Origin of the sequence: Vibrio sp. Isolate34 (genome assembly GCF_022397915.1) — a bacterium.
Classification (GTDB): domain Bacteria; phylum Pseudomonadota; class Gammaproteobacteria; order Enterobacterales; family Vibrionaceae; genus Vibrio.
Window position 1 is genome coordinate 403700 of sequence record NZ_JAKEUO010000001.1, and the last position, 57671, is coordinate 461370.

Annotated in this window: 46 protein-coding genes, 2 pseudogenes and 1 riboswitch (2 of these 49 running past the window's edge); of the genes and pseudogenes, 19 read left to right on the top strand and 29 right to left on the bottom strand. The window is 44.9% G+C overall.

The genetic code is table 11. The features are described 5' to 3' along the window. From L1D22_RS01930 to bolA, 5 genes are all read right to left on the bottom strand, one after another. Window positions 1-20, bottom strand: the 5' end (the start) of a protein-coding gene (locus tag L1D22_RS01930; protein ID WP_008223083.1) for an NADH:ubiquinone reductase (Na(+)-transporting) subunit D. Its footprint begins 613 nt before the window's first position; only the first 20 of its 633 coding nucleotides appear in the window; its start codon is at window positions 18-20; its stop codon lies off the left edge, out of view. Then, entirely contained in the window at window positions 20-787 is a 768-nt protein-coding gene (locus L1D22_RS01935) for a Na(+)-translocating NADH-quinone reductase subunit C (protein WP_239828524.1), read from the bottom strand. Before L1D22_RS01935 ends, L1D22_RS01930 begins: the two co-directional genes overlap by 1 nt. Then, on the bottom strand, window positions 777-2021 hold the full coding sequence (locus L1D22_RS01940) for an NADH:ubiquinone reductase (Na(+)-transporting) subunit B (RefSeq protein ID WP_048669180.1): 1245 nt from the start codon (window positions 2019-2021) through the stop codon (window positions 777-779). Before L1D22_RS01940 ends, L1D22_RS01935 begins: the two co-directional genes overlap by 11 nt. Window positions 2022-2026: 5 nt before the next feature. Next, entirely contained in the window at window positions 2027-3367 is a 1341-nt protein-coding gene (locus L1D22_RS01945; RefSeq protein ID WP_239828525.1) for a Na(+)-translocating NADH-quinone reductase subunit A, read from the bottom strand. Window positions 3368-3888: 521 nt separating this feature from the next. Continuing rightward, entirely contained in the window at window positions 3889-4197 is a 309-nt protein-coding gene (bolA, locus tag L1D22_RS01950; RefSeq protein WP_017064186.1) for a transcriptional regulator BolA, read from the bottom strand. A 174-nt stretch (window positions 4198-4371) separates the two neighbouring features. Here bolA and L1D22_RS01955 point away from each other — a divergent pair, with 174 nt between their 5' ends. From L1D22_RS01955 to L1D22_RS01970, 4 genes are all read left to right on the top strand, one after another. Continuing rightward, window positions 4372-5523 carry a methyltransferase gene (locus L1D22_RS01955; RefSeq protein ID WP_017068516.1) on the top strand — a complete coding sequence of 384 codons (1152 nt, stop codon included), beginning with the start codon at window positions 4372-4374 and terminating at the stop codon, window positions 5521-5523. Window positions 5524-5589: 66 nt separating this feature from the next. Next, window positions 5590-6159: a YajG family lipoprotein gene (locus L1D22_RS01960; RefSeq protein WP_017631927.1), complete on the top strand. Its 570-nt coding sequence runs from the start codon at window positions 5590-5592 to the stop codon at window positions 6157-6159. Continuing rightward, window positions 6159-6707: a peptidylprolyl isomerase gene (locus L1D22_RS01965; protein ID WP_017068517.1), complete on the top strand. Its 549-nt coding sequence runs from the start codon at window positions 6159-6161 to the stop codon at window positions 6705-6707. The genes L1D22_RS01960 and L1D22_RS01965 overlap by 1 nt, the downstream gene beginning before the upstream one ends. A 53-nt stretch (window positions 6708-6760) precedes the next feature. After that, window positions 6761-8119 (top strand): MFS transporter, encoded by a 1359-nt coding sequence (locus L1D22_RS01970; RefSeq protein ID WP_239828526.1) that lies wholly within the window; start codon window positions 6761-6763, stop codon window positions 8117-8119. 78 nt (window positions 8120-8197) lie between these two features. On the opposite strand, the pseudogene L1D22_RS01975 reads toward L1D22_RS01970, so the two are convergent. Next, window positions 8198-8455, bottom strand: a pseudogene (locus L1D22_RS01975) (2-dehydropantoate 2-reductase); the annotation flags it as partial. A gap of 297 nt (window positions 8456-8752) precedes the next feature. Between L1D22_RS01975 and L1D22_RS01980 the strand changes: the two are divergent. From L1D22_RS01980 to csdA, 3 genes are all read left to right on the top strand, one after another. Then, the gene (locus L1D22_RS01980; protein ID WP_239828610.1) at window positions 8753-9631 is read left to right on the top strand and encodes an outer membrane protein OmpK; all 879 of its coding nucleotides are present in this window, start codon (window positions 8753-8755) and stop codon (window positions 9629-9631) included. A gap of 111 nt (window positions 9632-9742) precedes the next feature. Next, window positions 9743-10636 carry a 2-dehydropantoate 2-reductase gene (gene panE / locus L1D22_RS01985; protein WP_239828527.1) on the top strand — a complete coding sequence of 298 codons (894 nt, stop codon included), beginning with the start codon at window positions 9743-9745 and terminating at the stop codon, window positions 10634-10636. An 86-nt stretch (window positions 10637-10722) separates the two neighbouring features. Further along, the gene (gene csdA / locus L1D22_RS01990) at window positions 10723-11934 is read left to right on the top strand and encodes a cysteine desulfurase CsdA (RefSeq protein ID WP_239828528.1); all 1212 of its coding nucleotides are present in this window, start codon (window positions 10723-10725) and stop codon (window positions 11932-11934) included. Between the two features lie 160 nt (window positions 11935-12094). Here the strand turns inward: csdA and csdE are convergent, their stop codons facing one another. From csdE to L1D22_RS02010, 4 genes are all read right to left on the bottom strand, one after another. Continuing rightward, window positions 12095-12523, bottom strand: a complete 429-nt coding sequence (gene csdE, locus L1D22_RS01995) for a cysteine desulfurase sulfur acceptor subunit CsdE (protein ID WP_239828529.1) — start codon at window positions 12521-12523, stop codon at window positions 12095-12097. A gap of 40 nt (window positions 12524-12563) precedes the next feature. Continuing rightward, a complete protein-coding gene (gene tcdA, locus L1D22_RS02000) occupies window positions 12564-13373 on the bottom strand; it encodes a tRNA cyclic N6-threonylcarbamoyladenosine(37) synthase TcdA (RefSeq protein WP_102507836.1) in 810 nt (269 codons plus the stop codon). A gap of 113 nt (window positions 13374-13486) precedes the next feature. After that, window positions 13487-14599 (bottom strand): murein transglycosylase A, encoded by a 1113-nt coding sequence (mltA, locus tag L1D22_RS02005; protein WP_239828530.1) that lies wholly within the window; start codon window positions 14597-14599, stop codon window positions 13487-13489. 81 nt (window positions 14600-14680) lie between these two features. Further along, window positions 14681-15154, bottom strand: a complete 474-nt coding sequence (locus L1D22_RS02010) for a DUF2850 domain-containing protein (protein WP_239828611.1) — start codon at window positions 15152-15154, stop codon at window positions 14681-14683. Window positions 15155-15316: 162 nt separating this feature from the next. On the opposite strand from L1D22_RS02010, the gene argA reads away from it, so the two are divergent. Both argA and L1D22_RS02020 read left to right on the top strand, forming a co-directional pair. Beyond that, window positions 15317-16654 carry an amino-acid N-acetyltransferase gene (argA, locus tag L1D22_RS02015; protein ID WP_239828531.1) on the top strand — a complete coding sequence of 446 codons (1338 nt, stop codon included), beginning with the start codon at window positions 15317-15319 and terminating at the stop codon, window positions 16652-16654. Window positions 16655-16936: 282 nt separating this feature from the next. After that, complete coding sequence (locus tag L1D22_RS02020) at window positions 16937-17128, top strand: hypothetical protein (RefSeq protein WP_008223046.1); 192 nt, start codon at window positions 16937-16939, stop codon at window positions 17126-17128. 52 nt (window positions 17129-17180) lie between these two features. Here L1D22_RS02020 and recD read toward each other — a convergent pair whose 3' ends face one another. From recD to L1D22_RS02045, 5 genes are all read right to left on the bottom strand, one after another. Further along, window positions 17181-19406 (bottom strand): exodeoxyribonuclease V subunit alpha, encoded by a 2226-nt coding sequence (gene recD, locus L1D22_RS02025; RefSeq protein WP_239828532.1) that lies wholly within the window; start codon window positions 19404-19406, stop codon window positions 17181-17183. After that, window positions 19406-23080 (bottom strand): exodeoxyribonuclease V subunit beta, encoded by a 3675-nt coding sequence (gene recB, locus L1D22_RS02030; RefSeq protein ID WP_239828533.1) that lies wholly within the window; start codon window positions 23078-23080, stop codon window positions 19406-19408. The genes recD and recB overlap by 1 nt, the downstream gene beginning before the upstream one ends. A 241-nt stretch (window positions 23081-23321) precedes the next feature. Then, window positions 23322-23483: a hypothetical protein gene (locus tag L1D22_RS02035; RefSeq protein ID WP_239828617.1), complete on the bottom strand. Its 162-nt coding sequence runs from the start codon at window positions 23481-23483 to the stop codon at window positions 23322-23324. 6 nt (window positions 23484-23489) lie between these two features. Further along, a complete protein-coding gene (gene recC / locus L1D22_RS02040) occupies window positions 23490-26966 on the bottom strand; it encodes an exodeoxyribonuclease V subunit gamma (protein ID WP_239828534.1) in 3477 nt (1158 codons plus the stop codon). 127 nt (window positions 26967-27093) lie between these two features. Then, window positions 27094-28044, bottom strand: coding sequence for a TDT family transporter (locus L1D22_RS02045; RefSeq protein ID WP_239828612.1), 951 nt, complete (start codon window positions 28042-28044; stop codon window positions 27094-27096). A 205-nt stretch (window positions 28045-28249) separates the two neighbouring features. On the opposite strand from L1D22_RS02045, the gene L1D22_RS02050 reads away from it, so the two are divergent. From L1D22_RS02050 to L1D22_RS02070, 5 genes are all read left to right on the top strand, one after another. Continuing rightward, window positions 28250-29146: a LysR family transcriptional regulator gene (locus tag L1D22_RS02050; protein WP_239828535.1), complete on the top strand. Its 897-nt coding sequence runs from the start codon at window positions 28250-28252 to the stop codon at window positions 29144-29146. Between the two features lie 88 nt (window positions 29147-29234). Continuing rightward, window positions 29235-29528, top strand: a complete 294-nt coding sequence (locus L1D22_RS02055) for a YebG family protein (RefSeq protein ID WP_008223840.1) — start codon at window positions 29235-29237, stop codon at window positions 29526-29528. A 155-nt stretch (window positions 29529-29683) separates the two neighbouring features. Next, window positions 29684-29768: riboswitch (Fluoride riboswitch) on the top strand. A gap of 194 nt (window positions 29769-29962) precedes the next feature. Then, a complete protein-coding gene (locus L1D22_RS02060) occupies window positions 29963-30655 on the top strand; it encodes an iron-sulfur cluster assembly scaffold protein (protein ID WP_017068533.1) in 693 nt (230 codons plus the stop codon). A 24-nt stretch (window positions 30656-30679) separates the two neighbouring features. Continuing rightward, entirely contained in the window at window positions 30680-31669 is a 990-nt protein-coding gene (locus L1D22_RS02065; protein WP_239828536.1) for a GGGtGRT protein, read from the top strand. Window positions 31670-31909: 240 nt separating this feature from the next. Beyond that, a complete protein-coding gene (locus tag L1D22_RS02070; RefSeq protein ID WP_048669191.1) occupies window positions 31910-32551 on the top strand; it encodes a MarC family protein in 642 nt (213 codons plus the stop codon). 75 nt (window positions 32552-32626) lie between these two features. Here the strand turns inward: L1D22_RS02070 and ushA are convergent, their stop codons facing one another. Further along, window positions 32627-34327: a bifunctional UDP-sugar hydrolase/5'-nucleotidase UshA gene (gene ushA / locus L1D22_RS02075; RefSeq protein ID WP_239828537.1), complete on the bottom strand. Its 1701-nt coding sequence runs from the start codon at window positions 34325-34327 to the stop codon at window positions 32627-32629. A 504-nt stretch (window positions 34328-34831) separates the two neighbouring features. On the opposite strand from ushA, the gene dapD reads away from it, so the two are divergent. Next, window positions 34832-35863 carry a 2,3,4,5-tetrahydropyridine-2,6-dicarboxylate N-succinyltransferase gene (gene dapD / locus L1D22_RS02080; RefSeq protein WP_239828538.1) on the top strand — a complete coding sequence of 344 codons (1032 nt, stop codon included), beginning with the start codon at window positions 34832-34834 and terminating at the stop codon, window positions 35861-35863. 287 nt (window positions 35864-36150) lie between these two features. Further along, window positions 36151-37092: a VirK/YbjX family protein gene (locus tag L1D22_RS02085; protein WP_239828539.1), complete on the top strand. Its 942-nt coding sequence runs from the start codon at window positions 36151-36153 to the stop codon at window positions 37090-37092. Window positions 37093-37278: 186 nt separating this feature from the next. Here the strand turns inward: L1D22_RS02085 and purL are convergent, their stop codons facing one another. Beyond that, window positions 37279-41208 carry a phosphoribosylformylglycinamidine synthase gene (purL, locus tag L1D22_RS02090; protein WP_239828540.1) on the bottom strand — a complete coding sequence of 1310 codons (3930 nt, stop codon included), beginning with the start codon at window positions 41206-41208 and terminating at the stop codon, window positions 37279-37281. Between the two features lie 329 nt (window positions 41209-41537). Between purL and mltF the strand changes: the two genes are divergently transcribed. Further along, window positions 41538-43106, top strand: coding sequence for a membrane-bound lytic murein transglycosylase MltF (gene mltF, locus L1D22_RS02095; RefSeq protein WP_239828541.1), 1569 nt, complete (start codon window positions 41538-41540; stop codon window positions 43104-43106). A gap of 302 nt (window positions 43107-43408) precedes the next feature. Next, the gene (locus L1D22_RS22280) at window positions 43409-43540 is read left to right on the top strand and encodes a hypothetical protein (protein ID WP_017059878.1); all 132 of its coding nucleotides are present in this window, start codon (window positions 43409-43411) and stop codon (window positions 43538-43540) included. Between the two features lie 62 nt (window positions 43541-43602). Here the strand turns inward: L1D22_RS22280 and tadA are convergent, their stop codons facing one another. The 7 genes and pseudogenes from tadA to L1D22_RS02130 form a co-directional block, all read right to left on the bottom strand. After that, a complete protein-coding gene (gene tadA, locus L1D22_RS02100; protein WP_239828542.1) occupies window positions 43603-44169 on the bottom strand; it encodes a tRNA adenosine(34) deaminase TadA in 567 nt (188 codons plus the stop codon). Between the two features lie 123 nt (window positions 44170-44292). After that, a pseudogene (locus L1D22_RS02105) lies at window positions 44293-45160 on the bottom strand (CNNM domain-containing protein). A 201-nt stretch (window positions 45161-45361) separates the two neighbouring features. Then, the gene (locus L1D22_RS02110; protein WP_239828543.1) at window positions 45362-46924 is read right to left on the bottom strand and encodes an AbgT family transporter; all 1563 of its coding nucleotides are present in this window, start codon (window positions 46922-46924) and stop codon (window positions 45362-45364) included. A 298-nt stretch (window positions 46925-47222) separates the two neighbouring features. Then, entirely contained in the window at window positions 47223-47672 is a 450-nt protein-coding gene (locus tag L1D22_RS02115; RefSeq protein ID WP_239828544.1) for a prepilin-type N-terminal cleavage/methylation domain-containing protein, read from the bottom strand. Continuing rightward, entirely contained in the window at window positions 47662-48966 is a 1305-nt protein-coding gene (locus tag L1D22_RS02120; protein ID WP_239828545.1) for a hypothetical protein, read from the bottom strand. Before L1D22_RS02120 ends, L1D22_RS02115 begins: the two co-directional genes overlap by 11 nt. Beyond that, entirely contained in the window at window positions 48963-49595 is a 633-nt protein-coding gene (locus tag L1D22_RS02125) for a pilus assembly protein PilW (protein WP_239828546.1), read from the bottom strand. The genes L1D22_RS02120 and L1D22_RS02125 overlap by 4 nt, the downstream gene beginning before the upstream one ends. Next, window positions 49576-50082, bottom strand: coding sequence for a GspH/FimT family pseudopilin (locus L1D22_RS02130; protein ID WP_239828547.1), 507 nt, complete (start codon window positions 50080-50082; stop codon window positions 49576-49578). The genes L1D22_RS02125 and L1D22_RS02130 overlap by 20 nt, the downstream gene beginning before the upstream one ends. Window positions 50083-50184: 102 nt before the next feature. On the opposite strand from L1D22_RS02130, the gene L1D22_RS02135 reads away from it, so the two are divergent. Then, window positions 50185-50616 carry a type IV pilin protein gene (locus L1D22_RS02135; RefSeq protein ID WP_132762724.1) on the top strand — a complete coding sequence of 144 codons (432 nt, stop codon included), beginning with the start codon at window positions 50185-50187 and terminating at the stop codon, window positions 50614-50616. 201 nt (window positions 50617-50817) lie between these two features. Here L1D22_RS02135 and dnaJ read toward each other — a convergent pair whose 3' ends face one another. The 5 genes from dnaJ to grpE form a co-directional block, all read right to left on the bottom strand. Further along, window positions 50818-51966, bottom strand: coding sequence for a molecular chaperone DnaJ (dnaJ, locus tag L1D22_RS02140; protein WP_210473757.1), 1149 nt, complete (start codon window positions 51964-51966; stop codon window positions 50818-50820). A gap of 306 nt (window positions 51967-52272) precedes the next feature. Beyond that, window positions 52273-54186, bottom strand: a complete 1914-nt coding sequence (gene dnaK, locus L1D22_RS02145; RefSeq protein ID WP_239828548.1) for a molecular chaperone DnaK — start codon at window positions 54184-54186, stop codon at window positions 52273-52275. A gap of 386 nt (window positions 54187-54572) precedes the next feature. Continuing rightward, the gene (locus L1D22_RS02150) at window positions 54573-55610 is read right to left on the bottom strand and encodes a polysaccharide lyase family 7 protein (protein WP_239828549.1); all 1038 of its coding nucleotides are present in this window, start codon (window positions 55608-55610) and stop codon (window positions 54573-54575) included. Window positions 55611-55868: 258 nt separating this feature from the next. Then, the gene (locus L1D22_RS02155) at window positions 55869-57143 is read right to left on the bottom strand and encodes a dicarboxylate/amino acid:cation symporter (protein ID WP_017629404.1); all 1275 of its coding nucleotides are present in this window, start codon (window positions 57141-57143) and stop codon (window positions 55869-55871) included. 381 nt (window positions 57144-57524) lie between these two features. After that, a protein-coding gene (gene grpE / locus L1D22_RS02160; protein WP_239828550.1) for a nucleotide exchange factor GrpE crosses the window boundary here: on the bottom strand, window positions 57525-57671 show its end. It continues 435 nt past the right edge of the window; 147 of the gene's 582 nt are visible here — the last part of the coding sequence; the start codon falls outside the window, past its right edge — the gene reads right to left on this strand; it ends in the stop codon at window positions 57525-57527.

A 57671-nucleotide genomic window follows, 5' to 3' on the forward strand; every position in this document is an offset into this window, starting at 1 on the left:
ATTTCTTTTGCACTAGACATTAGTTCAGACCTCCGTCACGAACTTTTGCTAGGAACGGACCAAAGCCCATATCACCTAACCAGAAGTCAAATGTATGTTGAACACCAACGCTAGTCAGCGTTGCACCAGAAAGGCCATCTACACCGTGCTCAGAACCTTGAGGAGCGCCACCTTTAACAACCTGGATAGCAGGATTGTGGTTTTCGTCGAATAATTTCTTACCAACGAATTGAGCGCGCCAAGTTGGGTTCTCAACCTCACCACCAAGTCCAGGAGTTTCACCTTGCTCGTAGTAAGTGATACCAGAAACTGTGTTGCCATCAGTTTCTACCGCAACGAATGCGTACATCATTGACCATAGGCCGTTACCGTGAACAGGGATGATAACTTTAGAAGTTTCAGCGCCATCTTTCACAAGGTATACAGTACCTGTGTTAGCACGACGAAGGATCTTAGCAATGTCTTCTTCAGCTGAAAGCTTGATTGACTGAGCTGGATCTTTTGCCGCTTTACGTTGGTCGTATGCAGCAGCATCGCCGTCAACGAAATCGCCAGTAGCGAAATCAACTAGACGAGGTTCGATGTTCTCTGCGTACAACGCTGGAATATCACCTTCAAGGTCAATGCCCGCAACTTCAAGGATCTTAGTTTGCTGATCCAGAACTGCGTTAGCTTGTTGCTTAGGTTTAAGAACAACTGCAGCTGTTGAAACGATGATTGAGCACACTAGGCTCAATGCGATAACAACAAACAGCGTCTTTTTAATGCTATCGTTATTACTTGCCATAGCGCGCTAGTCTCCGCTTAATGTTCTTCTCGATTACAACGTGGTCAAACAGAGGAGCAAATAGGTTTGCGAATAGAATCGCAAGCATCATGCCTTCTGGGTATGCAGGGTTAACTACACGGATCATTACACACATTGCGCCGATTAGGATGCCGTACCACCACTTACCTTTGTTGGTAAATGAAGCTGATACTGGGTCTGTCGCCATGAAGAACATACCGAATGCGAAGCCACCTAGAACTAGGTGCCAGTGCCAAGGCATGCTGAACATTGCGTTAGTATCAGAACCGATCACGTTAAACAGCGTAGACACAGCAATCATACCGATCATTACACCAGCAATGATGCGCCATGAAGCGATACGCATGTAAACGATCATCGCAGCACCAATCATAAGTGCTAGAGTCGATACTTCACCGATAGAACCTGGGATGTTACCAATGAATGCGTCCATCCAAGTGATAGCTTCACCAGATGTAACGTTCATTAGTGCGCTACCGCCACCTTGAGCCCATTGGCTAAGAGCAGTTGCACCAGAGAAACCGTCTGCAGCAGTCCACACTACGTCACCTGAAATCTGTGCAGGGTATGCAAAGAATAGGAACGCACGGCCAGCAAGTGCAGGGTTCAGGAAGTTACGACCCGTACCACCGAAGATCTCTTTCGCTACAACAACACCGAAGGTAATACCTAGTGCTGCTTGCCATAGAGGAAGCGTTGGCGGAACGATAAGCGCGAATAAGATAGAAGTAACAAAGAAACCTTCGTTTACTTCGTGCTTACGCACCATACAGAACAGAACTTCCCAGAAACCACCAACGATGAATACCGTTGCGTAGATAGGTAGGAAGTAAGTCGCACCAAGTAGCATCTTACTGCCAACACCAGCATCGGCTCCTAAGGAGGCGCCAAGCATTTCAGTTAGCCAGTAGTGCCAGTTACCATCGATAACAGATGCTAGTTCAGCGCCTGCGTACATATGGTTAAGTGCTGCGATAGCTTGGCCGCCCGCGTTGTACATACCCCAGAACATTGCTGGGAATACCGCGAACCAAACCATGATCATGATACGTTTTAAATCAACGCTATCACGAACGTGCGAGCTTTTCTTTGTAATAAGACCTGGTGTGTAGAACACAGTCGCTGCTGCTTCGTAAAGCGCAAACCACTTCTCGTGTTTACCACCTGGCTCAAAATGATGCTCGATGTCTTCAAGAAACTTTTTAAGGCCCATGAAAATTACCCTTCCTTCTCAATCGTATCTAGGCATTCACGAAGTAGTTGACCGTACTCGTACTTACCTGGACATACAAAGGTACACAATGCTACATCTTCTTCGTCTAGCTCTAGCGCACCTAGTGCTTGAGCACTATCAACGTCGCCTGCACATAGATCACGAAGCAGCAATGTAGGTTCCATATCTAGAGGCATTACGCGCTCGTAGTTACCGATTGGAACCATTGAGCGGTCACTACCGTTTGTCGTCGTTGTCATGTTGAACAACTGACCTTTAAACAGGTGACCAAGGAATGAACGAGTAACAGAGAACTTGTTCTTACCAGGCATAGCCCAGCCGAATAGCTCTTTATCACGACCTTCACGTAGAACAGAAACTTGCTGATGGTAACGACCAAGGAAAGCATGTGGACCTGTTGCTTCAGTACCCGTAAGTACAGAACCAGAAATCACACGAACTTCGCCTGGCATTAGCTCGCTGTCTGTCAACTCTTCAAGGCTAGCACCAATTTGAGTACGAACTAGACGCGGGTTGTTTACCACTGGACCAGCCAGAGAAACAACACGATCGGTATAAAGCTCACCAGTAAGGAAAAGCTTACCGAATGCGATAACATCTTGGTAGTTAATACTCCACGCTACGTTTTCTGCATTTACCGGGTATAGGTAATGCATATGCGTGCCTGCAAGACCTGCAGGGTGTGGGCCATCAAAAACATGTTCTTCAACGTTAGACTGAGCTGAACGAGGTAAGCTAGTACCTTTTTTACAAACGTACACTTTACCGTTAGTCAGAGTTGAAAGAAGATCTAAACCAGCAACGAAAGCATCAGACTGCTCGTTAATGATTAATTCTGGCTCAGCTGCTAGCGGATTAGTATCCATAGCAGTAACGAAAATAGCCTGAGTTTCAGAATCAACTGCTGGAACCTTGCTGAACGGACGAGTTCGCAAAGCGGTCCATGCGCCAGACTCAACTAACTGAGTTTTAACCGTTTCACGGTCAAGACCTGCTAGTTGGTTAGCTTCATAGCTATTGAACGTGATTTGCTCATTGCCTGCTACTTCAATCACTACTGATTGAAGAACACGCTTAGCACCACGGTTCACTTCAATAACTTTACCGCTTGCTGGAGAAGTAAATACAACACCTGGGTTCTTTTTATCTGCAAAAAGAACTTGGCCTTTCTTCACTTCATCACCAACGCGAGCATGCATCGTAGGACGCATACCAACGTACTCTTCGCCAAGCAAGGCGACTTTAGTGATGGACTTACCATCATTAATCACCTGGGATGGAGTTCCTGCGATAGGAAGATCCAAACCCTTCTTTATTGTAATCATACGCACTTGCACTACTTTATCGGGAAAAAGATTCTTTTAATTGCGTAAATTCAGGACGTTTTAAAATCGCCCTTAGACACGACATTACAGTGTCCGGTTTTGGTAAATTTGAGATACCAAAATCGCAACATTATCTTAATAAACTCATCACACAAAACATGTGAGATTTATCAGGTGCCATATTCTAGCATTTTTTGACAACTTGATGCCATGACCAATAACTTGAATACCGCCTTTATTTGGTGAGATTTGAAGCATATGGACTCTCAAATATGTATAAATTTGACGAGCCGCACAGATAAAATGGCTTTTGAATCGTGTTTTAAACAAGAGATTAATACTCTGTCACAAACTAATATTTTACGAGTTATGTTGAAACACTGTTAATAAAAACATTACTCATTGTAGGTATTTCCAGCCATTCAAATTGCCATCAGTTTGAGTGATATAACAACGAAAAACACATAGGTTTGGCGACAAAAAAGGCGGCATCGCCGCCCTTTCTCAATATGCTCGTTGTGTTACTTGCCACCACCCATACACATAGGGCTGTCTGGCACGTTATCGAGCTGCTTCATCCATTCATCTTTTGTATAAGTGTGAATGGACAGTGCGTGAATATTATTCGCTAACTCTTCTGAAAGTGCTTTATTTACCGCTCGATGACGAGCAATAAGACGTAAACCTTCAAACACATCACTGACAACAATCACTTTAAAATGACTCTCAGAACCGGCCGGAACATTATGCATATAGCTCTCATTGACCACGTTTAAATGACTTGGTGAAAACTCATTGTGCAATTTTGTTTCGATAACTTCTTGGATCATTGTGATTCCTTAATAACGTATTGGCATTATCCGTGGGATGAGTATAAACCCTAAGCGGTCGACTGTCTGAGTATTTGATAGCGAATGGCGTAGGTTTGCTTGAGTTTTTTCTATCTTGTTCAGCCTGCATTTGAGACAATATCCTTGTTATTCCTTACATAAGTATCTCAAGCAATGAAAACCGAACTTACCCTTCACGATAGAACTTTGACCTTACATCGTTTCCCTAAACGTTCAAATGAAACCCTTCAAGCTTGGGATGCGGGCGACGAATACCTGATCAGTCATGTTGAAGAGATGAACCTTGAACCTGGCAAACACATCCTGATCATGAACGACAGCTTTGGTGCCCTATCCGCTTGGTTCTCGAAAGATCATGATGTCACCATGATGAGCGACTCATTTATCTCTCACCGTGGTGCCCTGAAAAACTTGCAACGCAATCAAAGTAACCGAGTGAACTTTTTGAACACGATGGATGATATCCCACACGGTATCGACCTTGTGATCATGCAGCTGCCAAAAACAAATCGTCACCTAATCTGGCAATTGAGCCAGCTACGCCAAGCATTGCCTGAAGGCTGCCAAGTGATCGGCGTCAACAAGGTAAAAGAGATTCACACCTCTACGCTTAACCTGTTCGAAAAATACCTTGGTGAAACCAAAACATCACTAGCGAAGAAAAAACACCGCTTAGTATTCTCATCTCCAAACTGCCAGCCAATTCAAACGGTAGAGCCTTTTGTTGAATGGGATGTAGACGGTGAAGATATCCGCCTGAAAAATTTACCAAATGTTTACTCAGGGGAAGCACTCGATCAAGGCGCTCGCTATATGCTAGAGCACATCCCTCAAGATCCTGAGCTACGTCATATCATCGATCTTGGTTGTGGCAACGGTGTATTGAGTGTAAAAGCAGGGCAATTGAACCCACAAGCCCGTATCACCTGTGTGGATGAAAGCTTTATGGCGGTGGAATCGGCGCGCCAAAACGTCAAAGATAACCTTGGTGAAGAAGGCAACTTCCAGTTCATCGCCAACAACTGTTTAGATGGCTTCAAGAAAAACAGCACCTACTTAGTGATGTGTAATCCTCCATTCCATCAGCAACAAGCGATTACGGATCACATTGCGTGGCAAATGTTCTGTGATGCAAAGCATGTTCTAAGCAATGGAGGCAAATTAATTGTTATTGGCAACCGACACCTCGGATACGATGTCAAACTAGCAAGACTATTTGGTGAAGCTAACGTTGAAACGCTTGAACTAAACCAAAAATTTGAGATATTACAAGCAACAAGAGAACCTGCGAATTTTAATAAATAAGCAGAAACGACTTCACAAGAATTTAAGATACCGAGCTTCTGGTGTGAATTTAGAAAGGATAAAGGAATGAAAAAACTGATTTTGGCTGCTTCTATTATGGCTTTGACAGCATGTTCAGCCCCTCAGCAAGAACAAATCAATGTAATGCCAGAAGCTTCACTAAGCTCAAGCAACCTTGTACAAGGCAAAACATACACACTAACCAGTAAAGATGTTCGTGCCGCTCAATACGTTGCACTGGTTGATAGTGGCCGATCAAATATTCAGCCAATTCACGCTAAGCAGAACATGCGCATTTCTCTAGAGAACGCTGTAGCACAACAGTTAGAGTCTCAAGGTTACCGCGCAAGCGTCAACAGCGAAAACTCGATTGTTTTAGAGATTCAAGAGGCGCTTGTTACCGTAGAACACACCATTATGGAAAACCAAATGGACGGTAAGGTAACACTTGAAGTAACGGCTGAAACTCCGGAAGGTAAGCTCGTTAAAACATTCAACGGTACTGCTACTCGCACAGGTGCATTAAGCGCTTCAAACGATGATATCGCGATGGTGCTTAACGATGTAATCAACTTGGTATTGAAAGAGATTGCCAATGACCAAGAGCTACAAACTTACATGAAGGAACGTTTCTAATGGGTCGCATTCTATCTTCTATTGCATTAATGCTGGTGAGCGTGAGCGTTTGGGCTGGTCCTAAAGTGAACGTAGAAACAACATTAGGCGACTTCACTATCGAGCTTAACCAAGAGCAAGCACCAGTGAGTGCTGAGAACTTTCTAAAGTACGTAGCTGACGGCAGCTACGAAGGTACTATCTTCCACCGTGTTATTCCTGGTTTCATGGCGCAAGGTGGCGGCTTCGATCAAGACATGAATCAACAAGCAACTTATGCTCCTATCAAGAATGAAGGCAGCAATGGCTTGAAAAACGATACAGCAACAATCGCTATGGCTCGTACTAATGCGCCAGATTCTGCAACTCGCCAGTTCTTCATTAACTTCTCTGATAATGATTTCTTGAACGCAAAAGGTGGTAACCCAGGCTACGCAGTATTCGGCAAAGTAACTGAAGGTTTTGATGTTGTTCAAAAGATGGCAACGATTCCAACCAAACGAATGGGCCGCATGTCAGACATCCCTGTCGACCCAATCGTCATCACTAAAGTGACCCTTCTTAAGTAATCCAATGTAACGCCCTTATTTCTTAAGGGCGTTTTTCTATACAAGGACGCCCTATGTCATCAGGCACTCCCTCTCTTTCTTGGATGCAGACTTTCCGTAGCTACCTTGATAAACGCCTACTTTGGGTGTTTATGCTCGGTTGTTCGAGCGGCTTCCCATGGGTTCTTATTGGATCCAACATGTCTGGTTGGCTAAAAGATGCAGGTTTAACACGAGCAGCCATTGGCTACTTTGGTAGTGTGTTTGCCGTCTATGCGATTAACTTTTTATGGGCACCATTGGTAGACCGAGTAAAACTGCCGCTGCTTCACGCAATACTCGGCCAACGCCGCAGTTGGATCTTTTTCTGCCAAACCATTGTTTTAATCTGCACCTTATTCATCGCAGGTGTCAATCCCGCAGAGAATTTGGCGTTTACCTCAATGTTGGCGCTCGCTATTGCCATTGCCTCAGCTACGCAAGATATCGCGATTGATGCATTTCGTATTGATACCTTCCCAAAATCCGAAGCATCAAAACTGCCGCAAGCTTCTGCAATGGCCGTAATTGGTTGGTGGACAGGGTATTCTCTACCAGGTTACCTTGCCTTTATTAATGCAGACTCAATCGGTTGGAATGGCGTGTATTACGGAATGGCAGGTGTCGTTGTCGTATTAATGCTGTTTACTCTTTTTGTCGGAGAGCCAAATACACAACGCGAAGCCCTACAAGAGCAAGCACAACAGCGACACAATAAAGTAGTCGGCTCAAAGCTTGTCGCTTGGTTCAGTGTAACGGTAATTGAACCGTTTTATGATTTCTTCAAAAGAAACGGTGTTCAAGTTGCCATTACTCTATTGTTGTTTGTGTTCCTATTTAAGATAGGTGAAGCCTTCCTAGGTCGCATGTCGATCACCTTCTATAAAGAGATAGGTTTCAGTAACGAACAGATAGGTCACTACTCCAAGTTAATTGGCTGGGGAGCAACCATATTCTTCACTTTGGTAGGCAGTGTCTTCAATGTGAAATTCGGTATTGTACGCGGGCTGATGATCGGCGGTGTGGCAATGGCAGCAAGTAATCTAATGTTTGCGTGGATCGCTCAGACTGGCCCGAGTAAAACCTTGTTCTTGGCAACCATCATTGTAGACAACTTCACAACTGCCTTTTCTACCGTTGCGTTTGTCTCTTTCCTAACGCTATTAACAGGCCAAGCGTTTTCAGCAACACAATACGCCTTACTCGCATCCTTAGGTAACTTCGGTCGCACCACACTGGCTTCCTTCAGTGGTGAGTTGGTTGATTACCTAAATGACTGGTCAACCTTCTTTATACTTACTGCGCTTATGGTGATACCAAGTTTGATCATGCTCTATTCGTTACGCCACTTTTTCACAGATTTACTAGAAAAAGCGAAAACCAACCACGAATAAGAGAAAAAGAAGACAGAATAGAAAGAGGGTAGCTTCACGCTACCCTCTTTTACTTTGTCGCTAATGATTTGGTAAGCGCTAGTCTGTTGTATCACTCACAATAAGATTAAAACCCGCTCCGTCATCAATTGCCACGACTTGATACACCACACCACTAGCTAGCGTAGCAGGCGCAGAATCAATCGCCACAACTGACGGTTGGCCCGCTACAGTAATGGTCACAAAGTAAGACCCGGCTGCAACATAAATACCATTCGCGTAGTCTTTGAATTTCACATCACTTAACGCAGGAGTGCTACCAGCAATACCCACGTTTTCTGTTAAAAATAGATCTAAGACTGGATTAAAAGGTGGTTTGGATGAGTCATTTTTTAAGAGAAAATGATTAGAAAGGAATACTGTTGATTTTGATACGCATGTCACTCTAATTAGTAGAATCGTTTGCTTAGCGCACTATTTCACCTATTTATCCACAAAATAATCGAATTTCACAAAATCAATAGAACTCAAGGTGCATCAAGATGCATTGCCACCTTAAAGTTCCATCATTTAGATCGTTAGTGTGATCAACCTCACTATAATAATTGCAATTTTCACTCTGTCTCACTTTTATTTGAGAACAAAATCGCTATGATGCTCGGCATTCGGACATATAAACACGCACGGATTAGCGGGTTACTTATTTCAAACATAGAGAGTTCCATTATGCGTAAATCACTTTTAACTCTTGGCCTACTTGCAGCAACTTCTGCTCCAGTAATGGCAGCAGATTATTCTGACGGCGACATCCACAAAAACGATTACAAGTGGATGCAGTTCAACCTTATGGGTGCATTTGATGAGCTTCCAGGTGAATCATCACATGATTACCTAGAGATGGAATTTGGCGGTCGTTCAGGAATCTTCGACCTATATGGCTATGTTGATGTATTTAACCTACTTTCGGATCCAGGTAGCGATAAAGCAGACAGCCAAGCAAAAATGTTCATGAAGTTTGCTCCTCGTATGTCTCTTGACGGCCTAACTGGTAAAGATCTATCTTTCGGTCCAGTTCAAGAACTTTACGTAGCTTCTGAAATCACTTGGGATGGCGTTAACACAACTGACACTACTTTTGGTGTTAACCAACAAAAAATCGGTCTAGGTTCTGACGTAATGGTTCCTTGGTTAGGCAAAATTGGCTTAAACCTTTACGGTAACTACGATTCAAACGTTAAAGACTGGAATGGTTTCCAAATCTCGACTAACTGGTTCAAACCATTCTACTTCTTCGAAAACGGTTCATTCATTTCTTACCAAGGTTACATTGACTGGCAATTTGCGATGGAAGACGAGTACAGCGCAGAAAGCAGTGGTGGCGCAATGTTTAACGGTATCTACTGGCACTCAGACCGTTATGCTGTAGGTTACGGTCTTAAAGCTTACGAAACTATTTACGGTCTAGAAGACGGTGGATTCGCAGGTAAAACTTCAGGTGTGAGCCACTACCTAGCAGTAACTTACAAGTTCTAATCGAACTTCTAAGAAAAGTTTCCTAAATGGCACCCTCGGGTGCCATTTTTTATTGCTTTCATTTAATGCCTCGCTATCCTTGCAGCATCACTTTCTTATCTCGGTACTGCTGTGAACATCACGATTGTTGGACCCGGAGCGATTGGTTCTTTGTGGGCCATAAAGCTACTTCAAGCTGGTCATAATGTCTCTTTGTGGAGTCGTTCTTCTGACACCTCTACAGACCTATCACTTGATGAGCAAACTTCACTCTCCTTCAGTAACAACAATATCGAAAAGCTATCTGCGAGTGACTTGGTGATCGTCACGCTCAAGGCTTGGCAAGTAAAAGAAGCCACCACTCCGTTACTTCAATATCTCGACCCTGACACCATTCTTATGTTCATGCACAACGGAATGGGAGCGGTAGACGAGATAGCCGCTCAAATTGATGCTCACCCGGTAGTATTGGCGACCACCACCCAAGCTGCATTCAAACCTGATCGTAATAGTGTCTCTCACACAGGGTTAGGCCAAACTCAACTGGGGGCTTTTAACCTCCAAGGTCAGCAATGCACTTTTTTGGTTGATGTGTTGGAACACGCCCTACCGACCGTGAATTGGAACCCTGAGATAAAAACTGCGCTTTGGACTAAGCTCGCCATCAATTGTGCGATCAACCCACTCACGGGCCTTGAACAGATCAAGAATGGCGAACTTGCAGATAAAAGGTTTGGGGATACTTTAAGCTCTATCGTTGAAGAGCTCACAAAAGTTATGCAAGCCGAAGAGATCGCTTGTTCATTCGGCGAATTAGAAGCCAGCGTCAAACAGGTCATCCAAGCCACAGCGCAGAACAACTCATCCATGAAGCAGGATATATTTTACCAACGCAAGACAGAGATCGACTTCATCACTGGTCACCTAATAAAAACAGCACTTAAGCATCAGATAAAAGTTCCCGTTAACCAAAAGCTGTTCGATCAGGTCAAAAAGCAAGAAAATAGCTGGAATCATCAAGATTAGTCAGCAACGGTTAACAAGTCGCGATAAAATAACAATACTGATCAGCATGACGCTGGCACCAATTTCCAAGATTTAGGTAAGAATAGATGTTTGATATCAATCACATCCGAGAGCAGTTTCCTGCGCTATCACAAACCATCAATCAACAACCATTGATTTACTTAGACAGCGCGGCAACAACACAAAAACCTCAGGTAGTTATTGATGCCATTAGCCAATATTACTCTAAGCAGAATGCCAATGTGCACCGTGGTAGCCATAGCTTAACCGCGCAAGCCACCAGTCAATTTGAAACAGCAAGAGACAAAGTCGCCCAGTTTATTGGCGCTACGTCTTCAAAGGAAATCATCTGGACTCGTGGTGCCACCGAAGCACTTAACCTCATTGCTCAAACGTACGCAAGAAGTACCCTTCAACCTGGCGATGAGATCTTAGTGAGTGAAATGGAACACCACGCCAACATAGTGCCTTGGCAAATTGTGGCTGAACAAACCAGCGCTAAAGTAGTTAAAGTGCCAATGACATCTGATTGCGAATTTGATCTACAAGCTTTTGATCATCTTCTTAATGATAAGACCAAGATTGTTGCCTTAGCTCAGATCACCAATGTCACAGGTTCTCGTCAGCCAATTGAACAAGTCATCGAAAAAGCTCACAAAATGAATGCGGTTGTGGTGGTTGATGGCGCACAAGGTATCGTTCATGAATCAATTGATGTTGCAGCTTTAGGCGCTGATTTCTACGTATTCTCTGGGCACAAACTCTATGCCCCTGCAGGTATTGGCGTGCTTTACGGCAAACTTGAATTGCTCGAGGCGATGCCACCTTGGCATGGTGGTGGCAAAATGGTTGAGCGTGTCTCTTTTTCTGGCACGACGTTTTCTGAACTTCCAGGCAAATTTGAAGCGGGCACACCCAATGTCGCTGGGGCTATTGCTTTGAGCACTGCAATAGAATGGTTAAGTGGCTTTGTACAACAAGATGTCGAAAATCATATCCACCAGCTACAGCACGAAACCTACCATGCACTCAGTAAACTGGATGACATTCAGGTTTTAGGGTATCAACCCAACGCAAGTGTGATTACTTTTGTGATGGATGGCGTTCACCATCAAGATATTACGACGCTATTGGATCAACAAGGTATCGCCGTTCGTGCTGGTCACCATTGTGCTCACCCATTGATGGATGCGCTTAATGTGAAAGGAACGGTTCGAATTTCATTTGGTATTTACAACAATATGGATGACGTTGAAAAGCTCGTAGCGGCGATAGAAAAAGCCGTTGATATGCTTTAGGGAGTAGCGAGTAGCGAGTAGCGAGTAGCGAGTAGCGAGTAGCGAGTAGCGAGTAGCGAGTAGCGAGTAGCGAGTAGCGAGTAGCGAGTAGCGAGTAGCGAAATTATGTAGGGTTGGCGTTTAGCGTCAACCCTTTTTGTTTCTGTGTATCTAAGACATATTAAGCACTTAGCTCTTGGATTTGAGTAACAATCGCTTTTAATCCGTTCCCGCGAGATGGGCTTAGATGGGTAATTAGACCAATTTGTTCAAAGTAGCCATCAATATCAAACGCTTGAATCTGCTCTGATGTTTTTCCATCATATGCCGCCATCACTAACGCAATAAGCCCGCGCACAATACGAGCATCTGAATCGGCGCAAAAATACCAAACACCGTCGATGTTCTGGGAAACTAGCCACACTTGGCTTTCACAACCAGATACCACAACCTGCTCACTTTTCAGTTCATCAGGCATCACTGGCAGTTTCTTTCCCCATTGAATCACTTGACGATAACGGTCTTCCCAGCCGCTGAATGTCTGCATCTTCGCGACAATATCGTCACTGGTAATTTCTTGGCCGAATGGAGAGCTCGGGAATGACGTCATTTTTATGTCCAGTAAATTCTTAGTAAGCGTAAAGTCAGTGTTACTTAGTGTGCTTTTGAATGATCTTTTCGACGATACGTGAAACAGCAACAAAACCAAAAGTCGCGGTTACTACCGTTGCTGCGCCAAAACCTGTCGCACAATCCATTCGTTTTGGACCTTCGGCTGTCGCTTTTGCCGCACATACACTGCCGTCAGCTTGCGGGTATTTCAACTGTTCAGTTGAGAACACACAGTCGATACCGAACTTACGTGCAGGATTAGTAGGGAAGTTGTGGTGACGACGCAACGTGTCTTTCAGTTTCTTCGCTAGCGGATCTTGAATCGTCTTAGTCAGATCAGCCACTTTGATTTGAGTTGGGTCTACTTGACCACCCGCGCCACCAGTGGTGATCACTTTGATTTTGTTACTGCGGCAATACGCCAACAGCGAAGCCTTAGCTTTCATGCTATCAATCGCATCGAGAACAAAATCAAACTCTTTCGACAGGTATTCAGCCTGATTGTCTGGGCCGATAAAATCGTCAATCAGGTTAACTTTACACTCAGGGTTAATCAGCTTAACACGCTCGGCCATCACTTCGATTTTGCTCTTACCAACCGTGCCCGACATTGCGTGGATCTGACGGTTGATGTTAGTCACACACACATCATCCATATCGATCAACGTTAGCTCACCTAAACCCGTGCGAGCAAGCGCTTCAACCGCCCATGAACCTACACCACCAATACCGATCACACACACATGTGCCGCTCTAAGTATGTCGACTTCACTATTACCATATAGGCGACGAGTGCCACCGAATCGTTGGTCATAGTTTTCTGAAGCTGGAGTGGTCAATTCACGCATTGTTGCCGCCAATTTATTTCTGAGAAAAAGAAAAGAGTGCGTTTTATACGCACTCTTGAATAAAAAGTCTAGGGGATTAGCGATTCGCTTTCAATGCCCTATTTTATTGCCGCTTACTCGACCTTTTCAGGTGGTAAAGCCCAAGGTGCTTCCGTCGCACTGCCATCTAAGCCAAGTTTCCACACTCGACCAAAATGCTTGTAGTGACCTGCTTCAGTGCCTGCGCGTGGGCCAATGCCATGGTAAAGGTCTAGGTGATTCTGCTTAACCGCACCGCCTGTATCCAAAACCAGTAACAGTCTTAGTTGGTGTGCGCCGCTCCAAGTACCGTCTGCATTTAATAGTGGTACTTCAGCCAGAATCGGTGTACCCATCGGTAAGATAGAGCGATCACCCGCAACTGCGGCCATAGGTAACAGTGGAATGCCAGCGCTACCCATTACCGACAAGTCATCTCTCGCACTAAAGAATACGAAAGATGGATTTTGCTCAAGCAGCTCTTTCACCACTTCAGGATCGTTTGCCAATACCCACTCTTTGATTGCTTTCAGCGACATTTCTTCGCGTGGAACTAAGCCTCGTTCGATCAGCACACGGCCAATACTCACGTAAGCCTTATTGTTCTTACCCGCGTAAGCGAAGTACTGCAAGGTATCGTCATCACCAAAGTGGACGAAACCGCTGCCTTGTACTTCCATCATGAACGGGTCGATACGGTTGGCAGCGTAGCCAAGTTCAAGACCTTGACCTTCTAAGGCGCCATTGTAGATCTCTTCACGGGTTGGACACTCTTTATCGCATTCAGGAAGGCCATAAACCGGGTAACGATACTCTTCATTCGCTTCGTGGCGCAGTTCCATTACTGGAGAGAAATAGCCTGTGAAAAGCACATTACCTTGCTTATCTCCGCCACCAAGTTGAGCCGTTTGAACACCAAAGTTTGCGAGTTCACTTGGGTCACCACTTAGCATCGCCCACTCATTAAGTTGCTTGTATAGCGGCTCGTAGATTTTCGCCATCGATGGTGATCGAGACACAACCATCTCAGCCTGCTCAGCAAATGCGGTGTAATCTCTTGGTTTATTAGACTCCACTACATCAACCTTATTTAAGGTGCGAGGAAATTCATCATCAAGGTGTTGTTGAGCGAGATCGGTGGGTTGAGCACAGCCAAATAAAACTGAGGCGGCAACAAGGGGAAGCCATTTTTTAATCACAAGAGTCATCCTAATAATTCTATGCATCGAGGATGACAAAAACAGTCAGATAACACAATCTTAGATTGTAAGAGTTTACAATAAGATAACCTATCGGACTGAGTGGTCGATATGGCCTTTAAGGCGAAAGACAGGATTGTAGTGACTGTCCGAATCAAGCACCATTTCGGTGTTGTCGGAATTGGTCATGCGGAAACGATACGTTTGATCGCCCGTCTTATACTCTAAGTAGTTACCATCAAACTCAAAGTTAGTCGCAACAATAGAACCCGCCACTGATACACCATTCGCATTCAACACAAACTCATCCGTCGCGTAATGCGCAACATCTTGTTCAATCCAGGTGCCATACAACAAATGATTTGGTGTTGCTGCATCTTGCAATCGAGTGATCACATCACCAAAAAGTGACACCACCGCGAACGAACCGACCAGAGCCAAAACCATGAGACAACGCTCGATGATCTTACGCTTAAACTTAGATTGGTTGCGTTGTTCTGCCTCACTGTAGAGACCTGTGGTTATCTCGTCGATCTTGTTCTTTGTTGCTGGAGCTTGTTGCATTCGGTGACTACTCATAAAGATGCTATGCGCATTCTACACTGAGACCGTTTATATAATGAACCCTAGATGAGCATAGTTTGCGCTTTATTCCAAAAATGTGTTGTTTACCCTTGAATTTAAATGCTAAATTAACGAATAAATAAACACTAATGGACTTATTCTGTGAAATTAAGAAGTACAGCGCTAGTAAAAGGTTTCAGACAATCAACCCCTTACGTAAATGCTCACCGTGGTAAAACCATGGTAATTATGCTGGGAGGCGAAGCCGTTGCCGATAGAAACTTTGGCAACATTATTAGTGATATTGCCTTACTCCACAGCCTTGGAGTCAAGATTGTGCTTGTTCATGGCGCAAGACCGCAGATCAACCAACTGTTAGCAAAACAAGATTGTCATACGCCTTATCACAAGAATATTAGAGTCACCGATGAGTATTCACTGGGTGTTGTGATGCAGGCTGCTGGCCAATTACAGCTCGCCATCACCGCTCGACTCTCAATGAGCTTAAACAACACACCTATGGCGGGCACTCAACTCAACGTGATGAGTGGCAACTTTATTACAGCTCAACCGCTAGGTGTCGATGATGGTACGGATTACTGCCATAGCGGACGTATACGTCGGATCGATATCGAAGGGATTAATCGCACACTCGACCAAGGCTCTATTGTATTGCTTGGTCCAATCGCCAGTTCCGTAACAGGCGAAAGCTTTAACCTACTTTCTGAAGAGGTCGCGACCCAAGTAGCCATTCGTTTAAAAGCCGACAAACTCATTGGCTTTTGCTCGGAGCAAGGGGTCACCGATCAAAACGGCAATGTACTCGCCGAGCTTTTTCCAAAAGACGCCAAACTCATTCTAGAACGCTTAACTCAATCTCAAAACCCTGCCGAAGACATGAGCACTGGCACACTGCGATTCCTGAAAGGTGCTATCTCCGCGTGTCGTGCCGGCGTACCTCGTTGTCACTTAATCAGCTACAAAGTGGATGGCGCATTGATCCAAGAGCTGTTCTCTTTCGATGGTATTGGAACCCAAGTGGTTATGGCGAGTGCCGAGCAAGTAAGACAAGCTCAGATTGATGATATCGGTGGCATCTTTGACCTTATTCGCCCGCTTGAAGAACAAGGCATTCTCGTTCGTCGCTCAAGAGAGCAGTTAGAACAAGAGATCCACCGCTTTACCATTATTGAGAAGGACGGGCTGATTATCGGCTGTGCAGCACTCTACGCGTATCCGGAAGATCACATGGCAGAGATGGCGTGTGTGGCTATCCACCCTGATTACCGTGATGGAAATCGTGGGCAGTTATTGCTGGATTACATGCGCCATCAATCCAAGTCTCGCGATATCGACCAGATTTTTGTCCTAACGACACATAGTCTGCATTGGTTCCGTGAACAAGGATTTTACGAGATCGGTGTGGATGAGTTACCGATGGAAAAACAGGGGTTATACAACTATCAACGCAACTCAAAAATCTTAGCATTAAATGTGTAAATAAAGTTTTTGACTAAAATCTCAGTTCAAAAGAAAAATAATTGTAAATGTAATCGTTTTCTATATGAGATTTATCAAGTATGCACTTTCACTCACACGATTTATTGTATAGAATTTAAGCGCTTTAATAATATTAACAAATGTTTTTATAGGAATTGCCATCTCGATAGTCACATTGAACTTATTGAGATGGTAACTGCACGGATTGCTATACCCGTTAACGGTCAGCACGCTAGCAGTAGCTCTGCCGTTAGTATAAACAGCAAAAAGAGCAACATTGATATGAGAACCATTGTTTGTAACTCGCTACAAAGTTTTTGGGATATGGCTGATAACCAATTCTTAGAAGGGTTAGACGTACACTGCGTGTTCCCTGTGAGCGAGAATCTAAAAGAGTTTATTTTGAATTGCCAAGCAAAATACAAGATAAACCACATATCGTTTACTCGAGCGTTTTTAGGCACTGATTCCTAGCACGCTCAAAGCAACCAGGGATGGTTGCTTTGTACATGTACCTCTATCACCTTTAGCTAGTTAAGCGGCTTCCTAAACCACTCACTCGCTCTGTTTTCACCTTAATCCCACGCTTTAATACGTTAGTATCACTGAACATCATCAGTCGTTTCTTCGCACGCGTAATACCTGTGTAGATAAGCTCTCGCGTCAAAATTGGGCTGAAATCTGGCGGCAGGATCATTAAGGTCAGATCAAATTCACTGCCCTGCGATTTGTGAATCGTCATCGCATAAGCCGTTTCATGATCGGGCACTCGACTTGGTAGTACGGCTTTTACACTGCCATCGGGCAATTCAAAGTACACCTTCAATCGAGGGACTGAGTTATCGTCATTTGAAGAAGAGCTACTTGCATCAGCTTCAAGCATACAGATACCAATATCACCATTGTATAAGCCCAAGCCATGATCGTTACGCGTTACCATGACTGGTCGCCCGTGATACCACAATTCATCGTTGTGCGGATTCACCAAGCGTCTTGCGGCAAGCGCCCTTTCTATTCTGTGGTTGAGGCCTTTAACACCAAAGTCACCTTCACGAATAGAACACAGCAATCGACATTGGCTAAACAAATCGAGCACCGATTTGGCTCTCGCTTCTTGAGTTTCTAATTCTTCCAACGGTACATTCATTCGATTCAGATACGCACCATACTCATTGACTAACGTACGCAGCATCAAGTTATAGCAGTCACTGGATAGAGGATGATTTTCGATATCCTCAAACCCTTTCGCAAACACTTGATCGACCTGATTCGCAGAGCCGTTATTGATCGCTTTTGCCAACTGCCCGATACCTGAACGCGCATCAAAACGGTAACTCTTCTGCAGCATACACAAGCTATCAGCAATCGCCGGAGGATTAACGACTGCCGCTTTTGCTTGTTGTGTATTCGCTATTGCATTAAAGCCTGTCATTTCCGCAATCAAATTACCTTGCGCTGTGCTGTAGCCTGTTGAATTAAAAGAGCAGATATCCCCCAACACCGCACCGGCCTCTACTGAAGCGAGTTGGTCTTTATCACCCAATAAGATAAGCCTTGCGTGCTCAGGGAGTGCATCCACCAGCTTATACATCATGGATAAGTCGACCATCGATGCTTCATCCACCACCAAGATATCAAGGTGAAGTGGGTTGCGTCGGTTGTGTCTAAATTCCGCTCGGTTAGGAATCGCGCCAAGCAATCGGTGCAAAGTACTCGATTCAGTGGGTATGTTGGCTTTTACTTCAGGCGCTAAAGGCAGTTGCTCAATTGCTTTACCAATCGACTCGGTTAAACGCGCCGCCGCTTTACCTGTCGGTGCCACCAGCTTAATCGCTGGTGTTTTGCCTTGGCTTAATGATTGCTCGACCATCGCCGACAGTAATTTGGTTACCGTGGTCGTTTTACCGGTACCCGGTCCACCAGAAATCACTGCAAAGCGACGACTCAGCGCCACCGCTGCCGCCACTTTTTGCCAGTTCAAACATGCCGATAACGGCACCAAGTCGTCTAATACATCTAAATCTGTCACTTGCTTAGCTTGTACAATCGCTTGGTCGATTGCGCCCCAATCTAGAGCCTGCTCATTCACAATATCAAGATGGTCACACACCAATTGTTGACGTAATACCTGAGACGTTTGTTGGCTTGCTTCAGCCTTGGCTAAGGCATTAAACAGAAAATGGTAACTGCGTGCGAATAACTGATTCAACGTTTCGGTCAGCGCCTTTTTCTGTTCAATATTGAACTCGACTGGCTTACTTAAACGGTTTAACGTTTCAGCCAACACGACTTCATAGTTCCAATAGCGTTGTAAGTAGACACGCTGCCCATCAAACATCAACGGCTTAACACAGTCATTGGTTGTACCTACTAAGTTTGACGATTGAAGTACCGTCACCCAGTCAATGCCTAACAATTTCTGGTTCAATTGCAGTGCCGTTTCACCGTACAAACCGAGTAACTGGGCTAGATCTGTCGTTAGTTCAGGGCCTGCCGTTTGAGCTTGTATAAGCTGAGTACAAATGTGTCCTTTACCTAATTCATGGCTCACTACCCCAGCAAGAAAGCCGACTTCGTGAGAGTGACTCGTGGCTTGCTGAGCAATAAAACGGGCAAATTGATAATCCAACTGACGAATCGAACCCTTATCCGCGAGAAACTTGAGTACATCCATAAGTTGCTCAGGAATAAGTGAAACTGGCTTTAGCGTGTTCGCTGCCTCTATGCTGGTATTAGTGGTCGTTGTTGTCATTATAAAAGCCCCATCTGTCCAGTTTCATTGTCATTCAATTGTGCTGAACGTCTGTCTATCACTTTACCGTCAATCAATTGATCCATTTCATCGAGCAAAGCCAGTGTTGGTTTCGCCGAGAATATACCTTGTTGAGATTGGCCATCCATTCCTCTTAAGAACAAGTAATAAACTCCACCGAAATGTTGTTCATAACTGTAATCCGCAACGCGGCTGCGTAAGAAGCGATGCAGCGCTAACGCGTAGATTTGATATTGCAGATCGTAGCGGTGGTCGGCCATCGCCGATTTCAATGCCTCACCATGGTAAACGGCAACATCATCTCCTAAGTGGTTCGATTTCCAGTCAAGTACATAGTATTTACCTTGATGCTCAAACACTAAATCGATGAAGCCTTTCAACATACCTTGCACTGTTTGGAAACCTAGGTCACCCGCTTTAGCGGATAGCGGATCATGATATTGGATGGTTTGATTCAATTCCGATGCGGCTAACACTTCGATCGGTAGTAAGAATTCCATCTCAACTAAGCGTTGCGTCGAATCTTTCTCGCTTAGCTTTAGGCTTTTACCATCCAGCGTTGTGTTAAGAACGGTATCGACCAGTTGCTGAAGTACAGGTAGCCACTCTAGTTCGTATTGTTCAGACTCTAATAAGTGAGTGATTACTTGCGTGTTATGTTCACTGGTTGCTGGCTCAGTAAATTCAACATCCTCAAACAAGGTGTGCAAGAAAGTACCTGGGCGAGCACCACGAGGGAACGTAAAGATCGAGCGTTCAGGTTCAATCAACTCAGACTCATCTTGCTCATCAGCCGAGTCAATATCAAAACCAGAGACCTCTATGGTCGCGTCATGGCTCGCGCCGTGACTGCCTTGCTTTACAAGCCCTGAGTAACTGGTGATTCGCCAAGCCCTGTCGATTGAAGCCTTGAGTTCATTAGCATGTAAGTCCTCACTCACTTGCTCTGTTTGTGCGAACACTTGCTCATGAGCGGTTGGTGTTTCGGCTAACAGCACACTTGAATTTTTGCCTTCAATTGCTGCTAGAGCTTGATGCAATTCGGCAATACCCTGCTCTTGTCCGTTTTGAACCAAGTAGCCCATCGCACTCAAATGCACGCCTGTCGGCTCTTTGGTTGAACGCCCTTTACGCAGTGGCGCCATACCAATAAAACAGCCATAAACCGCACGAGTCAGCGCTACATAAATTAAGCGTAAGTCTTCCGCCAGTCGCTCTTTATCCGCTTGAGCTAAAGCACTATCACTGCCCGTAATATCAAGCACTGTGGTATCTGAATCATGGTCGTAGAATTTGCCTTCACTCGCTTCTCGATAGCTCGCAACAAATGGTAGAAATACCAAGTCATATTCCAAACCTTTCGACTTATGAATGGTAACGATTTGAACCAAGTTTCTTTCTGATTCAAGGCGTTGAATGTCGTCTTCACTGCCGCCTAAACCATTTTGTGCATCTGATATCGCTTCTGCCAACCAACGCAACAAGCCATAGTCACTGTCGAGTTCTTGTCTTGCTTGTTGCAACAATTCGCCAATATGCATCAAATCGGTTAGTGAACGCTCACCATTTTCTTCTTCCAGTAAGCGTTCCGCGAGATGTCTTTTACTGATCACACTGCGCAACATTGGTAACACGCCGCGCTGTAACCATAACTTACGATATTCTCGAAATTCGTTAACGACGTTTTCCCAAACCACTTCATCGTTGTTGAGTTCGTCCAATGATGCTGCATCAAGAGCAAACAACTCTGAGGCTAAACTGGCGCGCAACGCACGATCGTTTTCAGGTGTCAGCACAGCTTGTAGCAGGCGTTGAATATCTTGCGCGACCAAGCCGGTGAACACACTGTCTCGGTTCGACAAGTACACACTCGCGATACCTTGCTCAGACAGCGCGTTCTTGATCAGACGACCTTCACTGCCGGTTCTAACCAAGACAGCAATATCACCCGCATTCACGGCATGTTGTTTTTTGCCGTTATCAAAATAGGCTTGTTGGTTTTGAGAAGCGGTCAGAATGGTTTGAATTTGACTCGCCGTCGCCTCAGCCATTGCCTTGTGATACTCACCCTTTGGTAACGGCTTGTCTTCAGCCTCTTGCAGCCAAAAGGTGAGTGCATGCTGAGTCTCACCATTCATTACCCATTGGCGCTTATCGGCAGATGGACTGGCTGCAACAGGCAAAAATGGAATGTCTTGATCATAGATAAACGGACTGTCCGAATTCATAAACACTTGGTTTACTGCACTCACCATATCGGCACTTGAACGCCAGTTAGTCCCTAACGTATAGTGAGCACTAACTTGGTTTCTTGCCTTAATATAGGTAAAGATATCTGCGCCACGGAATCCGTAGATAGCCTGCTTCGGGTCACCGATCATAAACAAGCCGCACTGCGGATTATCGAGATAGATTCGGCTAAAAATACTGTATTGCAGCGGATCGGTATCTTGGAATTCATCGATCATTGCCACCGGGTATAAGGTGCGAATTCTTTCCACCAGCAATGACTGCTCATCGACATCAATCGACGCGGATAACTGAGTCAGCAAATCATCAAATGATAACCACTGCTTCTGCTGTTTCGCCTTGGCTAACATGGTTCGACAATGGGTAATCGCATGTGCCAATAACGGCGCTTTCAAGTCAGCAGGGTGATTTAAGAAATCTTCAATCGCTTCGAAAACGGCATGCTGAGGTGCAGTGCCTTTCGGTGTTTTTTCAATTAACGTGGCTTGAGAGAACTTTTCTAACTTGTCTGGATATTGATAATCATGAGTGTCGCTCTGCGCCCATGCTGTCACCGCCTCTAGCCATGTCGGCAGAGACTTCTTGGTGTAACTACGCTTGTTCACATCTGAACCTGAGATCAAAGCCAAAAAGTCCGCTTCAGATTCACACCACAGCGCTTTAAGCTGCTTCACTTTGTCTAGGTTCTGGTTGTGCAGAGTTTGCAAATCACCCGACATCGCATCTACCGTCAATTTCAGCGGAGAGCCTGTCAGATAACGATTTACGTCTGCTAATAACGCAGCCGGTGAACCCCAAATATTACGAACCTCACCTGCTAATTGAATTGGCAATGGGTAGAACTGTTTACGCCAATAGTCGGCAACCACTTGCGCTTTCAGATGGCTTTCATCGGTCACAAATTCATTATCAAATCGGCTTCCTGACTCGAAGGCATTTTGAGTCAACATACGCTGACAGAAGCCGTGAATGGTGTAGACCGCAGCTTCATCCATTTGCCTTTCGGCATTGAGCAGTGTTTTCGCGGCGCTAGCGTGGTCTTCGATCTCTTGCAACAGAGGCGCAATCACTGGGTCATCACTTTGCCCGCGAGCAAACGCAATCCGAGCATCATGGATTCGGGCACGGATACGATCTCGCAGCTCTGCGGTTGCCGCTTCGGTAAAGGTCACCACCAGAATTTGGTCTACGGTCAGTGGCTCATGGTGTCGGGTAGCTTCTGTAAGCTCACCTTGTGGTGCTGCCGTGCCATGCCCGAGCAGTAGGCGTAAGTACAAGCCGGCGATGGTAAATGTTTTACCTGTACCCGCCGATGCTTCAATTAAACGCGCGCCATGAAGTGGAAACGTCATGGTATTGAGTGTCTGTGGAGCCATTACCTGAACACTGCTTGTGGTCGTCATGCCTTACTGCCTTCTGATAAATGTGTTGTTACAAATGTGACCTAGCGTGGAAAACGTCATTCAATTTACGTCCTACGCTGATTTGTTAATAGTTAGTGCGATCTCTCTCACGGATCAATTTAGATCGCCTCGCTACTATGCGCCCACGAGTTCAGGAGCGCGTACGAGTTTTGTACTTTACGGCGTTACTTTGAACCACAGAATAATGGTCCCTCTGACCTGTGGCCGTACAGCGAACGCCCTACACTAATAATGATTTACTGGCGGCCACTTTATTTCCTGTACCTTGCTTCTCTTCACCTTGCTTCCCTTCACCTAGAAAGTAAGCATCCAAAACGCTTACCAGCGACTCTCGTTCGTTTTTCATTAATTCAGCGCACTCGCTATTGATCTTGTCGATCACAGCCACTTACTCCTGATCTTCCAGATCGGCAGCAGCCAACCTTGCCGCCTGCAGCACAAGTGTCGAGTACATATGTGATTGAGCGGCTAGTTCATCGTCCCACTTAGACCAGATTCGTGAGATGTAGGTATCTCTCCCTTCCCCCGTAAAGGCGAAGCTGTCATTAAAGGTATCGGCCATTTTCTTGAGCGACTTTTCTTCGTCATCGACCCACTTACCACGGCTAAAGCCCGCTTCAACACCAGCCAATGCGGTTTTCGGGAAATAAGGCAATGGTGCTGTCATGCCTTGATAAAACAGTCGTACTAACTCAGCTAATATACTTTTCGCTTGCTGCGCATCGCCGATAGGTTGTAGCGTTTGGTGAACCACGCCCTCTTTTCTGTCGTAGCCAATAATATGGGTCGTTTTTCCGTGCCCCATCACAGCGCAGGACAGATGATCAATCCACGCGGCCAAGTAATCTTGAGAGCGTATTTTGCCACTACGGAAACGCACTAGACCTGATTGATAGTTTTGAGTTAACCAACCCATCAAGCGAACAGGTTTACCTTCGCCTAACACATCAAATTCGATATTCACTTCGAGATCTTGCTGCGGTGAGCCGCTCACAAATCGAATATCTTTGGCTAAGTCTTCCGCTTGCACACGGTTGGTTTCAAATTCGATATCACCAAAGGCGCCAACCGGTAATCTGCCCTGTGCTTTTTGCTCAGAGACAAACAATCGAACCGCTTCGTCTGCGCCTTCAGGGTGGTCTAGCAGCACTTGCAGCAAAGCATCCTTAAGTTGGAAGCTTTCTAGGCCATTAAGCACGAACGGCTCGTCGTCTTCCATAACCGGAAGCGGAGGTTCAAATACCACTTTTAGGCGACGATTAAAGAAGTATTGCACTGGCAAGCGCCAGAAACGCTGCAGCTCGACCAAATCCAATTCCAGTGGATAGGTCGCACCAAGCAAATAGTCATCCAACGCACGATTGAATTCACCACTGCGTTGACCAGAACGGTTAGCCGCAGGAAGCCATTCTTTGGCGTAGCTCAATACATGGTTTTCGTCACCTTGTGTAAAGGCTGCCGGGCTAAATGGCGTCATGGTGTGTTCAAAGCTGATCGCTTGAGTCAGTTTGATACCAGAATCATCACTTGGTAGTGCTTGGTCTTCACCTAAGCAGTAGTTTTGCTGGCAGTACTCAATCAACTCTGAAACCAATACCGACGGCACTCGCTCAGTATTATCTTGAATCGAGCGTCCAACATAACTGATGTACAAACACTCTTGTGCTGACAACATTGCTTCTAAGAACAGGTAACGGTCATCATCACGACGAGAACGGTCACCGGGACGCGTGCGCCCATTCATCAAATCAAAACCTTCTGGCGGCATTGAGCGAGGATAAACACCATCATTCATGCCCAATAGACAAACGGTTTTGAACGGGATAGAACGCATCGGCATCAGAGTACAGAAGTTAACTTGCCCCGCTAAGAAACGCTGACTAATGCGCGCGCCCGACAGTTTATTATTCAAGTACTGATAGATGATGCTTGGCGATAGCTCTTGTTCGTACAAGGCATCATCAAGCTGTTCATTCAATTGAGAAAGTGCATCGCGAATCGACTTAAGCACTACCTCGCCTTCTAGCTCAACGGCAAAGAAGTCATCAATCATTTGCAGCAAGGTTTCACGCCACATATCGATGGATTGCGTCTCAGTAAGGCGTTGACGGTAGTGAGCGATACGGTCAATAAAGTGCGCTAACTTACCTGCAAGTTCGGCGTTAATACCCTGAACTTCGTTATAAGCCGCAATTGGAGAGTGTTCAGTTTCAAACAAACCTGCTGAGTCTGACATCGCATAACCCAGCAGCATCCGCTGAATACCAAATAGCCAGGTATTTTGCTCAGTAGCAGGCAAATCAAACTCCGTTGCGGTAGACGAGTCGACGCCCCAACGAATACCCGCTTCTTCAACCCACTGCTTAGCTTGCTCAAATTGAAATTCATCAATGCCAAAGCGTGCCATCATCGCTGGGATTTCTAATAATTCCAGAAGTTCAGATGCTAAACAGCGCGTGTTCGGTAGAGCGACCAGCTGCATGAACGCGGTCAAAATTGGACTCTCTTGATCTGCGGTTCTATCCGAGATCGAGTAAGGGATGTAACGCTCACCCGGAGCATTACCAAATACCGCCTGAATCGCAGGGCTGTAAGCATTGATATCTGCCACCATCACAATGATATCGCGTGGTTTTAGGCTTGGATCAGCATCGAACATCGCCAATAGCTGATCATGGAGAACCTCCACCTCGCGCATTGGGCTGTGACAAGCGTGCACAGTCAACGAGCGATCACCCTGTTCAACCACTTGCTTGTGGTTGCTGGAATCTAAGATGTGATCATCTTGGTGCTCTTTTAACTGGAGAATATCGGCTTGCAGTTGATGCAGCAGACTGTCTCTCTCGACATCAATAAAGAACTCATGCTCTTCACTGTCTGATTGAGACAGCAAAAACAGGTTATCTCTACCCAGCTTCCCCATAGACGCAAGCAAGCTATTACCAACCGCTTGGCTGGTGTGTAGTTCATCTTCAACGTTGGCTTCAATACCATCTTTCAATGGCGATACTTCGCCTTCAAGCTGAGGTAAACCATCAACCAATGCAAACTGCTTACGACGCTGCGCTTCCACTCTCGCCAAGTACTTACGGTCACGAATATCGCCCCAGTAATGTTGACAAGGGTTAGTAAACATCAGGTGAACATCAATCTGTTCGCCAAGCGCTTTCAAGGCATCCATGTAGCGAGGAGGCAACGACGAAATACCAAACACAAACAGACGTTTCGGCAGGTGTTGTAATTGCCCTTGTTGGTTGACTAGCGCTTCAATAAAGTCGTGATACAAGTTACCACGGTGGTACTTCGATTGGCCTTGAGACAGTGTCTGATCATAGAGAGCCTTCCACAAAATAGGCTGCCAAGGGTGTTCTTGCTGCCCTTCACTATCAATCAACTCTGTAACGGGTTCTCCCGCTTCCCACATCGCCATCCACTCAGGTCGGTATACCAAGTAGCCATCGAAGATATCGGCAATTTTCTCGGCTAATTGATACAGCTTTGAGTCATCTTCGTCGTTTTCAAGATAGCGCTGCAGGGGTAAGAAGTCAGGGTGGTCAAGTTTCGCGGGTAGCAAACTCATCAGCTTCCACGTCATCGCTTCTTTGTTAAAAGCACTGCGTTTAGGTACATCAGGAAGCACTTGGGTAAACATATCCCAAATGAAGGTTGCTGGAAGAGGAAAATCGATATTTGCTGCTACACCAAATTCTTTGGCGAGTTCCATCTTAAGCCATTGAGACATACCTGGGCTCTGAACCAGAATTTGCTCTTTTTCGAAAGGATTGGCTAAAGGGTCACTTTTGATCAAGTGAACGAGAAGAATTTTTAAAGTATCAACTTTATTGGAATGGTAAACAGTAAACAAAGTGCACTCACGCTAATCTTGCCACAATATACTGCCAGATTAGCATAAGTGCTGAGTTTGGATGAGGAATATAAGCTTATGAAATACCGAAAGCTTAAGGTCCGTTTATCTTTTGAACTATTGCCCTTTACAATCTACCCGCTACCGCACTTAAAACACGATGAGGTTTGTAGTTCATGTAGTAACGAACGGCGACATAACCAACGACGAAGGTGGCCACAATCAGTTCTAGGTACGCTAGATTAAACACTTGGCTGATGTAGTGCGCTTCAACACCTTGTACTTGCATCCAAGCCGCCAATTTAAATAACGCTGTTGCACCAATCACGATTGGGAAAGTAAACGCTGCATAGCCTGGGCTGAATGGCAGACGAAGTAGTTTGAAAAACGCGATGTAGATAATAAACGTCATCAACACTGCAATACCAAATAATAAACCAATGATCACTGGTGACGGGCTGGCAGTAACGGTTAAGTAACCCGCCAAAGATAGGCTCGCTGGTGCTGCCATAATCGCAATCGTTGGTTTTGCAGCATCTGGCACTTCGTGAGAGAAGATCAAACGGTAAACCATCAGTGGTAGCATCACAGCGTAAACCAATAAACCGAATACCAAAGTCGCGTTCGCTACTGGCTCTAAAACTGGATTACCAGAGAAAGAAACGTCAGCTACGATAATACCGATCGGTGGCACAAACCAACTTGGCACCATGTGGTGAATCTCAAAGTTTTTAGCTCTGTGGTACAAAAAGCTCACTAGAAATACAACGTGCAAAGCCACAGATGCCAACCACATCGCTTCTTGTAAAAATTGAGAGATTGGCGCCAAAGACGCAGATACCACCATGCACCCCATAGCAAATGTTGGTACCACACTGCCGACAACAGGGTGAGCAAGATCTTCACGCAATAGGTGGCCATGAATCAAAAATTTCACAGCCAAAACAAGAAGCAATACCGCTGTAATACCCGCACTGATCCACTGCACTAAGCCTGGAGTGTGCAAAATACCTTGTGCGACTAAAACGCCATCCCAGCACCAGCCTAAGCTTGCGATTGCTAGTGCTAACCCTGCCATGGGTGTTGGAGCTCCTGTTAATCTATATTTAATACGTTGAATCATGTCAGCCTCTCTTAAACTTAATTCACTAAACTTGTGAACTCATCAGCTTGTTGAAGCCATAATACGCTTGCGCTTCGTTAAACAATATCCAATTATATATAACAAGTGTTCATCAATACTGAACAACCCTTTCCACCAGCAGCGTAAAACTAGGAACCTGATGGCTAATATCTCAATCAAACAACTCAAAGTGTTTGTCACCATTACCCAGCATTCGACGCTTACCGCCGCATCAGAAGCGCTGTTTTTGTCTAAAGCCGCGGTCAGCATGGCATTAGGCGAAATGGAGAAACAGTTAGGTCACTCTCTATTTGACCGGGTTAACAACCGATTAATTCTCAATCAGGAGGGACAAAAGTTACTTCCTTTGGCTGACGAGATTCTTCACCGAGCTGCGGGCATTGATGTTTTGTTCCGCGATGACCAACCATTAAGTGGCAATCTCAAAGTTGGCGCGAGTGACACGATTGGTAATCAGGTAGCACCCTTTATTCTGTCTGGCTTTCGCGAACGAACTCAGCATCAAGACCAGAGCTTGTTCATTTCGAACAGTGCGCTGATCTGCCAAAAGTTGGTGGATTATGAACTGGATATCGCGCTAATTGAAGGAAAAACACTCCACCCTGAATTGATATCTAGCCAGTTCAGTAGCGATGAGATGTGTATTATCGTTAGTAATCAACACCCTCTCGTTTCACAAGACAAAGTTGCTCTGCATGATTTAGAAGACAGCCATTGGATACTGCGAGAGTCAGGCTCAGGTACACGTGAGTTTTTCTTGCGTGCCGTCGCACCACGTATCGAGCACTGGTACGAATCATTTGAGCTCAACACCACGGAAGCGATCATCAACTCTGTTTCTGCAGGTCTGGGCTTTGCCTGTTTATCGCGTTTAGCGGCACAACGCGCGATTGATTCTGGCCGAGTGAAAGCGCTTGATGTACCACTCGACATGAAACGCCGATTCTGGATGCTGGTCCATAAAGACAAATATCAAAGCCCACTGCTGAAATCTTTCATGGGTTATTGTGAAGACTGGGCTGCACATCAAGATTGAGGCCGCATAGTTCGGGCTCCAACTGGACTTTTCGCATCAGAAACTGTATAAAAAGCCAGTAAAATTTATCAAACTTAGAGGATTAACCATGGCTGTTATCGTCAAGTACGTGGTGGAACGCAACGGAGAAGAGAAAATGACTTTTACCTCTAAAGCCGAAGCTGACGCATACGACAAAATGCTGGATATGGCTGATGAGCTTTTTGAACTGTTAGGCAAAAGCGATTTAGTTGAAGATGAAGGCAAGCAAGAAGAACTTGCAATGTACCTAGCGAAGAACAAAGAAGAAGTTCTTTACGCATTAGGTGCTAAGCGTAAGCCAGCTCCGAAAAAAGCTAAGAAGCTTGAAGCTGTTGAAGACGCAGAAGAAGATGCAGCATAACTAGCTGATACCTTTCTAAAAAACGTCAATGACGCCTCTAATCAGAGTTCGTTATTGGCGTTTTTTTATACTTATCGAAATATAATGAAGCTTGTTTATAGTCGAAATCGCTCTAAACATTCGCTTGCACAAAAGTGTGATAAAGATCTAATCTATAGCCATCAGGTGATGGGGTTCCACCTAAGCTTTTGCTTCAACCGCCCGTTCTTTCCGAACAGTGCTAATGACTCCTACAGAATCGAAAACAGGTAATACTGTTGGACGTATCGCTATTCCTCCATTTTGAAATGGACTTAGTCTATTAAGACCAAGATTCATGACACCTTTGGATTATCGATACTCAAGATCTGTAGTGAATTAGCCGCACCTCTTCCAACACGTCCTGTTTTCTCAACGCCCTAGGTCTTAAATGGCTCTATAAGTGAGAAAACATTATGCACTACTCTTCAGAAATTCAATCAATGTGCCCTATTCAAAGGGGTGACCTTCACAATTCAGCTCCAATTCCAGTTGAAGGCGCAATGGTTAGCCCAAAAGATGTCATCGCTATTTCTGGCTTAAGCCATGGCGTAGGCACTTGTGCACCACAACAAGGTGCTGCAAAACTAACGCTTAACGTAAAAAACGGCATCATCGAAGAAGCATTAATCGAAACCATCGGCTGCTCTGGCATGACTCAATCTGCCGCGATGGCCGCTGAAATCCTTACAGGAAAAACCATCCTTGAAGCGCTCAATACTGACTTAGTATGTGACGCTATCAACGTAGCGATGCGTGAAATCTTCCTGCAGTTTGTTTACGGTCGAACTCAATCTGCTTTCTCTGAAGGTGGCCTAGAAATCGGTGCAGCATTGGAAGACTTAGGTCAAACACAACGCAGCCAAGTCGGCACCAGCTATTCAACCTCAGCGAAAGGCGTTCGTTACCTAGAGCTTGCAGAAGGTTACGTGACCAAGCTTGCGCTTGATGATCACAGCGAAGTGATTGGCTACGAATATCTCAACCTCGGCAAAATGATGAAGGCGATTAATCAAGGTGTGCCAGCCAATGAGGCGGCCGACCTTGCGACAGGGACTTATGGTCGCTTCGACGAAGCCGTGACCACGATTAACCCACGCCAACAATAATTTTTGCCAATTAAGAGGAAAGATATGATGAACACTCAATTTAATGAATCAGTAACTCGCGTATTGGCAGAAATGAACTTCGACTCTTTAGAGCAAGCAAACCAATACTGTTTATCACACAATGTCGACCCAAAAGCATTAGTGATGGACACTCAACCTATCGCATTTGAAAGCGCAGCTGACGCCTACACCCTTGGTGCAGCATTGGCTCTGTTCCGTAAAGCGAACAACGCAGAACAAGCGGCGAATATCATTGGTGAAGGCCTTCAAGCATTCACAAAACCCGGCAGTGTTGCGGAGCAACGCCAAGTCGGTATCGGCCATGGCGCACTGGCTGCTCGCCTTCTGAATGAAGAGAGTCACTGCTTTACTTTCCTTGCAGGTCATGAGTCTTTTGCAGCAGCAGAAGGCGCGATCAAGATTGCGCTGAACGTGAACAAATCACGCAAAACACCATTGAAAGTTATCTTAAACGGTCTAGGTAAAGATGCCGCATACTTAATCTCTCGTATCAATGGCTTTACTTATGTTCGCACTCAATTTGATTACCAAACGGGTGAGCTCGTTGAAACAGAACGTCGCCGTTTCTCACAAGGGCCTCGTGGAGAGATCTTGTGTTACGGCGCTGATGATGTACGTGAAGGCGTAGCGATCATGCACAGAGAAGAAGTGGATGTGAGTATCACGGGTAACTCAACCAACCCAACACGCTTCCAACACCCTGTTGCGGGTATCTACAAAGCAGAACGCACTCGCCAAGGCTTGCCTTACTTCTCAGTCGCTTCAGGCGGCGGTACAGGCCGTACATTACACCCAGACAACGTAGCCGCTGGCCCTGCGTCTTACGGCATGACAGATACCATGGGCAGAATGCACGCTGACGCTCAATTTGCAGGTAGCTCTTCTGTTCCTGCTCACGTAGCAATGATGGGCTTCATCGGTATGGGTAATAACCCAATGGTCGGTGCTACGGTTGCTTTGGCTGTCGCAGTGAGTGAATCTCAAAACGCATAGCGACAAAACGAGCTCTATAGTCGGCCTGTCATATAGAGCCTTTTGTAGAGCTTTTTAATTGAGAAACGCGCAATAACGCACGACCAAAACTCTACACCTATCACTAAAACCAAACAGTCAGCTTTATGCTGGCTGTTTTTTATTCACACTTGCTCTACTATCTATTTCTAATAATTATTTGTATCTAAGATTAAATACACCAGCCATTAGTATTTAACTGCATATTTTCAAAGGAATAATATGAAAGAGCTCATCATTCATACCATTACCGTGTTCATGGGCTTTTTTGCCATCATGAACCCAATCGCCAATACCCCGATCTTTCTTGGGTTAACCGGCGACAATGACAGGGAAACAGTCAAGTCCATCGCCTTCCGCTCAGTGTTTATCGCATTCGTCATCGTCAGTACTTTTGCGCTCTCTGGCAAACTGATCTTTGACCTATTTGGTATCACACTGTACGCACTGCGCATCACGGGCGGCATTCTGGTCTTTTTGATTGGCTTTCACATGCTGCAAGGTGATTCAACACACACTAAGGCGAAAGAGAAAGTAAATTCAGACGCCCAACGAGACGCGGCGCTAAGCATCGCAGTATCACCTTTAGCCATGCCGATACTGGCAGGCCCGGGCACCATAGCCACCGCAATGAACTTCGCTAGTACCGAGGGGATTTACGAGACCATCATTACCATCGTAGCCTTTGGTCTACTGTGTACCTTAACCTACGTATTATTTGTATTCGGCGAACGCTTCGTGAAAGCTGTAGGGCCAAGCGCGCTGAACGTGATTACGCGAATGATGGGTTTGATACTGGCGGTAATCGGTATGCAGATGTTGATTGAAGGGATTGAACAAGCTTATAAGGCACTGTTTATCTAGCGTTTAATTCCACTAAATTTCATACAAAAATAGCCAGCGATTCGCTGGCTATTTTCTTTACTGCTTAATTGAAAATCAGTTCGCAGGACAGCCCTTCACTTCCAAGCCTTTGCTCATATAAATTAGGTCACCATCCACGGGAGCGTAATTTGCGGCAGTTACATCCGGGTTCTTGACAAAAAACTCTCGTAATACGGATGCGTCTGTCATTTGAGTTGATTCAACATCAATTACAGGATAGTCATCACCACCAGCCGCGCTGAAACTGATCACAGAGAAGGTGTAAGTATCTGCCAAGTCAAAACCTTTGCCATTGATATCTCGAATGGTCACATCACTCAAATCACAGTCGACGGTTAAGCTTATGTTGTCGAGTTGAGCATAAGCGCCTGAACCCGCCGTCATCGTCGCCACTACATCTAAATACGCTTTCACCTCAGACCCTGTCATCGTTGCTTTGGTCACGAAGTTTCCGAAAGGTTGCACCGTCAGTACATCACGATAAGCAATATCACCTGCTTGAATTGAGTCGCGAACACCACCGGAATTCATCACACCAAAGTCAGCATTAACTAAATCATAAGTGCGGTATGCTTCCCCTAATAAGTGACCGAGATTCGTTTGCTCAGATCGAACCACATTACGATCCCCTTCTAGTTTCGCATCTGTTTTTGAGATAATGACATCTAGCAGATCTTGCCCTTGTTGTTGATACGGGTAGAGAGTAGCTTTTACGGCTGCATCAGGTTTAATCTCAGCTTGGATAAACTGATAATCACCATTTTCATCCTTCTCTTTTAAGTTCACCGGAACCAGATCGTATTTCGCTAAATGTAATTTTCCGTCATAGAATTCAAAGTCAGCTCGACCTACATACTTACCCCATTCGTGAGCTTGCATGATGTAGGTACCGTTTTGCTGATCCGGTTTACAATCATCTCCCGGATTAAAATCAGCGTATTCATTGCCTTCCATACAAACTGGATTTTGAGAGTGTCCACCGATGATGGCGTCCAGTTGGCCTTCCTCTAGAGAACGAGCAAGCAACACATCGCCAGGCGCTTCGCTACCATGCTGACCATCGGCGTAGTGCCCCATATGAGTCGTAGCAAAAATCAGGTCAACTGTTTCATTTGCCTCGATTTCTTGTATCGCTTTCTTAATTTCAACTTGTGGGTCGGCAAAGTGAATCGTCGCGACATTGTCAGGGTTAACTAATTTCGCCGTATCTTTGGTTGTCAGGCCAATAACAGCAACTTTTAAGCCATTAATGGTGAATACTTTATATGGAGAGAAAAGGCGTTCATCAGTAACTGTGTCTCCATCTTTGATATAAATATTCGCCGCAAGCATCGGGAAATCAGCCAGCTCAGATTGCATCTCAAGCACATCCAAGGTGTTGTCGAATTCATGGTTACCTAATGCCATCGCGTCGTAACCAAGCAGGTTCATACCAACAAAGTCGGGAACTGCATTCTGCATATCAGACTCAGGCACACCAGTATTAATATCACCACCGGACAATAGGATCGTCTCACCACCATTTTGTGTAACTTCGGCACGAATGCTATCAATCAGTGTCTTACGAGCTGCCATCCCATACTCACCATTGCTGTTTTCCCAGAAGCGACCATGGTGATCGTTGGTATGTAAAACAGTAAATTTGGTACAAGATTCCGCGGTATCACATGTCACTGTGATATCGTCATTATCCGAGCCACAGCCAACCATCGCCACGCCGATAGAGAGCACCAGTAAAGACTTAGTAAAATTCATAGAAGATCCTTTATTCATCGTTTTAATGTCGTTATGGCAGGAAATATACTTACATCTTGAAGGGTTTTAGTGATCGCTATCTTAATTACACAGCTGAAAAATTGAGTAATTACTCGGACTGTAGGCACAAGCGATTAATCAACAGAACTCGAACAATTCCGATATCAAACAGATATTTATAAAAAATTTGTGACTGGCTCTATTGATATGGCTAACAAGAAGTTTCTCTCTAAAGGCAGATTTGGGATAAGAGTGGAGCGGTGCAAAGCAGCTTAAGTAATGTTCAATAAGTTAAGCTCAGGGAGTAATATCCGGATAATGAAAACTATCGCTAAAAAGACAAGCAATATCATTTTACAGACTTTATCCCGATGCGCCCTTTCATAACGAGGGCGCTCTCTTTATGATGAACGCAATTAAATTAACTTTGCTAACGGCAGCGCTTGTTATTCGAGCCGCTGTTATGAAATAGCAAAATCAAGACTCAACACATGGAGATTCAACATGGCTTACTTTTCACTAGCCTTCGGTACGGCAACCAAAAACCGCGACAATAAGATCATTGAAGCGTTCTTCCCTAACCCACTTCTAAACCCAAGCGATGCTCTAGTAGCGGTTGTTGGTGAAGTTGCAGGTTACACTGAAGGCAACCAAGCTATCGAAATCTCTGCAGCACAAAGCGCAGAACTAGCGAAAGCATTCGCAGCAAACGACGATGCAGCAAACGCATCTTTCGCAGAAAAAGCAGCAGCATCTGAGCAGCCACTTGTTCTTGTTGTTCTTGCGACTGACGAGAAGCCAGCATCAGTTGCTGAAGGCTTCCTTAAGCTACAACTAATCTCTAACCGCCTAGTTCAACCACACGGTACAGTACTAGACGGTATCTTCGGTCTACTGCACAACATCGCATGGACTAACGAAGGTCCAATCGATCTTCCTGAGCTAGCTGAGCGTCAAATCGAAGCTCGCCTTGCAGGTCGTGCTCTATCTGTAGATTGCGTAGACAAGTTCCCTAAAATGGTGGATTACGTGGTACCAACAGGTATTCGTATTGCTGACACTTCTCGTGTTCGTCTTGGTGCACATGTGGGTGAAGGCACAACGGTTATGCACGAAGGTTTCATCAACTTCAACGCAGGTACAACTGGCGTAAGCATGGTTGAAGGTCGTATCTCTGCTGGTGTTGTTGTAGGTAACGGTTCAGACATCGGCGGCGGCGCTTCTATCATGGGTACGCTATCTGGTGGCGGTACTATGGTTATCTCTATCGGCGAAAACTGCCTACTAGGCGCAAACGCAGGTCTTGGCTTCCCAATGGGCGACCGTTGTACTGTTGAGTCTGGTCTATATGTAACGGCTGGTACGAAAGTTCGCATGCTAGATAAAGAAGGCAACGAAGTAGAAATTATCAAAGCTCGCGATCTAGCTGGCGTTTCTGACCTGCTGTTCCGTCGTAACTCGATCACTGGTCAAATTGAGTGTCTTGCGAACAAGTCAGCTGTTGAACTGAACAGCGAGCTACACAGCAACAACTAATCTAAGTACTCGATGCTAGAAAATACGAAGCCGCTGGGGTGAAATCCAGCGGCTTTCTTCATTCTTTTGCTAGTGTCCAAAAGTATGTCGCCCCTTAATCCACCAACATACCTGTTAACATACACATTTTCTAACAAACTCATCTTATCCAGTGACACGTGGCAGAAACAGCTCAGAGGACCAAATTCCCTACTAACAACTAACTAAATGGTCATGAAATTTTGAACGGTGTTTTATTGTTGTATATAATCACCTTAATTGAACCACTCATTTCGAACAAAATTCTCATGCACAGTTTAAAAAAACTACACCATCTATCAAAGAAAGTTCACCCGCATTGTTATGGAGTAGATTACCTTCGTAAAAACATTCGATTTGTTATGTGGGGATTGCTCAATCGTCAAGTTACTCAAGGAATGTACGATTTACAGAAAGATAAAAAACTAACAGCAATCTTTGAAAACAACTACAAGCTCTTTGAAAAGCCATTGAAACCATTCATCTCTCCTTGTTTCTCATCCACACAGAGGCTAGAGCTCATACGATCACATTTTCAAATTTTAACTGATAAGTTTAATAGCAAAGTTATCAACCTTTACGAAAAGCCATTCGAGATAACAACCTTCAAAGATCGGAATGGTCAATCTTACACGATTGAGCTTTATCCAGGTGAGTCAAGAGAGGGGTCTATCGGTATTAAGCTTGTAGAATTGCATTCTGGCCAGACCATATATTCAATTACGTGTAACCTCTCTAGACAAGGAAGTGACAGAGTTTTACACATAGGTTGCTTACAAGGAACCAACCGCCATGTCATTGATAGTCAGATTAAGATTAAAGAAATAACTCGAACACTTCACGGCCTCCGTCCTAAAGCTCTAATGCTCAATTTGAGCTTAATGTTTGCTAGGTATTTTGAAGTGAACAAAGTGATCGCAGTATCAAATAAAGGCCATATATATCAGGCTTTGCGATACTTGGGTTCAAAAAGAGGTGCTATTAGCAGTGATTATGACTCTTTGTGGGAAGAAATGGGCGGACAAAGAGTAAGTAAATTCTTTTATCAAATTCCAGTTGAATTAGAACGCAAAGACCTGGCTCATTTAAAAAGAAGTAAGCGTAATCTTTACTCAAAAAGGTACGCTCTACTTGATAAATTGGAGGATGATCTGACTGAGTCTTTATCAAAAATTGCCTTACCAAACGAAGCAAGCGATTCAATTATTTGAACCAAAGTGATGTCATCAAATCTGAGATTAAATAGATCTAATGATAAAAAACAATTTCCTCGTTCATAATAACAATTAATTATTGAACAACCTTCAAACATACTGGCCAAATGAATTTAAAAAGCGCAGACCTTTCGATCTGCGCTTTTGACTTCTGCTTAATCTAATCAGATTAGCGCGGCATGATTAACCCAAGTTCTTACGTGCGTTTTGGAACATACGCATCCAAGCACCGTTCTCGCCCCAGCCTTCTGGAGACCAAGAGTTAGCAACTGTGCGGAACACACGCTCTGGGTGAGGCATCATGATAGTCACGCGGCCGTCAGTCGTTGTTAAACCTGTGATAGCATTTGGCGAACCGTTCGGGTTGTTCGGGTATTGCTGCGTTTGGTTACCGTTGTTATCAACGTAACGTAGAGCAACCGTACCTGAGTTTTCAATCGCGTTTAGGTGGTCGTTATCACGCACTTCTACGCGGCCTTCACCGTGAGAAACAGCGATTGGCATACGAGAACCTTCCATGCCGTTGAAGAATACAGAATCAGATTTCTGAACTTCTACTAGGCTGAAACGCGCTTCAAAACGCTCAGATTCGTTGCGAACGAAACGTGGCCAGTACTCAGCACCTGGGATTAGGTCACGCAGGTTAGACAGCATCTGACAACCGTTACACACACCTAGAGAGAAGGTATCTTCACGCTTGAAGAAGTTTTCAAACTGGTCACGAGTAGAGTCGTTAAACAGAACTGACTTAGCCCAACCTTCACCCGCGCCTAATACATCACCGTAAGAGAAGCCACCACATGCCACAAGGCCGTTGTACTCTTCTAGTACCGCTTGACCTGTTAGGATATCGCTCATGTGAATATCAGTTGCTTCGAAGCCTGCGCGGTCGAATGCTGCTGCCATTTCAACGTGAGAGTTAACACCCTGCTCACGTAGAATTGCCATCTTAGGTTTAGCACCTGTGTTGATGAACGGTGCAGCGATATCTTCATTTACGTCGAAGCTTAGTTTCACGTTCAGACCTGGGTCTGAGTTGTCTTTCTTCGCTTCGTGCTCTTGGTCAGCACATGCTGGGTTATCACGTAGACCTTGCATCTTGTGCGTTGTCTCAGCCCAGATTGTACGTAGCTCAGTACGGTTACGTTCAATCACTACTGACTCACCAGACTTAATCACTAGCTCATCAGATGCTTCAACAGAACCAATTACGTGTGAACACGCTTCTAGACCGTTTGCAGCAAGAGTAGAAAGAACAGCGTCTAGGTCGTCATTACGAACCTGGATTACCGCACCTAGCTCTTCGTTGAATAGTGCAGCTAGTGTGTCTTCACCTAGCGCTTCAATATTTGCATTAACACCACAGTGACCTGCGAACGCCATTTCAGCTAGAGTAACAAATAGACCACCGTCACCTTTATCGTGGTAAGCCACAACTTGGTCGTTAGCCACAAGTGCTTGAACGCCTTCGTAGAAACCTTTTAGCTGTGCTGCGTTGTCTACGTCTGCTGGCTTGTCACCAAGCTGCTTGTAAACTTGCGCTAGTGCCGTAGCACCTAGACGGTTTTTTCCGTTACCTAGGTCGATAAGAACTAGTGATGTGTCACCTAGCCCTTCAAGGTTATCAGGGGTGCGAAGCTGAGGCGTAATCGTCTTACGAACATCTTCAACACGAGCAAATGCAGTGATAACAAGAGATAGCGGAGAAGTGACTTCTTTCTGCTCGCCGTTCTCTTCCCACTTAGTCTTCATAGACATTGAGTCTTTACCCACTGGGATAGTTAGACCCAGTGCTGGACATAGTTCTTCACCAACTGCTTTCACCGCTTCGTAAAGACCGGCATCTTCACCAGGGTGACCCGCTGGAGACATCCAGTTAGCCGACAGTTTAATGTGTTTGATATCGCCGATGTTAGTCGCAGCGATGTTTGTGATTGCTTCACCAACCGCTAGACGAGCCGATGCGCCGAAGTCTAGTAGTGCCACTGGCGTACGCTCACCAAGAGACATAGCCTCACCGTGGTAAGAGTCGTAACTTGCTGCAGTTACAGCACAGTTAGCAACAGGAACCTGCCATGGGCCAACCATTTGGTCACGAGCAACAAGGCCAGTTACCGAGCGGTCACCGATAGTGATAAGGAATGTTTTCTCTGCGACTGTTGGTAGGCGAAGAACACGGTCAACCGCTTCGTTCATTTCGATACCAGAACGGTCAATCGCTGGGTTATTTGCTTTTAGCGTTTTCGCGTCACGGTGCATCTTAGGTGTTTTACCTAATAGGATGTCCATTGGCATGTCGATTGGCGTGTTGTCAAAGTGTGAATCTTCAAGTTTAAGTTCACGCTCTTCCGTTGCTTTACCAACCACTGCGTATGGTGCGCGTTCACGCTTACAAATTGCGTCGAACGTTGCCATGTCTTCGTCAGCAACCGCCATTACGTAACGTTCTTGAGATTCGTTACACCAGATCTCAAGTGGGCTCATGCCCGGCTCATCGTTTGGCACGTCACGCAGGTTGAAGATACCGCCGCGCTCGCCATCGTCTACTAGCTCAGGAAGAGCATTAGAGATACCGCCCGCGCCCACATCGTGGATGAATGCGATTGGGTTCGCATCACCAAGCTGCCAACAACGGTCGATCACTTCCTGACAACGACGCTCCATTTCTGGGTTTTCACGTTGTACAGAAGCGAAATCTAGATCTTCAGAAGAAGAACCCGAATCCATAGAAGAAGCTGCACCGCCACCAAGGCCGATGTTCATCGCAGGACCACCAAGAACGATTAGGCTTGCACCTACTGGGATCTCTTTCTTCTGAACGTGCTCATCACGGATGTTACCAAGACCACCAGCTAGCATGATTGGTTTGTGGTAACCACGCACTTCTTCACCTGCGTGAGAGTTGACTTTCTCTTCGTAAGTACGGAAGTAACCTAGTAGGTTTGGACGACCAAATTCGTTGTTGAATGCCGCGCCACCAAGAGGACCTTCAAGCATGATATCCAGAGCAGTAACGATACGGCTTGGCTTACCAAAATCAGTTTCCCAAGGTTGAACAAAGTTCGGGATCTTAAGGTTAGATACAGAGAACGCAACCAAACCAGCTTTTGGCTTACCACCAATACCAGTCGCGCCTTCATCACGGATTTCACCGCCTGAACCTGTTGATGCGCCCGGCCATGGAGAGATTGCCGTTGGGTGGTTGTGCGTCTCAACTTTCATCAAGATGTGTGTTTTCTCTTGGTGGTAATTGTACTGACGAGTTTTTGGATCTGGGAAGAAACGACCTACTTCAGAACCTGTCATTACCGCTGCGTTATCTTTATAAGCAGACAGAACGTGTTCTGGTGTCGTTTCAAAGGTGTTCTTAATCATCTTGAACAATGATTTTTCTTGCTTAACGCCATCGATAGTCCAATCAGCGTTAAAGATCTTGTGACGACAGTGCTCTGAGTTCGCTTGTGCAAACATCATTAGCTCGATGTCAGTCGGGTTACGACCTAGCTTTTCAGTGAAGCTTTCAAGAAGGTAATCAATCTCATCTTCTGCAAGTGCCAGACCTAGGGTAACGTTTGCTTCTTCAAGCGCTTTACGTCCGCCTGTTAATAGGTCAACTTCCGCATAAGGAGCAGGCTCAGCAACTTTGAACAGTGCTGCTGCCGATTCGAAGTCAGTGAAAACCACTTCCATCATACGATCGTGTAGAATCGCTTTCAGCTCAACTAGTTGAAGTTCAGAAAGTTCAGAAGAAGTTTCAATGTAGAAAGCAGTACCGCGCTCTAGACGTGACACTTTAGCCAGTCCGCAGTTGTGTGCGATATCTGTTGATTTTGAAGACCAAGGCGAGATAGTGCCCGGGCGTGGCGTTGCAAGCAGCAATAAACCTTCAGGTTCATGCTCTTCACCATTCTCTGTACAAGGAAGCATTGGACCGTAAGTCAGTAGCTTTTCTAGCTTCTCAACCTCAGACTCGTCTAGGTCTGCCGTTAAATCAGCAAAGTGGGCAAACTCAGCGTAAATACCTGTTACAGGTAAGCTTAATTCACGACAAAGCTCTAAAAGCTTGTTAACACGAAACTCAGATAGAGCTGGGGAGCCACGCAAAATTCTCATGTGCTTAGGTCTCTTATGCAGTTGATTAAGGTAGTATTGGAATAAATTCAGTGGGTTATAGGAACAACCTAACTGTTTTCTTCGAAGCTATTCCCGAAGGTTGCCAAACCTATGCCGATTCCACCTCTTCAATGCGAGCGCATTATAAAGCATTTCTTTTTGTGACGTAACACCAAAAGCAACCGTTTGCGTTATTTTTTTTATCTTTCTGCGTAAATGGTATTTTTGCTGCATTTATCACCACTTTTACATCTGTTTAATTAAACCTGCTTTGCCAGCCTTGCGGGGTTTGGTATAAAGGGGCTTCCACTTTTCGAGATTTCATTTTGATGCCTAAATTTACGCTCATCTTTTCGTCTAAATTCATTCTGCTCGTTATCGCTCTGGTTGGGCTAGCGGGATGCCAGATTGAATCTGAACCTAAAAGTGTCCTTGAGCAGATTCGAGATCGCGGCGTTCTTCGTGTCGGCACCCTCAATAACCAACTCTCTTATTACATTGGTCCTGATGGCCCAGCTGGCTTGGATTACGAGTTAGCTCGTGAGTTTGCGCAGGAGCTTGGTGTAAAGCTTGAGGTTAAACCCGCTTACCGTCTATCTGGCTTATTCCCTGCGTTGAAGAAAGGCGAGATCGACCTTATTGCAACAGGCTTAACGCAAAATAACAAACTGACACGCGCTTATCGCGCCGCGCCAGCTTATTACTATGTAAGCCAACAGGTCGTGTACAAAAAGGGACAATGGCGCCCAAGAAACCTTGAGCAATTGATCAATTTTGAGAATGAGCGTCAGGCTGAGTTTGTAAAAGCACAAGCTGAATCAGAAGCTGCGGTATCAAGTGACACACTATCGCCATCTTTGGTTGTGGTGAAAGACTCGCACTTTGAACCAACACTTAAACTGCTGCAGAAAACACACGATGACTTTACCTACGATGCGGTCGGTAATGCTGACGTCAACGATCTACTAAAAGAAGTCTCGACAGGAGAGCTACTGTTTACCGTTGCAGATTCAATTGAGCTTTCATTGGCGCAACGTTTGTATCCAGATGTTGCCTTGGCATTTGAGCTAACAGAAGACCAACCTATCTCTTGGTACCTAAATAGGTCTGAAGATGAAAGCCTGTACGCTTTGCTGATTGAGTTCTTCGGTAACCTAAAACAATCTGGTGAACTGGCTTCACTGGAAGAGAAATACATTGGCCATATCGGCACCTTTGACTACGTTGATACTCGTGCCTTTATCCGTGCATTGGACAGCAAGTTGCCAAAATGGTTACCGTTGTTTCAGAAGTACTCGCAAGAGTTCGACTGGCGCTTGATTGCTGCATTGGCATACCAAGAGTCACACTGGAACCCTGTCGCACGCTCACCAACGGGGGTTCGTGGCATGATGATGTTGACACTACCCACCGCGAAGAGTGTCGGGGTAACAAACCGTCTCGACCCGAAGCAGTCGGTACAAGGCGGGGTTGAGTACCTGCGTCGTATCGTTAACCGAGTGCCAGATTCAATCACTCAACATGAAAAGATCTGGTTTGCACTTGCTTCATACAATGTCGGTTACGGGCACATGATGGATGCGCGTCGCCTCACGAAGGCACAAGGCGGAGATCCTGATGCTTGGGGCGATGTGAAAGACAGATTGCCTCTGTTACGACAGAAGAAGTACTACAGCCAAACTCGTTACGGCTATGCCCGTGGTGATGAAGCTAGAAATTACGTTGAGAACATTCGCCGTTATTACCAAAGCATCATCGGCCATGTAAATAAGCGTAATAAAGAACAAGAAGAGAGTCTTGAAGGGTTGATTGTCATCCCACCTTTAGAGACTTCTGGTGCTGAATCAAGCATTAGCGCTGCTGAATCGACAGTAAGCAGTTCGGAACCTTCGCTGTAGATACTAAAAGAGCAATGCCATTAAGCATTGCTCTTTTTTATTGTGCTTTTTATAACTGCGCGCAAAAGAATAAGCTCGACAAAAAGGCATAAAACTCGATGTGTCATATTGCAGTAACAATCGAACTTTATAACGGCACACCATAATCAAAATTACGCTCTGTTGCACTTCAGTGCTGGGTTTTCGCTAGAACTGCTCTTCTGGGTAAGCCAAGCGCGCGACAAGCCAAACAGACGAACAACACTATAATTAAATCGTTAGTCCAAACTACCAAGTCAGACGACAAATAGGAAATCATTGAAATGATGAAGAAACTGAAATCGAAGCGCCTTGATAAGACCGTTGCTGCAAACCGTCGTAAGCGTATGCTTTCAAATAACAAGAAGAAGATCATTTGGCGCAACCGTGCTTTCATGCAGATGATTGCTGAGTAAATTCAATAACCAAGTCATTTGTCACTGGCACTCTTGAGATTGAGAGTGCCTAAAGCTCGCTGCTATTTCTTATGACTGACCTTTTTGTCGCTACTTACCTTGTCAGCTTCTAGACTCTGTTGCTCCAACAGACGCTCTTGCTTTCGCTTCTCTTTGATCTCTTTTCTACGGCGCTTGAAAAACGCCTGCAACTGCTCACGACACTCTTCTTCTAATAGGCCGTGTTCAACATCGGCATAGTGGTACGAGGCTTGGCTTTCAAACAAGTTCAAGACCGTGCCCGCCGCTCCAGCTTTTAAGTCAGGTGCACCAAAGACAATGCGCTTTACTCGGCTATGTAACAAGGCTCCTGCACACATAGGGCACGGCTCTAGCGTGACGTATAAAGTGGTATCGAGCAATCGGTAATTTTCCAGAGCTTGCCCTCCTTTACGCAAGGTTTCGATTTCTGCATGTGCCGTGGCATCGTGGCTACCAATCGAACGGTTCCACCCTTCAGAAATAATCTCACCATCTTTTACCAACACGGCACCCACAGGAACCTCTCCCTCACTCTCAGCTTGCTTGGCTACCTCAATGGCGCGTCGCATGAAGATTTCATCTTGAGGGGTGAATTGATGGTCTGACAAAGGGGACTCCAGAAAAACAATAGGAACAAAAAAGGTATGCGGTGAAGCATACCTAATCTTGGTGGCTATGAACAACAAAGAGATAATGAACAATAGCCTCCATCTAGATGATTAACTATTTATTTAGCTTGCCGCTTCAACGACATCATTAACGATTTGCGTCGCTTTAACACTCACAATACGGTTGTTCTCGACCGAGGTGATTTCAAACTGCCACTGCTGGCACTCAACGAATTCGCCTGTTTCCGGTAAGCGGCCCAATAACCATGTGATGAGGCCATTCAGTGTTTGGAAACCCTCGTTTTCACCTTCTAGTTCCGAAAGCTCTAAGCGGTTCTTCAGCTCACTGAGGGGATTAACCCATCTACTAACAGTCCGTCTTCGACTTGCTCTGTCCAAAGGTCTTTCGGGTTGTTCGATAGCTCTCCGGCAATCGCCTCAAGAATATCGTAGTGAGTCACCAAGCCTTGCACATCGCCATATTCATCAACAATAAAGACCATCTCAGCACCTGAACCTTTAAAGTAGCTCAGTAAGCGCAACGCCTTCATCGACTCTGGAACATAGATTGGGGATTTAGAGAGCCCCATAATAACTTGAATACTTAAATTGCTCGCCTGATTCAGCAAAGCTTTGGCACCAACTCACCCACAACAATCGCGAAATAAGTAATACCAACAACGACGATCGCAGTAGACAGGATATTTGCTTGTGCAGGGTCGAATTCCCAGAGTTCAAGTTAAACGGCCAGTGGCGCAGATAGCGTCGCCTCACCCACAATACCGCTGAGCAGGCCGATTACTGTGATACCGATTTGAATAGTTGAGAGGAAGCGGGTTGGGTTTTCTTTGAGCTCAAGTGCAACCTGAGCGGAACGGTGTTTTTCGGCTAAGCGTTTCAACCGACTATTCTTTGCTGCTACCAGTGCAATCTCTGACATGGCAAACAGACCATTTAAAACAATTAACCCTACTAAAAGCAGAATCTTCATGTGGCTTGGATTTCCTAAATTTACCGGCCAACAATTAGCCGTAATCCGGAATATAAGCTGAGTGCGTTTAGTTGGGATATAAAAAGTTTTGAATATAAAAAGTTTTGGAGATGAAAAAACAGGAAAAAATAGCGAAAAAAAGCCCGCACATTTCGGTGCGGGCTTAGCAATGAATAAAGCTTAATTTTGCTTAGTTCAATCTTACATTGTGTAAGTGTAAGGAGCTTGGATACCTAGTGGGATACCAAGAGCCCAGTAAGCTAGCAAGAAGATAGACCAACCGATCAGCATAGCAATCGAGAATGGCATCATTAGAGAAGCTAGAGTACCGATACCTGTCGACTTAACGTAGCGTTGACAGTAAACAACAACCAGTGGGAAGAACACCATTAGTGGAGAGATGATGTTAGACACTGAGTCACCTACACGGTAAGCCGCTTGAGATAGCTCAGGAGAGATACCCACAACCATTAGCATTGGAACTAGGATTGGACCAATCAGTGCCCACTTAGCAGAAGCAGAACCAACAAGAAGGTTAACTGCAGCTGTTAGTAGAATCATACCAACAACCGTTGCTTCACCGGGAAGGTCCATCGCTTTCAAGCCTTCAGCACCGTAAAGTGCCAGCATAGTACCGATGTTTGATTGAGCGAATGCAGATAGGAACTGAGCACAGAAGAACGACATTACAATGTATGCGCCCATCGTTGCCATCGTCTCAGACATTGCTTTGATAACATCATTACTATTCTTGAAAGTACCCGCTACACGGCCGTAGACGATACCCGGAATAATAAACAGGATGAAGATCAAAGGAACGATAGACTTCATCACTGGTGCTGAGAACGCTGTTAGCTCACCTTCAGGCGAACGAAGTGCTGAGTTTTCAGGAACCAAAGCTGCGATAAGCAGACCAATCCCCGCAACCATTGCCCAACCAGCAAATTTGAATGCTTTAGATTCAATCGCCGTGAACGTACCTAAATCAGGAGCTTGCTCTGCATCTTCATCAACAGGAGTGTTAGCAAGACGAGGCTCGATAACCTTCTCTGTTACGTACCAACCGATACCAACGATTAGAACTGAAGATAGGCCAGTAAAGAAGATGTTCGCTAGAGGGTTAACCACGTATGCAGGATCAAGAACGTTTGCCGCTGTTTGAGTGAAGCCTGCTAGTAGCGGATCAATACCTGAAGGAATGAAGTTCGCTGAGAAACCACCTGATACACCAGCAAACGCTGCTGCAATACCCGCTAGAGGGTGACGACCCGCAGCGTGGAAGATGATACCGCCAAGAGGAATTACTAGAACGTAACCTGCATCAGCTGCTGTGTGAGACACGATAGCAACCAAGATTAGCATTGGCGTTAGTAGCCTAGCTGGCGTGAAGTTAAGCATCTTCTTAAGGCCAGTCGTAATGAAGCCTGAGGAGTCAGCAACGCCAACACCTAACATAGCAACAAGTACGATGCCTAACGGTGCGAAGCCTGTGAATGTGGTCACCATATTCGCTAGGAAGCTAGCAAGTGCTTCACCAGTAAGTAGGTTATTAACTTCTAGAGCAGCACCCGTTTGAGGGTTGATTAGGTCGAATGAAAGGTTCGACAAAAGTGCAGATGCTACCCATACGATAACTAGAGCCCAGAAGAACAGGATTGCTGGGTCTGGAATTTTGTTGCCGGCGCGTTCAATGAAGTTTAGAAAGCGGTCCATTCCACTGACTTTCTCAGTAGATGGTGCTTTTTTTACGGCTTGGTTAGTCATTGTAACTCCATATGTGATATTGTTTTGTTTAGGCCTAATATAAGTTTTGACCACGGCCTATTGGTACAGCACATATTCTATTTAAATCGCCATTAAAAAGCACAAGATTCCACCTAATTTTCCATAAATGGAGACATATTTTGCAAAAATACCATACAACAGCAACAATATAAAAACACAAAAAACACCATTCCATATACAGTCATTTAACCTGTACGTAAACAATGTCCGGAAAGTGGAAATTATCAGTAAAAGGAGTAGCGTAAGCCTTGGCATACAGTAAACGTTTGCTTGAGGGTCAATCAAACTCACTGTATTTGGAGAGCATAGTTTCTAGATAAATGCTTTGTGCGCGGTTCATACGATCTTGCCATGCAATTGTGACAGTAATGTTTTTCAATGCACCAGACAAAGCCCCGTTGGCATCGGTTACATCACATGCCATCGCATACGCAGAGCCCGATAAACCGGATAAGGGATATGAATTTGCTATGTTGAGACAATGCTTCGCCTCACTTAGTTCCGAGAAAGGAATAAGCCCAACCGCCCCACTCACATCCGACACGCGAGTTCGATAATATTCCATCTGCCTTTCAGCAAAATGCAGCGCCTCAACACTGTGGAGTGCAAAGTCTGATTTTTGTTCCGCATACACTTGCAATTTAACCAGCCCTAATGAAGCAACACCAATGAGCATAAAAGAGATAAGCACCTCAATCAGGCTGAAACCTTGTTGTTTAAAAGTCATTCCATGAGCCTCGCTTCCACTTCGCTTTCAAAGGAGCACTATGAGGATTGTATTCACCGGTATAATCTAAATTGATTGAACCCTGAATTGTCGATAGCCCTCCAGTGGAATCAAAAAACATCCCGCCTTTCGGGAAAAAAGAGGCAAATCCAATATAAACCGAATTGCTTTGTACTAAACCAGTGATAGGAATTGTATCTGGGACTTTAGCCCACAAGTCACTCAACAAGTCGGTATCAACATCGGGAGAGTTAGGGGTATCGAATATACTCATATCATTTAGATGATAAAAAGATCCATCAAATACGCTTGCGTTACCGTTCGCAACAATGCCGTCTTGAATCACCAGTGAGCGAGGTGTAACAACGCCAGGGATAGGCTCAACAACATTAATCGCAGGTGAATAAACGACGCAATCACCGATAACCCATACCTTATTCTCTCCACTTGAAAAGGCATCATTAATAGCTTTGCTACACTTATTTCCTTCGTACTCACCCTTAACTAAATCTATATGCTTGGGCGGAGATACAGTCCGATCAATCAGGTCGACAACATGGTAATCAAGCTTAATTTGGTCAATATTCTCTGATGTTTTAGGGACTCCAAAGTAATTAGAGAACGTATCGATATCAGGATCGAACTTGAAGTCTGACTGAAAAGAGTTTGAAGGCAATGCCCCAACAGAATCGATCGTTGCGTCACTGCTAATATCAGTGGTTGGTTGACAAGACTCAAAGGTAGGAAAAGGTGGTGACTCTGGAGTAATGGTCTTTAAACGTCCCCCTCCCTTTTTCTTATAGATGACACTATCTAGAAATCGAACTGAGACACACTCGTTAATACCATCAACAGCGGTAAGAGCGATATCGGGATTAATATCGATGTTGTGATCTGAAATAAATTCTAAGCTCGAATTGGTTTGCATTACTCCTAGCCCCGAAGCATCTTCAAAGCTAATCTCTTTGTTCAGCGATAAAGACTCTGAACTCGACACCAATATATTCGGTGTGAGGGCTTCTGATTCCAACGTAACGACTTTCGATTGCTGACAATGATCCATTAAATCATTGGGAATAGCAGTCAGGTCATTTTCGGCGATGTAAGTGAATCCACACTCTAAGCCACCTTCCGATCGCCAGTGGGCTTTGCGACCTTCGACCTCGTTTTGAGCCACTTTGATCTGATGAAAAACACTGCGGTATGAACCTAATGTCACCACTAAAGCACCAATTAAAAGCACCGACGTAATCAACAAGGTCACCACACCACGCTGGTTTCTATATATCATCATTGCCAGTTCCTTTGCTTAACGGAGACCGAAAGCGATTTGGAAACACCTGCGGTTGGAATTGACGCTGTAATGCTGATATCAGTGAGCGTGGTCTTGATAGAATTTTGCTCTAATGCCTGATAATTAATGTTGAATTCGTCCACTTCGATAAGGCTGTCATCGAACAATGAATAACACGATGTGACTTCATTGAATGAAAGAAGATCATCTGAAACAAGCATGCCTTTTTCACATATTTGTAGCCGAGTCCCATTCTTACGGTAAACGATATGTCGATGATCTTTATCGCTATCCGACCCTTCTCGGAAATAAACAAAACCCACCGCAACACCGCCACTTACTTGAATGGTGTTACTCGCGCCAGATAACTTGATTGAGTAACCGTTTGAGCCATCGTAACCCGCTCGTTGGATATCCTCTTTCATCACCTGCATAGTGCTTGTTAGGTTTTGTAACAGCAATAATTCAATGCCTTTGTCTTTGGCAATTCTCTGCCCCGTAATAAACACACTGCCGATAATCGAAATCGCGAATACGCCAATTACAGACGCCACCATTAACTCAATTAATGATGTGCCTTGTTGTTTACTAGGCGCTACCACAATCCGTTTAACACGCATCATAGCCATACTGCGCACTCGACTCACCGCACACCTTAATTCGCCCTGGGGGGCTGGATAATTTAACCAACAGCCGGTCTGTGGACGCTGTGTTTGGAGAAATATAAATCGTCCCTCTGGCTGGCCGTCCTCTCACACTCTCAAAGCTAATTCTTGCGCCTGTATAGTTATGAGAAAACGAGACATCTCGAAACGGTTGACCCGATAGCATCACCAGCGTTTCGCCAGAGAGATCTTCGGTCGGTTTCAGTAACAAACTCCACTCCCCTGTAGATTGCTCTTCATTTTTATCCATGGAGAAATGAACCCAAAGATCTTGATTCCTTTTCACCGATTCAGACTTAGCTTGAATTAAAAAACCATTCAACTCACCAGCGAGTCGCTGCATCTTGACGGTTTGAGTCACCGAACTAAAACTCGGGGCAGCCGTCGCTATCAGTATCGACAAAACCGATACCGTTATTAACAGCTCTAATAAAGTAAACCCGCGAGTCATTTCCCAAATTCCTATGTAATCTGATGCGTAACCGTATTTAATCTTGCGCCGATGCTACCACCAGAGAAAAATAGACAGAGTTATGAAAGGAAACTACTCGCGATGATTCGAAGAAATATATGCAACAACAACAACTTAAGCATTAAAGGGATGACATTGATCGAATTATTGATCGCTGTCGCCATCGTGGGGATACTCAGCGCTATTGCCTATCCAAGTTATACAAACCATGTAATCAAGGCGCATCGGGTCACGGCGATGGCTGACATGACAAAGATACAATTGGAGATAGAAACGCTGTACACGGGAAACTACGCGTCGGCAGCGGAGAGTGTTATTTCTGGAGGGACATGTTTGTTTTGCGATACGGATACCAGTCGCTACACGTTAGCAGTTTCGGCCAGCGCCACCGCCTATTCAATTCAGGCTGAACCACTTTCAACACAAACAAAAGATGATTGCTTAGATTCGACGACCGATATTTTGGAGTTGCACCACTCAGGTATCTCAAAACCAGAAGCGTGTTGGAAGTAACAAGGCAACCAATAAAGTGCTCTAGAATTTATCTGAGGAGTCTCGACTCTTTCTTCTCTGAGCTTATTTCCTCTAACCTACAGACACAAAAAAGCCTGCTACACGTGCAGGCTTTTCTACTGTTATCAAAAACTTTAAGTATCAATAATTTAAAGCATCAATAACTTAAGGTATCAACAACCTAAGTTGCTAAGTAAGGGATTACTTAGTTAGGTCATCAAAGAAATTTTTAACGCCGCTGAAGAAACCTTCAGACTTTGGCTTATGCTTGCTTGCCGCTTCGCCACCACATGTCTCTTCAAATTCACGCAGTAGTTCTTTCTGACGAGAGCTTAGCTTAACTGGTGTTTCTACCACTAACTTAACGATTAGGTCACCCACACCGCCACCACGAACACCTTTCACGCCTTTGCCACGCATACGGAACATACGGCCCGTTTGTGTTTCTTCTGGCACTTTAAGGTTTACACGACCATCCAGTGTAGGAACTTCAACTTCACCGCCTAGAGCAGCCATAGAGAAGCTTACTGGAACTTCGCAGTATAGGTTGTTGCCGTCACGCTCAAAGATGTTGTGCTCTTTTACGTGTACTTGTACGTAAAGGTCGCCAGCTGGAGCGCCTTGCTCTCCCGCTTCACCTTCGCCAGATAAACGAATACGATCGCCAGTATCAACACCAGCAGGGATCTTAACGTTAAGCGTTTTTGTCTTCTGTTTACGGCCTTGGCCGTGACAAGAGTTACATGGGTCTTTGATGATCTTGCCTTTACCATTACAAGTAGGACAAGTCTGTTGAACCGCGAAGAAACCTTGACGCATTTGTACTTGGCCATGTCCATGACAAGTGCCACATGTCTGTGCAGAAGAACCCGCTTTCGCGCCGCTACCGTCACAGGTATCACACTCAACAAGTGTTGGAACTTCTATTTCTTTAGAAACACCACGAACCGCTTCTTCTAGAGAAAGCTCCATGTTGTAACGTAAATCAGAACCACGTTGTGCACGCGCTTGACCGCCACCACGACGACCGCCGCCGAAGATGTCGCCAAATACGTCACCGAAGATATCGCCAAAGTCACCTTGGCCACCGCCGCCGAAGCCGCCGCCACCACCCATGCCGCCTTGTTCAAAAGCTGCGTGGCCGTATTGGTCATAAGCTGCTTTCTTTTGAGGATCGGTTAGGATCTCGTACGCTACTTTTACTTCTTTAAACTTTTCGGGAGCGTCAGCGTCACCTTGGTTACGGTCCGGGTGGAATTTCATCGCTAAGCGTTTGTACGCTTTTTTAATATCGCGCTCTGATGCATCGCGGCTTACGCCTAATACTTCGTAAAAATCACGTTTTGACATGTTCTAGGTCACCAAAATAATTGCTACTACCGAATGATCACTTCAGTAGTCTGTGTATCAATCTAGATAAAAGTTCTGACGGCTGAAACACCGAATAAAGCTATTATCTAGATCGACAAGTCTAAATACAAATTTACGGGCGTGAGAGTTACCTCTGACGCCCGTATATTTAGAAATCGAAAAACGACTTTTTCTAAGCTAAAACACGTTAGTTCAAGGAGAAGGCACGGACTTTCTTAACCAACCAAAAGGCAAGTGTAAGTGAGTACCTTCGACGCAGAAATCACGTGTTATAGCGACGAAAAATTATTTTTTGTCGTCTTTAACTTCTTCAAACTCAGCGTCAACAACGTCGTCGTCTTGCTTAGGTTGCTCACCCGCTTCAGCGCCAGCTTGCTGTGCTTGAGCTTGTTGTTGAGCAATTTCCATTAGCTTCTGAGCTGCTTGCATAAGTTCTTGAACTTTAGCGTCGATAGCTTCTTTGTCGTTACCAGACTTAACTTCTTCTAGTGCCGTGATAGCCGCTTCGATCTTCTCTTTCTCTTCTGCAGGTAGAGCTTCACCAGCTTCTTCTACTTGCTTACGAGTACCGTGAATCATTTGGTCAGCTTGGTTACGTGCAGTTACTAGCTCTTCGAACTTTTTGTCCGCTTCTTTGTTAGCTTCTGCTTCTTGTACCATTGCTTCGATCTCTTCCTCAGACAGGCCGCCTGATGCTTGGATAGTGATCTTCTGCTCTTTACCCGTCGCTTTATCTTTCGCAGATACGTTCAGGATACCATCAGCATCTAGGTCGAATGTTACTTCGATTTGTGGCATGCCACGTGGTGCTGGTTGGATACCTTCTAGGTTGAACTGACCAAGAGACTTGTTGTAAGTCGCTTGCTTACGCTCACCTTGAAGAACGTGGATAGTTACTGCGTTTTGGTTGTCTTCAGCTGTAGAGAACACTTGATCCGCTTTAGTAGGGATAGTTGTGTTTTTCTCGATAAGCTTAGTCATCACGCCGCCCATCGTTTCGATACCGAAAGATAGAGGAGTAACATCTAGTAGTAGAACGTCTTTAACGTCACCAGCTAGTACACCACCTTGAACAGCAGCACCCATTGCAACAGCTTCGTCAGGGTTCACGTCTTTACGTGGCTCTTTACCGAAGAATTCAGTTACTTTAGCTTGAACCATAGGCATACGAGTCTGACCACCAACTAGGATAACGTCAGTGATTTCACCTACAGATAGGTCAGCATCTGCTAGAGCTACTTTTAGTGGCTCAAGAGAACGTTGAACTAGGTCTTCAACTAGAGACTCAAGCTTCGCACGAGTCACTTTGATGTTCATGTGCTTAGGACCCGTCGCATCAGCCGTAACGTAAGGTAGGTTTACGTCAGTTTGAGTAGTAGAAGAAAGCTCGATTTTCGCTTTTTCTGCTGCTTCTTTCACACGCTGCATTGCTAGTGGATCAGTTTTAAGGTCGATACCTTGCTCTTTCTTGAACTCATCTACTAGGTAGTTGATCATGCGGTTATCGAAATCTTCACCACCAAGGTGAGTGTCACCGTTAGTTGAAAGAACTTCGAAAGTTTTCTCGCCTTCTACTTCATCGATTTCGATGATAGAGATATCGAATGTACCACCACCAAGGTCGTATACAGCGATAGTGCGATCACCACCTTGCTTGTCTAGACCGTAAGCTAGAGCAGCAGCAGTTGGTTCGTTGATGATACGTTTAACATCTAGACCAGCGATACGGCCAGCATCTTTAGTTGCTTGACGTTGAGCATCGTTAAAGTAAGCAGGAACAGTTACTACTGCGCCAGTTACTTCTTCGCCTAGGAAGTCTTCAGCTGTTTTCTTCATCTTTTTAAGAACTTCAGCAGATACTTGAGGAGCAGCCATTTTTTGGCCTTGCGCTTCAACCCATGCATCACCGTTGTCAGCCTTAATGATGTTGAAAGGCATGATTTCGATATCGCGTTGAACTTCTTCATCTTCAAAACGACGACCGATTAGACGCTTGATAGCGAATAGTGTGTTTTGAGGGTTAGTAACAGCTTGACGTTTCGCAGGTTGACCAACTAGCGTTTCGCCTTCTGTGTATGCGATTACTGATGCAGTTGTGCGTTCGCCTTCAGCATTTTCAATTACGCGTGGTTTGTCGCCGTCAAGAACAGCAACACAAGAGTTAGTAGTACCTAAATCAATACCAATGATTTTACCCATCAGGCCATCTCCGAAATATTTTCTATTAAGTTTTTGCTATACCCACATATGTGGGGGTGGTAATCAGGGAATCAACCCTAATACACAAAATTAAAGTGCAAATGTAATTTGCTTTCGTATGCACCATAGATAAGGGCTGCAAACTGGTTTTCAAGGGAATAAGTGAAAAAAATCTATTTTTTCGCGCATCTTTTTACATAAATATAAAAAGTGGCCTCTCCCTTCCCCCTTATAGCTCGAAAGTAGAGATATTCACGTATTTGCTATGCAAAGGAAATACCCGCCTTATTCTCTTTCACATAAAAAAAGACCTTCACTTGGAAGGTCTTTTTAAAATAGATGTTAATCGACATAGGTATCAGCCAACATCGATATCACTCGAATAATTATTGATTGAGCACTAATTGGTAGAAGCTTGCTTGAGTGTAGTCACCCGCTTCCATACCTCGCCATTCACAAGCAGAGCTCGACTTTTTCGTGTTGCACTGGTTGTAAGCACCCGCTTTGAAGTACATCCAATCTTGACCGTAGCCAAGGTCGATGTCGTGCCCCTGATATTTACCCTTTGCCAAATCAACATCATACGTCTTCACGACTGGGTCAGATGAATTTGGATTCTTAGTAAAGGTTAAGTGCATGATGTTATCTTTGATATTCACATCGTATGAGAACACTTCACCTAGCTTAATACCATCAACTGGGTCAGAACTGCCCTTCTTCAAATTGTATTGACCAAACACATCATGACGAATGTCTTTACGAAGTTTCTTACCGTTTTTGTCCTTCGCATCTTGCAGCTCTGGAGATGGGTTTAATTCATAGTTCCACGTTAATGAACCGTGCTCATGCTCTGGCAACTTGCGGTAAACAATTTTCAGAGGCTCGTTATCCGAACCATGGATTTGCCCGATAACCACAGAAAATGCACCTGTCTTGTTATAGTTACCGCTAGTACTGACTTGGTCGACAGAAAGCGTTGCCGTCWTTTGACCGCCGATAGAACCAAACTCTTGCGCATTGTCATGGCTTGAAATCGTGAAGTTATTATTTGGAGCCGAGTAGCTGTCTGCCAGCATTGCTCTAAGCTCACTACGTGTATTCTTACTGTTTGGTGTAGTTGGTGCGGTATTTGGAGCCACAAACACCATCGCGCCAGATTCTGCATCGGTGTAGAACCATTTCGGGTGAACATAAGGCGTTTCTACATTCGACAGTTCCTTCTTACCAATCTCTAGAGTTTTACCTTTACGGTCTCCCTCAGTTGTCAGCTCTGGTAAGTTAATTTTCCATTTCGATAAATCGAAGTTCTGTGCCGGTGCTTTTGCCGGATCAAGGTCAAACTGTTGACCAACATCGTGATTAGAAGCAAGAGCAGGCGCCGCTAAAAGGCCAGCAGTCAGTAGGCTAAAATAGGACAACTTCATTATTTGGTTTCCTTTATGTCGTCAGAATGTAGGTTGCCAGAACAATAAAATAATATTGTATTATTATATGTGATCTACGTTAAATATTGAAAACTGATGACCGATAAGGTGTCTATAAAAATAAAGAATGAGACTTAGCACTAACCAGAGGTCCTCTTTAACCAACGACACAAGCAACCCCGAGCACCCATTAGAAACAACAAAAAAAGCCCCGCTCTCATTGAGCGGGGCTTTAAGTTATCAAGTCTTAATTAGGAATTAAGCTTCTGCTTTCTGTAGTTCAGCTTCTTCGTTTGTTTCAACGCCGATTTCGCCTTCAGATTTAGCAACGATAGTATTAACCGCTGTGTCACCCACTACGTTAGATGAAGTACAGAACATGTCACAGATACGGTCAACAGCAGCAACAATCGCTAGACCTTCTGGTGGCAAACCTAATTGGTGTAATAGAACACCGACCATTACAACACCGCCACCTGGAACACCACCAGCACCGATAGACAGTAGCAGGATAGTTAGACCTAGAGTGAAGATATCAGCTGTATTGATTGGTTGACCGAATGCGTTCGCAACGAACATTGTCGCTAATGCGATGTAGATAGATACACCAGACATGTTCATTGTTGCACCTAGTGGTACACCAAAACCTGCTACTGACTTAGATACGTTTAGTTTGTCAGTTAGAGTACGCATTGTTACTGGGATTGTTGCATTCGAACTTGCTGTAGATAGTGAGAATAGAACTTGCTCACGAGTTGCACGTAGGAACTGCTTTGGAGAAATGCCAGTGAATGAACCAACCATCATCGGGTAGAAGAAGAAAATCCAGAACACAAGCATTGCAACCACAAGCGCCACATAGCCAGCAACTGACATTAGCGTGTCTGCATCCAGTGTTGCGCCCAGCTGAATCATCAGAGCAAATACACCGTAAGGCGCCAAGCTCATTACTAGACCGATAAGCTTCATCATGATTTCGTTAGCCATCTTGAATGTCTTGATAGCTGGACCACCACGAGAATCAAGCGCTTGAATAGCAAGACCTGTCAAAATTGCCATGAAGATGATTTGTAGCATATCGCCGCTTGCGAACGCTTCTACAGGGTTGCTAGGAACGATGTTAACAACAAGAGAGAAGATGTCTGGTGTTTCAGTTGTTGTAAGCGCAATAGTCTCAGAAACCGTACCCGCTAGATTCGCACCTGCACCTGGTTGGAAAATAAGACCAATCGTTAGAGCAGCTGAAATCGCAATGATGGTGTTAATAATGTAAAGACCAAAGGTTTTACCACCAAGGCGACCAAATGAACGGATATCTTTTAGTTCAACGATACCGCAAACAATAGATACATATACAAGAGGCACTACCAGCAACTTGATAAGTGATACGAACATACCACCAGCGCCTTCCGCAGCACCAAGTAGGTAAGTGTCAAAAATAGCGATTCCGCTGAATAGGTACTGAATAGCAGTACCAATAAGTAGGCCGGCAAACAAGCCTACAAAAATCTTACTTGAGAGCGATTTATCCATCGTTCTTCTCCAGTCTGTTGTGTTTAAAATTTGTACTTTTATAGTTATATATGCGACTAAAATCGCTATATGGCAGTGGATTTTACATACAAAGATAACAATTAAAAGTATTTATTTACAAAAACATTACAAATGTGACATCAAAACATTTCTTAATTAACAACCAGTTTCATAATATAAAACTCTAAACCGTTGATATGGATAAAATAAAAAGAACGACATTCTTAATGCGGTTTTGATGACTATTTACGTGGATTCTCAAGTGACGGGCACAAAAAAAGAGAGACATATGCCTCTCTTTTCATTTTACGGTAACCAGTGAATAATGTTGCAGCCCCTACTTATTCAGTAAGTGCGCCAGTCAATCACTTGGCGACTTAATTACTTAGCAACCATAACCATTGCAGGACGAACTACACGACCGTTTAGTTCGTAGCCTTTTTGCATTACGAACATAACCGTGTTTGATTCGTGATCTGGGCTTTCTTGGATAGACATTGCTTGGTGGAATTCAGGGTTGAACACTTC

Bases quoted from the DNA above. Each gene is read 5' to 3' on its own strand.
- L1D22_RS02070 (WP_048669191.1), top strand. From the start codon at position 31,910: ATGAAAGAGCTCATCATTCATACCATTACCGTGTTCATGGGCTTTTTT.
- L1D22_RS02110 (WP_239828543.1), bottom strand. From the start codon at position 46,924: ATGACTAACCAAGCCGTAAAAAAAGCACCATCTACTGAGAAAGTCAGT.
- tcdA (WP_102507836.1), bottom strand. From the start codon at position 13,373: ATGCGTGAATTGACCACTCCAGCTTCAGAAAACTATGACCAACGATTC.
- L1D22_RS02010 (WP_239828611.1), bottom strand. From the start codon at position 15,154: ATGCAACAAGCTCCAGCAACAAAGAACAAGATCGACGAGATAACCACA.
- L1D22_RS02045 (WP_239828612.1), bottom strand. From the start codon at position 28,044: ATGGCAGGGTTAGCACTAGCAATCGCAAGCTTAGGCTGGTGCTGGGAT.
- L1D22_RS02085 (WP_239828539.1), top strand. From the start codon at position 36,151: ATGCACAGTTTAAAAAAACTACACCATCTATCAAAGAAAGTTCACCCG.
- recB (WP_239828533.1), bottom strand. From the start codon at position 23,080: ATGACGACCACAAGCAGTGTTCAGGTAATGGCTCCACAGACACTCAAT.
- L1D22_RS02060 (WP_017068533.1), top strand. From the start codon at position 29,963: ATGCACTACTCTTCAGAAATTCAATCAATGTGCCCTATTCAAAGGGGT.
- L1D22_RS01935 (WP_239828524.1), bottom strand. From the start codon at position 787: ATGGCAAGTAATAACGATAGCATTAAAAAGACGCTGTTTGTTGTTATC.
- L1D22_RS01980 (WP_239828610.1), top strand. From the start codon at position 8,753: ATGCTCGGCATTCGGACATATAAACACGCACGGATTAGCGGGTTACTT.
- L1D22_RS22280 (WP_017059878.1), top strand. From the start codon at position 43,409: ATGATGAAGAAACTGAAATCGAAGCGCCTTGATAAGACCGTTGCTGCA.
- L1D22_RS02155 (WP_017629404.1), bottom strand. From the start codon at position 57,143: ATGGATAAATCGCTCTCAAGTAAGATTTTTGTAGGCTTGTTTGCCGGC.
- L1D22_RS01970 (WP_239828526.1), top strand. From the start codon at position 6,761: ATGTCATCAGGCACTCCCTCTCTTTCTTGGATGCAGACTTTCCGTAGC.
- dapD (WP_239828538.1), top strand. From the start codon at position 34,832: ATGGCTTACTTTTCACTAGCCTTCGGTACGGCAACCAAAAACCGCGAC.
- csdA (WP_239828528.1), top strand. From the start codon at position 10,723: ATGTTTGATATCAATCACATCCGAGAGCAGTTTCCTGCGCTATCACAA.
- L1D22_RS02120 (WP_239828545.1), bottom strand. From the start codon at position 48,966: ATGATGATATATAGAAACCAGCGTGGTGTGGTGACCTTGTTGATTACG.
- L1D22_RS01940 (WP_048669180.1), bottom strand. From the start codon at position 2,021: ATGGGCCTTAAAAAGTTTCTTGAAGACATCGAGCATCATTTTGAGCCA.
- L1D22_RS02020 (WP_008223046.1), top strand. From the start codon at position 16,937: ATGAGAACCATTGTTTGTAACTCGCTACAAAGTTTTTGGGATATGGCT.
- L1D22_RS02050 (WP_239828535.1), top strand. From the start codon at position 28,250: ATGGCTAATATCTCAATCAAACAACTCAAAGTGTTTGTCACCATTACC.
- L1D22_RS02055 (WP_008223840.1), top strand. From the start codon at position 29,235: ATGGCTGTTATCGTCAAGTACGTGGTGGAACGCAACGGAGAAGAGAAA.
- bolA (WP_017064186.1), bottom strand. From the start codon at position 4,197: ATGATCCAAGAAGTTATCGAAACAAAATTGCACAATGAGTTTTCACCA.
- mltF (WP_239828541.1), top strand. From the start codon at position 41,538: ATGCCTAAATTTACGCTCATCTTTTCGTCTAAATTCATTCTGCTCGTT.
- L1D22_RS01965 (WP_017068517.1), top strand. From the start codon at position 6,159: ATGGGTCGCATTCTATCTTCTATTGCATTAATGCTGGTGAGCGTGAGC.
- dnaJ (WP_210473757.1), bottom strand. From the start codon at position 51,966: ATGTCAAAACGTGATTTTTACGAAGTATTAGGCGTAAGCCGCGATGCA.
- recD (WP_239828532.1), bottom strand. From the start codon at position 19,406: ATGACAACAACGACCACTAATACCAGCATAGAGGCAGCGAACACGCTA.
- purL (WP_239828540.1), bottom strand. From the start codon at position 41,208: ATGAGAATTTTGCGTGGCTCCCCAGCTCTATCTGAGTTTCGTGTTAAC.
- dnaK (WP_239828548.1), bottom strand. From the start codon at position 54,186: ATGGGTAAAATCATTGGTATTGATTTAGGTACTACTAACTCTTGTGTT.
- mltA (WP_239828530.1), bottom strand. From the start codon at position 14,599: ATGACTCTTGTGATTAAAAAATGGCTTCCCCTTGTTGCCGCCTCAGTT.
- L1D22_RS02135 (WP_132762724.1), top strand. From the start codon at position 50,185: ATGATTCGAAGAAATATATGCAACAACAACAACTTAAGCATTAAAGGG.
- L1D22_RS02065 (WP_239828536.1), top strand. From the start codon at position 30,680: ATGATGAACACTCAATTTAATGAATCAGTAACTCGCGTATTGGCAGAA.
- L1D22_RS02115 (WP_239828544.1), bottom strand. From the start codon at position 47,672: ATGACTTTTAAACAACAAGGTTTCAGCCTGATTGAGGTGCTTATCTCT.
- ushA (WP_239828537.1), bottom strand. From the start codon at position 34,327: ATGAATTTTACTAAGTCTTTACTGGTGCTCTCTATCGGCGTGGCGATG.
- L1D22_RS02125 (WP_239828546.1), bottom strand. From the start codon at position 49,595: ATGGCTATGATGCGTGTTAAACGGATTGTGGTAGCGCCTAGTAAACAA.
- csdE (WP_239828529.1), bottom strand. From the start codon at position 12,523: ATGACGTCATTCCCGAGCTCTCCATTCGGCCAAGAAATTACCAGTGAC.
- L1D22_RS01960 (WP_017631927.1), top strand. From the start codon at position 5,590: ATGAAAAAACTGATTTTGGCTGCTTCTATTATGGCTTTGACAGCATGT.
- L1D22_RS02130 (WP_239828547.1), bottom strand. From the start codon at position 50,082: ATGACTCGCGGGTTTACTTTATTAGAGCTGTTAATAACGGTATCGGTT.
- L1D22_RS01945 (WP_239828525.1), bottom strand. From the start codon at position 3,367: ATGATTACAATAAAGAAGGGTTTGGATCTTCCTATCGCAGGAACTCCA.
- L1D22_RS01955 (WP_017068516.1), top strand. From the start codon at position 4,372: ATGAAAACCGAACTTACCCTTCACGATAGAACTTTGACCTTACATCGT.